The sequence below is a fragment of the Natronoarchaeum mannanilyticum genome (assembly GCF_039522665.1).
Lineage (GTDB): Archaea > Halobacteriota > Halobacteria > Halobacteriales > Natronoarchaeaceae > Natronoarchaeum > Natronoarchaeum mannanilyticum.
In genome coordinates this window covers 110,989-166,389 of sequence record NZ_BAAADV010000007.1, presented here as the reverse complement: position 1 = coordinate 166,389, position 55,401 = coordinate 110,989, and the positions used below count along the sequence as shown (strand labels likewise).

Here is a 55,401-nt window from a genome sequence, read left to right as displayed (position 1 = left end):
CCGAGATCGTCCAGCGCGTCGCGATCGAGGCGCTGGACGGTCGTCGACCGGACGAACGTGTCGACCGAGAGCCCGCCGGTCAGCTTCGCGCCGCCGCCGGTCGGCAGGACGTGGTTGGTGCCGCTGGCGTAGTCGCCGGCGGCGACGGGCGTGTACGGGCCGAGGAACGCGCTGCCCGCGCTCTCGATCCGGTCGAGAATCGACTCGTCGTCTTCGGCGACGATCGAGAGGTGTTCCGGGGCGTACGCCTCCGCGAACGAGATCGCCTCGCTCATCGAGCGGGCGTGGAAGACGCCGCTGGCGTCTGAGTCGAGCGCGCCGCGGATCACGTCCTCGCGCTCGCGACCGTCGGCCTGCCGATCGACGGCGTCGGCGATCTCGTCCGCGAGGTCGGCGTCGTCGGTGACGGCGACGACCGAGGCGTTCTCGTCGTGCTCGGCCTGCGCGACCAGGTCGGCGGCGACGTACTCGGGATCGGCGGTGTCGTCGGCGACGACGAGGATCTCGCTCGGCCCGGCGAGGAAGTCAATGTCGACGTCGCCGCGAACCTCGGCCTTGGCGGCGGTCACCCAGCGGTTGCCCGGGCCGACGATCTTCTGGACGCGGTTGACCGACTCGGTGCCGTAGGCCAGCGCGCCGACCGCCTGCGCGCCCCCGACGCTGTAGACGGTGTCGGCGCCCGCGGCGTGGATCGCCGCCAGCGTCGCGGGGTTGATCTGCTCGGCCGGCGGCGTCGCGACGGCGACCTGCTCGACGCCCGCGACCTTCGCCGGGACGACGCCCATGATCGCGCTGGAGGGGTAGGCCGCGGTGCCGCCGGGCGCGTACACGCCGACGCGCTGGATCGGTCGGAACCGTCGACCGAGCTCGCGCCCGTCGAACGACTCGCGCCAGTCCTCGGGCACCTGCGCCTCGTGGAACTCGCGGACGTTCGCGACGGCCGCGTCGATCGCCTCGCGGAGCTCGTCATCGATTTCGTCGTAGGCGCGCTCGGCCTCGTCGGTGATCTCTAAGCTCCCGACCTGGACGTCGTCGAACTTCTTGCAGAACTCTCTGACTGCCACGTCGCCCTCCTCGCGGACCCGGTCGACGATCTCGCGGACATCCTCGCGCACCGCGGCGACGCCGGCGTCGCGATCGAACAGCGCTGACCGGTCGTCCGGGCCGAGGTCGGCGACTGCGCTCTGGTTCATACCGGTAGGTGGGAACGGCGCGAACAAACCGTTTCTGGATCGGCGAGGCGAAGGGCGAACGATCGGAAATTCCACTGGCCGCTACGGCACATTATTCTACCGTTACCGAGAACCCTCATTCGCGATTCCACAGGTTTTTTTGGGAGTAGCGGAAAGTAGCGGTCGAGTGAAATAGCAAATGACGAAGACCAACCAAGACTGGTGGCCGAACCAGTTGAACCTGGAGATTCTCGATCAGAACGCCGCTAACGTCGGTCCGTACGACGAGGACTTCGATTACGCGGAGGAGTTCCAGAAGCTCGACCTCGAGGAGGTGAAAGCCGACCTTAAGGACCTGATGACCTCGTCCCAGGACTGGTGGCCGGCCGACTACGGCCACTACGGGCCGCTGTTCATCCGGATGGCGTGGCACAGCGCCGGCACCTACCGCACCGTCGACGGCCGCGGCGGGGCGTCCGGCGGCACCCAGCGCTTCGCGCCGCTGAACAGCTGGCCCGACAACGGGAACCTCGACAAGGCGCGCCGACTGCTGGAGCCGATCAAGCAGAAGTACGGCCGCAAGCTCTCGTGGGCCGACCTGATCGTGCTCGCCGGGAACACCGCCCTCGAGTCGATGGGCATGCAGACGCTCGGCTGGGCCGGCGGGCGCGAGGACGAGTACGAGCCCGACGAGGCCGTCTACTGGGGCCCCGAGAACGAGTGGGAAGCGCCTCAGGACGAGCGCTTCGACGAGGACGACGAGCTCGACGAGCCGCTCGGCGCCACCGTGATGGGCCTCATCTACGTCGACCCCGAGGGGCCGGACGGCGATCCGGACCCGCTCAAGTCCGCCAAGCGCATCCGCCAGGCGTTCGGCCGCATGGCGATGAACGACGAGGAGACCGCCGCCCTCATCGCCGGCGGACACACGTTCGGCAAGTCCCACGGCGCCGAGAGCGACGGCATGGGTCCCGAACCTGAAGCCGCCCCCATCGAGGAGCAGGGTCTCGGCTGGCCCGACTCCGGCAAGGGGTCCGACACGACCACCAGCGGCATCGAGGGTGCCTGGAACCAGTGGCCGACGATGTGGGACACGTCCTATCTCGACAACCTGCTCGATTACGAGTGGGAGCTGACCGAGAGCCCCGCCGGCGCGAAGCAGTGGGAGCCGGTCGACGAGGAAGCGAAGGACACCGTCCCGGACGCCCACGACCCCTCGGAGAAGCACTCCCCCATGATGATGACGACGGACCTCGCGCTCAAGCGGGATCCGGAGTTCCGGGAGACGATCGAGACCTTCCGCGAGAACCCGCCGGAGTTCCTGCGGGCCTTCGCGAGCGCGTGGTTCAAGCTCATCCACCGCGACATGGGCCCCGAGGAGCGGTTCCTCGGCCCTGACGCCCCCGACGAGACGTTCATCTGGCAGGACCCGCTCCCCGACGCCGACTACGACCTGATCGGCGAGGAGGAGGTCGACGAGCTCAAGGAAGAGATCCTCGACTCGGAGCTATCGACCTCGCAGCTGGTCAAGACCGCCTGGGCGGCGGCGTCGACGTACCGCGACAGCGACAAGCGCGGCGGCGCCAACGGCGCCCGCATCCGGCTGGAGCCCCAGCGTAGCTGGGAGGTCAACGAGCCGGCCGAACTGGAGACCGTGCTGGAGACCTACGAGGAGATCCAGGCCGAGTTCAACGACTCGCGCTCGGACGACGTTCGCGTCTCGATCGCCGACCTGATCGTGCTGGGCGGCAACGCCGCCGTTGAGTCGGCTGCGGCCGACGCCGGCTACGACGTGACGGTTCCGTTCGAGCCGGGCCGGACGGACGCCACGCAGGACCAGACCGACGTCGAGTCCTTCGAGGCGCTCAAGCCGGAAGTCGACGGATTCCGCAACTACTTCGGCGGCGAGTACGACGGCCCCGCCGAGGAGCTGCTGGTCGACCACGCCGACCTGCTCGACCTGACGCCCTCGGAGATGACGGTGCTGGTCGGCGGGCTGCGCACCTTGGGCGCGAACTATCAGGACTCCGACCTCGGCGTCTTCACCGACGAGCGCGAGACGCTGTCCAACGACTTCTTCGTCAACCTGCTCTCGATGGACTACGAGTGGGAGCAGGCAGACGGCTCGGAGGAACTGTACGAGCTACGCGATCGCGAGACGGGCGAGGTCGAGTGGGAAGCGAGTCGCGTAGACCTCATCTTCGGCTCGAACTCCCGGCTTCGAACGCTGGCCGACGTCTACGCGAGCGAGGAGGAGAAGTTCGTCGAGGACTTCGTGGACACCTGGCACAAGGTCATGAGCCACGACCGGTTCGACCTGGAGTAAGCGCCCTCGATACTTCTCGTTCGACGGCCACGTGCGGCGCCTCACTTCTGTCGTCTCTTTCCGAATGCAACCGGCCGTAACTAGTGAGATCACCTGCTGCCAGCCGTCAACGGACTGAAGCCGGCCGACAAACGTCTTGGAATATTCATAAAGCGATGGAAACGCCTCAGCCTGTAGTATATTACAAACATGACTAGCAACTAATTACTTCAGCCGATCAGTCGCCGTGGTATATGCACTCGTCGAAAATACCATGAATCGTAGAACGTTCGTCGGCACGGCCGTCGGCCTCGCCGGGTTCGGAACGCTCGGAACGGGGTCCGCCGTGCAGAACGGGAACGGCCGGGGGAACAGCAACGGTAACGGGAGAGGAAACGGTGACGGAGGGCTTGTCAACGCCGAAGAGACAGGTAGCGGCGCTATCGTCGCAACCGACGACGGTTTCGTGATCTCCGACCAGGAGATTACAGTCGATAATGGAGTCGGTTACGATGGCGGAGAGGGTGCGTACATCATCTACAACGACGGCTACGACGGCGAGATCTCGAACAACGAGATCTCAGTCGACGAGGTTCCAGAGAGTCCGACGTTCGGAATCAGAGTTGAGGGTGGTGACGTTGACGTGAGGTCGAACACCGTGGACGGGGACGATGCACTCGGCAAACAGTTCCTATCAATAGGCGTCGCCGACGGTGCTACCGGTCGGGCCGAAGACAATACACTGAACGGAGGCCACCGAGTCGGAATTCTCGCTGAGGGGAGCGGAACGGACATCTCGATACGGAGCAACGACGTAACCGGCCTGGGCCCAAAATCCGACGGATGGGCCGAGAACGGGATCCAAATTAGCGGCGATGCGACCGGAGACGTGCGCGACAACACCGTCGAAGACCACTGGTGGGACTTGGATAACTTTCAGTCATCCGGGATCATCCTCTATCAGCCAGGGGACAGCATCAACATCCAGCGAAACGAGGTTAGAAACAACGACGCCGGCATCGCCCTGTGGGGCGGCGACAGGCACAATGCGATCCACAACGCTGTCGAGGTCAGCGAGGCCGATCCCGGCGAGAACGGCGTCGCCCACTACGGAGTCCTCGTGCTAGATACTGAGAACACCGGTGTCCGGCAGAACACGATTTCCGCTACTGACGGGGACATTGGCATCCTCGTGTACTCGTCCGCGGAGAACACTAAACTGATCGGCAACGACGTCTCGGGATTCGACGAACTGATCGTGGATCAGGGGGCCGACACCAAGCTCCCGAATCCGTTCGATCCAAACTCCTGAGCGGGTGAGAAGCACAACGAAGCGTCGACTACTCTGTGCCGCCTGCGCAGTTTTTTGCTCCGAAATGACGCGGTTACGATGGGATAGCATCAGGTGAGACTCCGCACTCGAGCCGATCCGCGCTCTTGTGAGTATTATGTGAAAGTGTATCGCCCGGGATTATCCTCTATTATCGATAAATACCAAAATTCTGGTAGTTGGCGCACAATATGCCATACACAGGATTCATACAAATAATCGATCAACCCTCCAATCCACGATACAACATTTTAATTATGTTTCAAGAGCTCGTTCTTGGGTTGGTCAGAGGAAACCGACAAGAGTCACGATGATCCAAAGAATGGCCAGATAGAGAGTTAGGAGGAGAGAGAACGTCTGGAACAATGGAATGAGAATCTCTTTGAGATGCTCCTTGGATGCTCTACCGTATTCCGGCGGATGATAGGTTACGTTCAGGGTTTTCGGTAGCGCGTCAATTATACCATCAGCATGCCCCGCTCCGACAACCGCAAGTACCGTATCATTCTCCTCAGCCGCATCAGCGATTTTCTGAGCCATAACCTCGTCCCGATTCTGATCGCCTGAGTTGAACTCCATATTGTAGAACCTGAGAAGAAGAACCGGCACAGAGAAGCTCACGGCCAAGAAACCAGCACCAGCGAGATAGTCCCCCGTTATTAGTCCGACAATCACGCTACTCGGTAGGAGAAGGAAATACAACGAGGCGGAAATCACTCTCATCGTTAAGGGGGCATTCCGTAGTACCTCCGCGTCACTCTCCCGCGTGAAGTACACATTAGCACCTTGTAGCTCAGCGAAGTCGACGAGAATTTCCTTCGAAACATAGAGTGGGCTCAGAATATAGAACATCCCCGCTATCGCCTGTTGGAACCAGCCCTCAGTAACCCCATAGTCGCCAGTGTTCTCTGTTCCTTCCAAAACGAGAGCATCAATACCATCCTTCATCAACTCCCGTTCTTTGTCGTGGTCTCCGCGACTACTGTGAATCTCCCCTTTCAGGTGGACTACTGACTCTGATTCTGTACTACTATCCTCCTCGATCGTGCCAGTCTTTTTGACAGTGGCTCGACTCATTGCGTATGTTAACTGACGTGCCAGGGAATTATAGGGGCAAGAGGATGACCGCAAAAAGACATCCAAAATCTGTGTCTGTAACCGGACAGAGCCAGTGTCCGCAAGGGGACATCGACCAATGAGCTTGGAAAGTGAGGATTCTGAGGCCATATCTGATCTTGATGCGAGTCTAAAAACACAGGACAAACCGATTATTGATGCGTTCTCGTATGCGGAGCACCAAGTCCTTCTAACGACGGAAGTATCTGAGAGAGTCGATTTGAGCGACCGACAGGTACGTAGACGACTGAAAGACCTTGCGAGCCGAGATATTCTGGGGACTCGAAAGCCTGGACGAGATCGACTCTGGTGGCTCAAACAGGATGTAAGGGAACCGATTACCGCTCAGTATCCACTTCTTCGTTTCGCTCGAGATCGTACCAGCGTTCAGTTGTTACTGGTCGGTCTTGGTGTTGGGATAGTAGCCTTGGTTCTTGTTCCGATAGCCTCACTTGCTTATGCATATACCGTTTCTCCTCCTCTGATTACAAGAGAAATGTTACTTGAAGGGGGATTACTTGCAAGTATGCTGGCCAGTGGCTTTCTTATCGCCGCCGTAGTGGCCGCCGTGACTGGCTGGTTGGGTCGACGTGTCGGTATTAAATCACCCCGATAGACAGTCGTTTTGCTGGATTTGCCGCTATAATGATTTACGCCCACAAACCCGACACCTGTCGATATGACCAAACGACTAAGCAAATTCACGAGACAGAATTATAGTAATGAGACGGATTCTGGTCAAGGGCCCTGATTGCTCCATAGCTGACACACATGTCGATTGGGACGAATCAGATAATATTAAAAATCATACACATGCGTTCATCGACCTGATGGATCTTCAGTTACATGCTCATGAATTTGCCCACCCCTACTTTGGCTGGGAAGAATCAGTGACATTCCCGGACCGGCGTGATCTTGTTCAATTTATCGGGGCGGGGAATGACGTCGTAATCAGACTACCTGAGGAACTTTCACCGTATTTCAAAGGAGAAGACCACGACGGGAACGATGAGAAGTATCAAGCAAACCTACTCTCATGGCTCCCATTTGGAATAGATGCCAGTGATGACGAAAATGGTGACTTGATTGAGCTTGTTGATGATGAGTGGGATTGGTATTTCGGGAACCAATTTAATTGGGAAATTGTAATCAATGACATCGGACAACTACAAACATTTACTTGGGACCCATATCTTGACCCTCGACCGAGAAAAGGGGGGCCAAAAGCACTGAGAAGTCCGACTAAGGGAGAGTATGGTCCACACTTTGATTTTTGGCGAATCGCCGTGGACAATGTCAACCGTGCTATTGCCGCTGAGGTCCGCCTAATAGATGAGAGCGAGGACCAAGTTTCGCCCGGTGCGGTATACCTCGTTCCAGAAAAGAAAAGCCAAGACTTTGATGGTTTTGTCAGACAGACACTAACTCACCTATTTGAATTTGATCTTGACTCTGTTCCGGGATGGGTTGACAGTTATGAACTACCCAATCATAACAAGGTAGAACAGGAGATCAACGATATTGAGAGTCAGATTTCATCACTTGAAGATACAATAAGAAACTCAAGAGAGTTTCGTACGATCCTATTTGACACAGGAGATTCACTTGAAGACACAGTAAGGGGAGTACTTCGACATATGGGATTAAGTGTAGACCCAGAGAAATCTGGCCACCGTGATGGCGGAATTCCGCTTGATTCGGAAACGTATATTCTTGAGATAACAGGAACAGATGGGGGAGTCAGCCACGGGAAAATTTCCCAACTTGATCGTCATCTCAGTGACGCCGAGAGTGAAGGCTATGGGACAAATCGAACTGGGCTACTGATCGTCAATCATGATCGTAAGAGCGATCCGGAGGATCGTCGTCTGAATACTGAAAACTTCACTGATGAACTTGATGAAAGGGGATTCAAGTTACTAACAACAGTTGAGCTTTACAAAATGCTGTGTGCTTACGAGCGGAATGAACTGACAACAGAGGATGTGATAGACATCATCTCTACCGAAGACAACATCATTCAATTTGATGATGACCTGACTGAGACAACCACAAACGTTCTGTCAAGAGTGGATAATGTAAAAAGACTACTCTCCGGGCTTTTTCAAGACTAAGGAACTACCTCAATTCAGTTTAAATTGACTCAGGGTTGACCATTCTTGTCTCACAAAATTTCTCAAATGCATTTCTATGGTTCAGTTTTGCCTTTTGTCCGTATGTGTCTCGATCAACGAACCCACCCAGATCAAGTAAACGAGTGTAGTGCGAAACAGCACTATACTCCATATCCGCCTCTCTGGCTACTTCCGCTAAATCGACAAACAGCGACATCCCATCGTCCTCTCTCGCATTTTCGGACAAGACTTTGAGGATACGAGCTTGGGCACGCCTGGTTAGTTTAGATGCTTGAATGAGAGTGTCAACTGGCTCCTCCTGGGAAATCGAAATCTCTCTGATCTCGCTCTGGTACTCATCGAGCTTCTGGTTCAGCTTCGCGATCTCCTCCGCATACTCTGGATCATCTCCATATTGTTCCTCAAAGGCTTCCATCCCGAGTTCGACGAGCTCGGCCACACCTTCGGTCCACTTTGGCCCACCATCTGACCGTTCGAGAGCCATCTCCTCGATGATGAACTCAGCCAGCTCCTCCTTTGTCACGTCAACCTTGTGTGACGGCCCGAAGTAGACTTCTACCCGGCGATCATCGTAATCACGCGGAGGCATCGAACACGCACCTCCTGAGATTATCGATAATGTCGTTAGTATTCATCCCGATACTCAGCTCATTTTGGTTATAAACGAATTGTGCCGTATACGGCCAATAGAAGCCGGGATACGCGATTTTATACCGGTAAATGAGTGGTTGTCGCCCGGAACACTAACGACCGGTATCATCCGCGGGCGGCAGGCCCTGTCAACCGGGAAACCCTCGTGCCGGGCGGGTCGAGCGACGCTCGACCAGGTCAGCAACTGCGTGTCGCGCACCCGGGTTCTCCGCGCTGTCATCGCGTCCTGGCGGACGTGCTCGGGCGGGGACTGAGGTACGCAGTCGGACGTAGGCGAGGGGGCCAAAAAAGGGCGTCGCCACGAGCACCGACGGCGTCGTTACCGCCACTTCGGCGTCACTCCTCGATCGCGACGACGCCGAGTTTCCAGAGCACGCCGAACGCGAACAGGCCGACCGCGATCGCAAAGCCCGAGAGAAACAGCGGCGCCGCGAGCGTTCGCGCGAGATCGTAGCCGATCGCGAGCCGCGAAAACCCCATCGTCACGAAGCCGCCGACCACCAGGATCGCGGACAGGCCGACCAGTTTCGTCAGCGTGGTGGCCCGCATCTCGATCGACGCCTACAGCTGGTACTCGGACTCCCGGAGCTGGACGTATTTGCCGTCCCGGTAGCCGAACTTCCGCCACTTGTACTCGCCGACGACCTTCAGCCCCGCGAGTCCCGACCGGAGCTGCCAGCGCAGCAGCCGATCGTCTTCGGGCGCGAGCAGGTCGTTGGCGACGCCGAAAGTCCGGTCCCAGTCCGCCGGGCCGTACTCCGCGACGATGTCCGCGAACGTGACGTTCCGCAGGAGCTCGTCGCCGATGGCGTCCTTCCAGGCGTCGTTGTAGCGCCGGAGCTCGTCGTTGGCGGCGAGTTCGCCGGCGATCCGCCCCGATCGAACGGCGACGTGGTAGCCGCCCTCGTGGAACGCCGAAGTCGTACCCATCGCGCCGCCGGCGACCGCGATGCCGGCGCGGGTCGGCGAGTCGATCGGGCGCGTCGAGGAGATGGCGTACGTCTCGGTGCCGCCGCGCTTGCCGCGATCCTCGACGAGCGGGAAGTCTTCCTCGATGTCGTACCGGTCCCCGTACTCGCGTTCTAGCAGGCGTCGGATGTACTCGCTTCCCGACGGGATGCCGTCGTCCTCGGGCTCCAGCAGGGCGTAGTCATCGCGGTTCTCGACCTCGTCGATGTCCATCCCGATCGGCATCGTCAGCCCGATGCGGGCGACGTTGCCGTCGTTCGGGAACACCCAGGGGTAGGCCGTTTCGCCGGGCATGTACCCCCACCAGAACTTGAGTCGGTCGTCCTCGAACACGTCCTCTGGCACCTCGCGGTGTTCCTGATAGGCGATGTGGTTGGCGTGGGTCGTCCCGACGTAGTCGGTGACGTCGGCGTCGTCGGGCAGGAACCGATCGAGCACGCGATTGGTGACCTGGCGCTGGGGGCCGTCCGCGAGCACGAGATACTTCGCGCCGATGTCCTCGCCGTCGCGCAGACCGAGGACGTGGCGCGGGTCGCCCGAGAGGTCGGTCTCCACGTCGGTGACGCTGACGCCGACGCGGTAGTCGGCGCCCGCGCTCTCGGCTTCCTCGCGGAGCCAGTCGTCCATCCGGGCGCGCTGGAACGTGAACCCGAACCCGTCGTAGCTCGACGCCATCCCGGTGGTGTCGAGCGAGACGGACTCGTTCGGGCCGACGAAGTCCGTGCCCGACAGCTCCCGGAGGATCGCCTCGTCGGGGATGCGCTCGTAGTCGATGTCCATGATGTCGACCCAGTAGTCGAGCATCCCCGCTGCGTCCGTCGAGTCCGGACCGAGTCCGTCGCGATCCTCGCGGGGGACGCCCTTCTCCAGTACCACCGCGCTGGCGCCGCCCTTGGCGGCCTCCCAGCCGGCACACGTCCCCGCGGGACCGCCACCGACGACGGCCACGTCGTACCGCTCCATACACCGAAGGGTCCATGCCAGCGATATTAATGTCCCGATAGCTTGCGGTCGTTCGTCGACGCGTCAGTTCCGGCGGCCCCCGAGTGACGGGAATCCCGTCGATCCGCGCTAGATTATTTCAGGGTGGGCCGCGCAGGTACCCGCATGGAATCCGACAGCTTCGAGGCCGGCAGCGAGCACGTCGAGGTCGAGCGCGAGGGCGCGGTGGGCTACATCCGGATGGATCGGCCCGACGCGTACAACGCGCTGAGCGAGGCGATGGCCGGGGACCTGCGCGACGCCGTCATCGAACTCGCCGACTCGGACGACGACGTGCGCTGTGTCGTGCTGACCGGCGCCGACGACTGGTTCAACACCGGCGCCGACCTGACGGACCTGGAGGGCGACGAGTCCGACGGCCGGCGGCTGCGCGCGCTGGCGTCGCGGCTTCACACGGCGATCCGGCACATGGCGACTGCGCCCAAGCCGGTGATCGCCGGCGTCAACGGCACCGCGGCCGGCGCGGGCTTCGGCCTCGCGATGGCCGCCGACCTCGTCGTCGTCTCGGAGGACGCCCGCTTCGAGTACGCCTACCCGCGGCTCGGACTGTCGGGCGACGGCGGCATCACGTACCTCCTGCCGGAACTCGTCGGCCACCGGCGCGCCCGCGAGATCGCGCTGCTCGACGCGCCGATCGACGCCGAGCGCGCCGTCGACTACGGGCTGGCGACCGAGGTCGTCCCGGTGAGTTCGCTGGACGACCGGCTCGCGGAACTCGCCGACGAGTTGGCTTCGGGCCCGACGCGCGCCTTCGGCGCCACCAAGCGCCTCATGGCGAACAGCCACGGGCGGACGTTCGAGGAGCACCTGGAGGCGGAGGCCGACACGATCGCGCGCCTCGCGGGGACCGACGACTACGCGCGCGGCCACGAGGCGTTCTTCGGCGACGAGGAGCCCGACTTTCAGGGCGAGTAGGCTAGTTTTCGTCGGCGTCTCGGTCAGCTTCGCGCGCTTCGGCGTCCGCGTCGGTCGATAGCGGATCTTCGTCGGGCGATGCCGTCGTCGCATCGGCGTCCGCCGGTGCCTGTGCGTCAGCGTCTGACGTAACCTCTGCATCGGCATCCTGTTCAGTCCCGCCGTCGTACGCGATCGCGTGCCCGCCGCCGGACATCGGCATCCGGTTCTCGCGGAACCAGTCCCACTCGCGGGTCTTCATCCCCGTCTCGTCGAGGTCCCAGGGGTCGTCGTCGTCGACGATGGGCCCCTCGAACGCCGAAGAGATGAAGTTGTACGCCCAGACGAGCTGGCCGACGAACAACACCAGCGCCCCCAGCGTCGCGATCTGGTTGAGGTTGATGAACAGCTCCTGGGGCCCGACCGGCACGTCGTAGTTGGCGTACTTGCGGGGCATCCCGGCGTAGCCCAGCAGGACCAGCGCGAAGAACACGACGTTCGTCCCGACCATCGAGAGCCAGAAGTGCCACTTCGCCAGGCGCTGCTGGTACATCCGCCCGGTCACGAGCGGGAACCAGTAGTAGAACCCGGCGAAGAACGCGAAGCCGATGGCGCCCATCACGATGTAGTGGAAGTGCCCGACCACGTAGTGGGTTTCGTGGAGGATCAGGTTGACGGGCACCGCGGCGAGGAACACGCCGGTGACGCCGCCGATGATGAAGTTCGAGATGAAGCCGATGCAGAACAGCATCGGCGCAGTCAACGTGATCGATCCGCTCCATATCGTCGTGATCCAGTTGAACACCTTCACCGCGCTCGGGATGGCGATCGCCAGCGAGACGGCCATGAAGGCGCCCTCCATCCGCGGGTCCATGCCGGAGGCGAACATGTGGTGGGCCCAGACGCCGAAGGAGAGGACGCCGATCGCGAGCGTCGAGTAGACGACGAACTTGAACCCGAACAGTTTCCGGCCCGCGAAGCGGGGCAGGACGTAGCTGATGATCCCCATCGGCGGCAACACCAGGATGTACACTTCGGGGTGGCCGAAGAACCAGAACAGGTGCTGCCACAGAATGGGGCCGCCGCCCTCGGGAGCGAAGAACAGCGTCCCGAAGTTCCGGTCGGAGAGTAGCATCAACAGGGCGCTGCCCAGCAGCGGGAACGCGAAGACGATGAGCGCCGACTGGGTGAGGATCGTCCACGAGAAGATATCGAGGTTGTGCCACCCCACGTCCTCGCCGCGCTCGGTGAAGATGGTCGCGATGAAGTTGATCGCCCCCATCGTCGCCGAGATCCCCGAGAGGTGCAGCCCCAGCATCATCATGTCGGCGCCGGGATTAACCACCCCCGTAGGGCCGGCGGGCGTCCCCTGGGCCGTGCTCGAGGTTGACAGCGGCGGGTACATCGTCCAGGACGTCTGGGCCGGCGCGACGTTCTCCACGATCGGCCAGAGGAAGAAGCCGCCCCAGATCAGCACCGCGCTCACCGGCAGCAGCCAGAACGCGATGGCGTTGATCCGCGGGAACGCCATGTCGTTCGCGCCGATGAACAGCGGGATGAAGTAGTTCGCGAACGCGGCGATAAAGGGCGTCCCGAACAGGAATAGCATCGTGATGCCGTGGTTCGTCAGCAGGGCGTTGTACGTCGCGGCGGCGATGATCGTCTCGCCGGGCTGGAGCAGCTCCAGGCGCATCACGACGACCATCAGGCCGCCGACGACGAACGCCGTCACCGAGAACAGCCCGTAGAGGATCCCGATATCCTTGTGGTCGACCGTCGTCAACCAGCGCATCAGGCCGCCGGGCTTCTCCGCGGTTTCGCGGCGATCCTCCTCGACCGCGCCGCCGCCGACGGTCGACGGTCGCCAGTCCGATTGCCGTCCGAGCCACGCGGCGACGCCCACGAGAAAGAGTCCCATAAGGACGGTCAGGACTACCTGGCCAGCTACCATACGTACCTATGCTCGTCGCGAGTTATCAACGACAGGGGTGCCTCTCGGACGCGCTGACCTGTCTCGACGCCGATCCGGATCGGATGCGCCGATCGCCGTCGACGCCGACGTCCGTCGCCGGCCGCCGATACCAGCAGCGTTCGCCCCCGGACCCGGACTTATGTCGCCGTCTACCGATCACGAGCACATGAGCGATCACGACGTGCTCGTGTTACGGAAAGGAACCCACGGAATTCCCGTCGAGGAGTACGCCGACGCGCTCCGCACACGATTGCCCGACAGCGACGTCACGCTCGCGCGGACGCCGGAAGCCGAGCGCGAGGAGATCGAAGACGCCCGGATCGTGACGGGGATGGTACTGGACGAGGAACTGCTCGATCGGGCCCAGAACATGGAACTGTTCGCCTGCGCGTACGCCGGCGTCGGCCACCTGCCGCTCGACCGCTTGCGCGAACACGGCGTCACGGTGACCAACGCCTCGGGCGTCCACGGCCCGAACATGGGCGAGCACGTGCTGGGCAACATCTTGACCTTTACCCGCCGGTTCAACGAGGGGTTCCGCCGCCAGCGCCGCAACGAGTGGCGCCACTACAAGGCTCACGAACTGCACGACGGCACAGTGACGGTCGTCGGCCTCGGCGCGATCGGGCAGGCCGTCGTCGAGCGCCTGGAGGGGTTCGACGTCGAGACGATCGGCGTCCGGTACACGCCCGAGAAGGGCGGCCCGACGGACGAGGTGATCGGCTTCGACGACGACGCCCTCCACGGGGCCCTCGCGCGCACCGACTATCTGGTACTCGCCTGTCCGCTGACCGACGAGACGCGGGGGCTGATCGGCAGCGAGGAGTTCGTCACGCTCCCGCCCGAGGCCGTGCTCGTCAACGTCGCCCGCGGCCCCGTGGTCGACACCGACGACCTCCTGACAGCGCTGCGCTCGGGCTGGATCCGCGGCGCCGCGCTGGACGTGACCGATCCCGAACCGCTGCCCCGGGACCACCCGCTGTGGGATCTCGGAAACGTCCAGATCACGCCCCACCACGCCGGCCACACGCCCGACTACTACGAGCGCCTCGCCGACATCGTCGCCGGAAACGTCCGACAGATCGCCGAAACGGGCGAGTACGACGGACTGGAGAACGAAGTGTCGCTGTAGCCGTTCAGATCGTCGAACTTCTTCGCCGTCACGCGGCGAGGTAGACCAGCAGCGCGCCGACGGACCCCGGCATCGCCGCGAACGCGTAGAGCGCGGCCGCATTCTCGGTCCCGCGCCCGACGACGAGCACCGCGGCCAGTCCCAGAAAGACGGCGGCCGCGCCGATCAGTGCGGCGCGCTCGGCGGCCGGAGGCGGTTCCTCGCTCGCGCCTGGGTCCTCTGGAACCGCGGCGACCGCGGCATCGGCGACTGACAGCGGAACGATGACCAGCCTCGGACTGCCGAGATCGTTCGGCCCGGCGTACGACAGCCGGAGGACGGCGTGGCTTCCCAGATCGATCCGCCGGACCTCGGCGACGGCGTCCAGATCGGTCTCGGCGTCACCGACGACGAGCGTCCCCGCCGCGGCGTCGAGAGCCCGTCGCTCGACACGCTCGCCGTTACGATTCAGAAAAGTGTCAAGATAGCGGTGTCCGGATGGCCGTTCGGAAAACGGCGCGCTACGCTTACAGGTAGCCTTCCTCGACCAGCAGCTCGCCGTTCAGCACGCTGGCGCCGGCGGCGCCGCGGATCGTGTTGTGGGCGAGACAGTCGAACTGGACGCCGTCGCTGGTCTCCTGGACCGGGCCGGTCGCGATGCCCTGGCCGTCGGCAACGTTGCGGTCGAGGCGGGGCTGGGGCCGGTTGGGGTCCTCGAACACCTTGATGAGCTCGTCGGGGGCGCTCTGGAGGTCGATCGTCGGCGCCTCGCGGAACGCGGCCTCGACGTCGGCCGCGGAGGCGTCCTCGGCGAGTTCGGCGAACACGTTCTCCAGGTGGCCGTCCAGCGTCGCGACGCGGTTACAGGACGCCGAGACGTCGACGTCGTGCCAGCTGAGCTCGGCGCCGTCGAACTCGCCGAGCAGCTTCCGGGACTCGCTTTCCATCTTCTCTTCCTCGCCGCCGATGTGGGGCAGGACGTTGTCGATGATCTCCATCGAGGTGACGCCGTCGTAGCCAGCGCCGGAGACGGCCTGCAGCGTCGAGACGAAGACCTTTTCGAGGCCGAACTGGTCGAGCTGGGCCAGCGTCGGCACCATCGTGATCGTCGAGCAGTTGGGGTTCTTGATCAGCGCGCCGTCCCAGCCGCGCTCGTCGCGCTGGACCTCGATCAGGTCGAGGTGGTCGTGGTTGACCTCGGGGATGACGAGGGGAACGTCCTCGGCGAGCCGCGAGTTCGAGGAGTTCGAGGAGACGACGTAGCCGTCCTCGACGAAGCCGGGCTCGACCCGCTCGCCGACGCTGGAGGGCAGCGAGGAGAAGATCAGGTCGACGTCGTTCGGAACCTCGTCGGGATCGGTCGCCGAGACCGTGATCTCCGCGACGTCCTCGGGAATCGGCGTGTTGACGCGCCACTTCGCGGCGTCGCTGTAGGATCGGCCCGCACTCGATTCGCTCGCGGTCAGGGCCGCGATCTCGAACTGCGGGTGGGGGTCGAGTTGCTGAATCAGGCGCTGTCCGACCGCGCCGGTCGCTCCGAGAATACCGACTCGTACTGACATTGTGGTAGGAGTGGTATCGGGGAGCAAAAACGGTTTGGATAGCGCGGCGCCGCGTAGCGCTCGAACTGGCCGGCGCAGCCGCTATCAGAGATCTATCGACGACAGAACGGCGAGAACGTGCTTACGCTTCGGCGGCGTTGCCGCTCTTCTTCCGCGAGATGAAGCCGGCGACGCGGTTCCGGACGTCCTTGGACTCGATGTTTGTCAGCGTGTCGACGCCGTCCTTGTTGTGCTCGAAGTCGTCCGAGAACGCGTCGGGGTATCGCTCGAGCAGGATGTTACCGGTCTTCTTGACGTACCCAGGTTTGATTGGCATGTTCGAATCGTTGTCCGACCGGCGCCTAAAAGGGTTCGATGTTCGACGGCCGATCGGCGGCGACCGGCGCTCGCCACCGGCGCACGGCCGCTCTCGTCGGCGCGCTCACAGCCGGTCGCGCCAGCCGGTCAGCTCCGAGAGCCGGTCGAACGCCGCGCGCTCGCGCTCCCCGCCGCAGGTCTCGACGACCTCGGCGAAGTACGCGAGCCGGTCGAGCAGCGTCGCCGCGTCGTAGGCGTCGACGTCAAGTCGCGAAGCGGCGACGGTCGCCTCGATCACGGCGTAGTAGCCACGGTTCGTCGTCGCCGGTTCGTGCTCGCGGCGGACGGCTTCGACCGGCCGAAGTTCCCACTCCTCCCAGCGAGTCGATCCATCCTCGCCGGCGTCGACTTGCTCGACCTCGACGCGCGCCCAGGCGTCGGCGGCGTCCATGATCGGCTCCTCGCGCTCGCGGATCGAGAGCGCGCTCTCGACGAACGCCAGCGGCTCGCGGACGAACTGGACGTACCCCTCGCCCTCCCGGTGGAAGTTCCGCCGCGTTCGCGTGTTTCCGTACGTGCGGGCGGTGGCGGGATCGCCGGCGTGCACGCCCAGCGCGGCGTCGTTCCACAGGCCGTTCGGGCCGAGCGTCGCGACGACCGACTCGGTGACTCCCCGGAGTTCGACCGGCCACTCGACGGTCCGGGCCCCGGTTTCGATGTCGTCCCGTCCCGTGACTCCGTCGTCGTCCACGCTCACACCTCCAGTCCGTCGCGTTCGAGCGCGACGAACAGGGCGGCGGCGACGACATCAGCGGTCGTCCCCGGGTTGATACCCGACTCGACGAGCGACTCGGAGAACGCGGCCACCAGGTCCGGGCCGCCCTCGCGGGCTTCCTGCGCGCGGACCATCACGCTCCGGGCCGTCGAGGCGCCGTGCTTCTTCGCGACGTGCGTGTCGGGACGCCGCGCGAGCAACCAGAGGAACGCGTCGGCCGCTCTGGCCGGCAGCGGTTCGTCGCTATCGGCAATCCGATCGGCGACCGCGAACGTTTCTTCGAAACCGTCGGTCCACTCGCGGGCGACGCCGTCGCGCTCCGAGCTCTCGGCCATCAGCTCCTGCAGGGTCAGCCCGCGGTCCCGGACGGCGTCGGCGGCGTCGCTGCCGCGGCGGACATCGAGCGGTTCCATATCCTCGGGCGGATCGCCCGCGCGGACGTCGACGTGATCGAACGCTCGATAGAAGTCGACCGCGTCCTCGACGGTCGTCGCCGCGACCGTCGCCGCCGCGGCCTCCGGCGTCAACTCTTCGATCTCGTCGTCGCCCGCGGTGCGGACGAGCGGCGTCAGCAGGAGCAGCGCGCCGAACTGCGTGTTCCCGCCCCGCTGCTCGGCCATCCCCTCGACCGACCGCTCGAACGCCGACCCGACGGGATCGCCGCGGCCGGCCGCCCGGAGGCCGTCCTGCGCACCGACTGCGCCGGCCAAGAAGTGCTCGAACCGGAGGTCGGGCAGGTCGCGTTTCCGGTCGACGTTGCCGGGCTTGGGCGTCCCGGCGACCTCCAGCAACAGGGCGAGCTCGGCGTTCTGGGCGGGCGTTCGCATCGTCTGTAGAAACGTCGACGCCGCGGGCACTTAGGATTGCGGCTCCGGCGTCGACGCCGACTCGGTCGTGGTAGTCCCGGAGCCGTGATCCCGCTCTCCGCCCTCGAACCACTCGTCGACGGCCCGCCGGACGCGCCGGAGCACTCGCGGATCGTCGCTCGGTCGCCCGACGCTGACGGCGTCGGCGCCGTAGTTCAGGTACTCTCGGACTGACGCCCGGTCGCGGACCTCGTTGTTGGCGATCACGAACAGGTCGGCGGCGTCGGCGACGTCGCCGATCATCGGCTCGGAGTCCATCGCGTCGACGTGGATCGCGTCGGCGCCCGCGGCGTCGATCCGGCGCGCGGTCGCGGGCAAGTCGACGCCGTCGACCTCGGCTCGAACTTTGACGCTGACGCTTGCGCCCGTCCCCGACGCCGCGGCGACGTACTCGCAGAGCCGGTCGGCGTCGGCAAGAAGGGCCTCGCCGCAGCCCGCGGCGCACAGCTCGTCCTGCCGACAGTGAGCGTTGATCTCCAGAACGGCGCCCCGTTCGGCACAGATTTCGGCGGCTTCGCGAACGGGTTCGACCGTCGCGCTGCGGACGTTGAACGCCGGCCGGATCGGGACAGCTTCGAGCGCGGCCAGTTCGGCATCGATGAATGCAAGGGGGTCCTCGGGGAGAAACTCCTCCCGGTCGCGCGCGACGAGATCGCGGGCCGCCCGCCGGGAGCGCTCGTCGAGCGCGATGCCGCCGAGAAACGCGGCGCCGACGTGCTCGGCGGCGGCTTCGGCCCACGCCGCATCCGAACGCCCGCTGAGGCTCGCGATCGCGACGCGCGGGCCGAACACGGCCTACCGGACCTCCTCTAAGGCGGCCTCGATGGCCTTGGTGACGCGGGCGGCGTCCTCGCGGTCGTCGATCTCGATGTCGGTTCTGACGACCGGCACGTCGAACTCCGTGTCGTCGTCCTCGTCGACGACCAGCGCGTCGGCGAAGGGGTAGGCGGTCTCGAGGCCCGCGGAGTTCGGCTCGGCGCCGACGGCCTCCATGAGCTGGGCGACCGGTCCCGAGAACGCTTCGCCCTCGACGAACGGCGAGACGGCGACGACGTTGGTGTCCCACAGCGTATCCGAGATCCCGGGCACCGCGAGCATCGGCCCGATGCTCGTCACCGGGTTCGACGGGCCGATCACGACGTCCTCGGAGAGGGCGTCGAGCACGCCCGGCGCGGGTTCGGCGCTCGAGGAGCCGCGGAACTCGACGCTGTCGACCTCGGGTTCGCCGCCGCGGGCGACCCAGAACTCCTGGAAATGCATGACGCCCTCGTCGGTGTGGATGAGGCTGGCGACCGGGTCGTCGCTCATCGGCAGCAGGTCGATCGTCAGGCCGAACCCCTTCGCCAGCTCGTCGGTGACCTCCGAGAGCGTGTGGCCCTGATCGAGCAGGCTCGTCCGCGTGATGTGGACCGCCCGGTCGCGGTCGCCGATCTCCATGAACTCCATCGCGCCCGAGAAGCGGCGCCACTGCGCGATGTCGCGGCCCTCGGTCTGTTTCTCCTCGGGGAGAAATTTCGGGCCCTCGTCGAGCCCCATCGCCTCGCCGATGTCGTGGAGCGCGGTGTTCGTGCGGGTCGTGTCGCCCTTGATGCCCCACCAGTCCTCGCGGTCGAGCACGCCGCCGCCCTGGAAGATCAGCGTGTCGACGTCGGGCGATATCAGCAGACCGCCGAGCTCGACGTCGTCGCCGGTGTTCGCGATCACCGTCGTCTCGTCGGGCGAGAAGGATATCGCGGCACCGTCGAGAAGCTTCGGCGTTCCGGTGCCACCGGAGAGGAACGTGACCATACCACCCATACTGGACGGGGGGACTATAGTACTGACGAGGATTCTTAAATCGGATAGTCGTGATCCGGGATGGTTACCGTTAGACAAAAATTGAGAGACTTGTCGAACGCTCAGCCGTGGTCTACGGAGACGCTCAGCGAGAGACTCGCCTCCACCTGACCGTTAGGCCCACTAAGGTTCTCATCGACTCGATAGGTTCCGTCGATTAGACAACCACCGTTGCCAGCAGATGCGAAGAGTGCGTAGGTCCCCTTGATGATTTCGCACGGGTCCAGCGTGACATTGTTCACCTCGCTATCGTATCCCCACTCATCAAGCTTCCAGCACCCGAAGTTTTGATCACTTGTAGTGTCATTCCCGTTTGAATGATGTTTCCCTTCGTTCTCGAACCTTGATGGAACAACGTAGATTGAAAAATCAGCGGTTCTGTGTTCAGCTGCGTACCGCGTCAAGGGCTGATGTGCACCGAATCCCAGCGTGATCGGATCGTCGCCGAGGTTCGCTAATGCTATCCAGATTCGAGCTGGTGACGAAGATGAAAATGACCGAATGCATCGAGATGCTGCGCCGATCTTTCCGGTATTGGTTGATGTGGACACCGATGTAGTGACTACCGGATAACCCCCTTCTGGATTAGAGGCTTCTTTTGGAGGGTCAAAGATTTGGCTTTCGCCACAGGAACCGATAGGTGAGGCATTGTTGCTGGAGTTGGGTGAGTCAGTATTTCTACTACAGCCCATGAGAAGCATAGTTCCAATAAGACTACCTTGGTGAAGGATTTTCCTTCGTGATCTCTCTGCCATATTTATAAACTATTGTATGTATTATAATGCATAATTATATGATTATTCTCCGAATTCAATATCATTGGATTCTCTAATTCGATACGCTGCACATCCAACTGAATAATCGTCCCCGCCACCCTTATGCGGCGCGATGACTGCTGCCCTTTTATCTCCTCTGTAATTGGTATATTCATGGTAGTGGATACTTCCGGAGTCTCCACCAAATGTACAGGTAGTCAACCGAACGTAGTTTTCATAGTCATTTGATCCCTCGCATCCAGATGTGTACGGAAGCTGCTTATCATAACCAGTTATAGTGCCATTTGTGAGCGTGGTTTTTGCGCCTCTATTAAAAACTTTTGTATCATTGCTCTTTAACTGATGTAGTCCGTGTTGTGACACATAACCGCTCGCTTTAGGTGAACTGCCTGCAATATTATTCGAGAAAAAAGAAATGTCAGCATCATTGGTCAATCGAATAATGGCCCAGTCCTGAGCTGGCCGAATTTCCTCGATCTCGCCAATTTTCTGGCCTTCCTGTTCAACTGTGTCGTCTATCGATTCGAAGGAGCAATCATAGGAGTGTCCATCAGTCATAAGACAGTTCAGAATTTCCCCATCATCGTTTGTGTACCGAACTGCACAACATGATGAGTGTGACCCATCAAGTCTTACACCGCCTTCGACAGGGTCATAGGTGTTTGTATCATCCCAGCTATCGTCACAGGAATGTAGTTCAGTTTTTTCTGGAGAATGAACTTCAACTGGAATACCATCTACACGGGTTGGCATATTTGTAGAAATGTCGGCCTCCGAATCACGTCCAACCCGAAGATGGCTAACTTTCTTTCCACCGATTGTACTGGATTGTGTACCGACTCCAACACTCACAATGCCTGGAGTATCGCCAAGCCGGTCAACAAGCTGCTCTTGAAGACGGATTACTCTCTGTTCGTGCTGCCACCATTTGAATGGAACAGTAGCCGTCTCCACTACTTTGTCTCCAGACACAACTACTGGAATGTCTATTTCATCGGGTTGTCCTATATTTTTTCCGTACACTTGACCTACACCGAATAGGCTACTTGCTGCTACGGTGGTTCCTTGAAGGAATCTGCGCCGTGATGAATGGTCACTATCTGACATCCATTATTGGTAGATATTGCCATCAGATATAATTATTGGTTTGAAAAATATTAGAGTATTAATAATTGGTGTGTATAATATGAGCCATCCTCAAATTCAATCCATGACTGAATAATATTTGTATTTAGCCATCAGAAATTACAATCATCATTACCACTACTGGTTGCCGAGCCGATCGTTCAAGATGCCTCCGATTACCAAGTCCTGCTGACGCTTGTGGTGCTGTCCTTGATCACAACCGCCGACTGTCGGCGGACTGTTTTTATCGGTGGCGTCCGTCTCCGAGGATATGGGCGTCTACGTCAGCGACGTATCCGAGTTCGTCGGTTCGGACGAGGGCGACGAAGATCGGGAACCACTCGGTGATCGACTCCGGGGGATGGCGGCGGAACTTGACGTCGATTCGGTCGAAGAGGTCCGCGAACTACGCGATCGGACATGAGATTGTTTCTCGACACGAACGTTCTCGTGGCTGCTGTAACCGACGAGCCCGAAACGGGACCAGTCGCAGCAAGCGTCCTGAATGCCGACCTCGTTACGTTCGATTCAGAGCTACAGGACGCCGGGGCAGCTTCGCCGCGAGACCTGCTCTGATCGCTACCACTCCCGGTCGTCGAGCCAGTCCGTGAAGCTCCCGCCGATCAGCGAGTCGTGCTGGCGTTCGAGATACCGGCGCTGCATCCCGTACACCGCGTCCTCGAAGCTCGCGCCGTCGTCGAGGCGCTGCTTGACCTCGCGGCGCTTCCAGCGCGCCGGCGTCAGCTCGTGGCGGGCGCGCTGGCGGAGCGGCCAGAGGTACTCCTCGATCTCGGTGTCGGTGAGCCCGCGGCGCTGCAGGCCGTCCGCGGCGTGGTCGAGCAGGTCGGCGTACAGCGTCTCCCGGTCGGTCGTTTCCTCCCCGGAGTTGGTGATCCACTGCAGGTCGGCGTCGATGCCGTTTCGCATCGCCGCGTAGAAGTTCTCGCGGGCGTCCTCCCAGTCGAGGTCGGCGACGGGATGTTCGACCCGCGGGAGACTCTCCAGCAGCCCGGCCAGCGCGGCCTGAAACGCCACCGAGTCGCTGACGGTCGGCTGGGCGGGCAGCGGGCGGAACTCGATGCGGGCGTTGGCCTGCGAGCGCGTCCCGCCGCCGAACACCGGCCGGACCCAGCGCCAGTAGGTGCCGTGCTTGAGCCGGAAGTGGGCGAACTCGTCGTCGAACCCGTTGCCCGGATCGACCGGCATCGGTACGAGCGTGTCGTCACGGGCGATCCGGTCGACCGCCTGCTCGACGTGCTCCAGATCGTGCGGGAACCGGACTTTCCCTTCCCCCATATCGGCGTCCGGCGGGTTGAGCGACGTCTCGAACACGCTGATCCGGTGTTCCATCCAGCCGTCCGCGAGGATATCCTCGGCCGTCGCGTCGGCGTCGTACAGGTCCGGCGGGAAGAACGGCGAGTTGACGCCGAGCGCGAGCAGCGGCCCGGCGATCCGCAGGGCGTACCGGAAGTACGTCGGCAGGTCGATCGCCTGGGGCACCTGATAGTGGGGCTGGATCGACGTGATCACACTCTCTGGCATCACCGTGTCGCCCTGTAGGCTGACGTGGGGCGCGTCGATCCGGAGCCCGACGTCGTCTGCGGCCTCGGTGTTGGCCATCGCGTGGTAGCGCACGGAGTCGCTCATGTTCGAGGCGATCCGGACGCCCCGGTCCTCGATGCTGTCGGTGAGGTAGCTCCGGGCGCTCTCGCCCTCCGGCGGGATCGTCCAGAGGCCGTCGCTGACCAGCTGCATCCCCTCGGCGCGCGTGCGCTCCTGGGCGGCCGAGAGCCGCGCGTTGACCTCCGCCTCCTGTGCTGCGAGCCCGTAGGAGTTGAGCGGCTGCGGGCTGACGGTCATCTCGGCGTTGTGCAGCCCCAGTTCCTTCTCGAACCCGATGAGTTCGAGCAGCCGCCGCGGGACGCGCTTGAGCGTCCCGCCGTCCTCGGCGCCCGTCGTCCAGGGGTCGTCGGCGGGGTTGGCGACCGCGTAGAACTCGTACTCCAGCCCCACGATCGCCTGGGAGTTGTCGAAGGTGCCGTCCCGGAGCTCGGACTTGATTACCTCCGCGTCGGCGTCGACGGCCGACTGGAACTCTTCTGGATCGATCGACAGCACGTCGTCCACCGCCGCCGCCAGGTCGGCCTCCGGCATGTGTGTGGCTCACTGCGCGGCCGAGTTCCTTGAAACCGACGACTGCGACGAAAGCGCACCCTTGAAACCCTTTGAATCGACGCTGGGGGCGGAGACGGTCCGGATCGTTTATTGACCCCACCGACGTACCGGCGTGCGATGGAGTTCCGGGAGTTCGCCGAGCGCGCCGCGGAGATCGAGGCCGAACCGGCCGACCTCGAAGTCGTCGCTCTGGTCACCGACCTGCTCGACGCCGCCGACGAGAACTTGCCCGTCGTCGCGCGGTTCGTCCAGGGGCGGGTGTTCCCCGACCACGACTCGACGACGCTGGACGTCGGACCGAGCTACCTCTACGAGGCGATCGCCCGCGCTGCCGGGCAGAACGTCGACGCCGACGACGTCGAGGACGAGCTGGCGGAACGCGGCGAGATCGGCGAGGTCGCGGCGAGCTACGATCTGGGCGGCCAGACCGGGCTGGGAGCGTTCGGCGCCGGTGCTGGCGGCGGTAGCGAGGACCTCACGGTGGGGGACGTTACGGAGGAGCTGGAAACGCTCGCGGAAACCGAGGGCGAGGGGAGTCAGGACGCCAAGATCGACCTCCTATTCGGGCTGCTCAATCAGTGTTCTCCCGAGGAAGCGAAGTATCTCGTCCGGATCGTTCTCTCGGAGATGCGCATCGGCGTCGGCGAGGGCGCGGTTCGGGACGCCGTCGCGGAGGCGTTCGACGTCCCCGTCGACGAGGTCGAGCGCGCCCTGCAGGTCTCGAACGACTACGGCCTCGTCGCCGCGGTCGCGCGCGACGACGGCGTCGACGGGCTCGCGGAGCTCACTCTGGAGATCGGCCGCCCGGTCCAGGCGATGCTCGCGCAGGCCGGGGCGGTCACCGACGCGCTCGACGACTGGGACGAGGCCGCAGTCGAGTGGAAATTCGACGGCGCGCGCGTCCAGCTACATCACGAACCCGAGGGGCTCACCCGCGTTTACTCCAGGAACATGGAGGACGTCACCGACGCGCTCCCCGAGGTCGTCGAGTTCGCCGAGGAGCGCATCGACGTCCCCGCGATCCTCGACGGCGAGGTCGTGGCGATCGACGACGACGGCGAGCCGCTACCCTTCCAGAACGTCCTGCGCCGGTTCCGGCGCAAGCACGACGTCGCGGCCGCCCGCGAGGAGGTCGCGGTTCGTCCCGCCTTCTTCGACTGCCTGCACGCGGACGGGGAGGATCTGCTCGACGCGCCGCTCGCGGAGCGTCACGAGCGGCTCGCCGGAGTGCTCGACGACGGCGGCGTGGCGCCGGACGACACCGCGGCCGACGTCGAGGGGCTCTCGAAGCTCTGGCGTTCTGACGATCCCGACGAGATCGAGACGATCGACGCCGACGCGCTGGACGCGGGCCACGAGGGGATCATGCTCAAGAACCCCGAATCGACGTACTCGCCGGGGCGCCGCGGGAAGAACTGGCTCAAGCGCAAGCCCGACGTCGAGACGCTCGACCTCGTCGTGACGGGCGCCGAGTGGGGCGAAGGTCGGCGCGCGACGTTCCTCGGAACGTTCCTGCTGTCGGCCCGCGTCGACGACCGGGGCGAGTACGAGACGATCGGCAAGGTCGCGACCGGGATCACCGACGAGGAGCTCGAAGAGCTGACCGGGCTGCTCGACCCCCACGTCCGGGCGGAGGACGGCCAGGAGGTCGACGTCGAACCGGCCGTCGTGTTCGAGGTCGGCTACGAGGAGATCCAGGCCTCGCCGACGTACTCGTCGGGCTACGCGCTCCGGTTCCCGCGGTTCGTCGGCGTCCGCGAGGACCTCGATCCCGACGACGTCGACACGTTAGAGCGCGTCGAGCGGCTGGCCGACAGACAGTAGTCGGGGAGCGTCGGCGTCACGTCGCATCGCGAACCGAACCCTTGAATCCGGGGAGCCCGAATCACCGAGCATGACGATCAGCCGCGGCGACCTGACGATCGACTGGCTCGGCTACGCGACCGTCCGCATCGAGGACGGCGACGGGACCGTGGTTTACCTCGACCCCGGCCGCTACGGCACGCTGACCGGCGAGTGGACGCCCGACACCGAGGGCGTCGGCCATCCGCCGGCCCGGGACTACGACGCGCGGGACGGCGACCTCGTGCTGGTGACCCACGACCACCACTACGACTCCGACGGCATCCGCCGGGTCGCGCGCGAGGACGCGACGGTCGTCGTCTACGACGCCGTCTACCCGCCGGGGATCGACCGGGACGTCGAACCGCTCGACGACCTGCCCCAGGACGTCGTCCGCGTCGACGAGCACACCGATCGGCTGTTCGAGGACGTGATCGTTCGGACGATCGCGGCGTACAACGAGCCCGACGGCCCGCACGTCGACGAGCAGGGCGAGCCGTACCACCCCGAAGGAATCGGCGTCGGCTACCACCTCACGATCGGCGATACCGCCGTGTTCTGGCCGGGCGACTCGGACGTGCTGCCGGGCCACGAGGAACTGGACGTCGACGCGTTCCTGCCGTCGATCAGCGGCAACTTCACGATGGGCCGCCGCGAGGCCGCCGAGCTCGCCGCGGCGCTCGATCCCGATCTGGTCGTCCCGATCCACTACAACACGTTCGCGGGGCTGGAAGCCGATTCCGAAGTGTTCGCGCTCGACGTCGCCGATCGCGGCATCCCCGTGGCGCTCGACGAGTAGGCGACTCCGCGCTCCGGTCGCTCCGCCACCCGTCGCTCCGGGAGAATACTTGAACCGCGAGAACGTACGGTCGCCCATGCAGGTCCGAGACCGAGTCCATCGCGCCAAGCGTGCAGTTCTACGAGCACGATACGCCGGGGTCTTCGGCGGGATCGGCGGCGCCGTCGGCGGCTTCTACGGCTTCAAGGCAGCCACCGCCGGAGCGGCGGTCGGCGGCCTCGTCGGCGCCCTGATCGGCGAGTTGCGAGCGGCCCCCGGCGAGCGACTCGCCGCGGCAGCCGCCGAGCGGAAAGAGCAACTCGAAGAGCGCGTCCCCGTTCGGGGCTGATCACGCCGATCGGCCCGCTCAGAACTCGACGGAGAAGTCGGCGAGCCGTTCCCGGAGCAAGGACCGGACTTCGCCCGCTCGAAACGTAGTCGGCACAGCGGCCGGTACGGCGTCGCGCGGCCGAGGTCGCGCTCAGCCCCACTCGATCGAGAACCGCCGCTCGTCCCTGGACTCGTCGTCGAGCTCCTCGGCGACGTGCTCGCGAAACTCCCCGTACGTTCCCTCGAAGATGAGCCGCTGGTGGGCGACGCTCCCGCTCGCGTACGTCGAGCGCTCGCGCGCGTCGTCAAGCGACTCGGCGGGGACGAAATCGCAGCTCCCGGCGTACCCGTTCTCCTCGCACCAGTAGATCACGTACAGCTTCTCGTCGTCGGCCGTGCTATCTGGTGACATCTATTGTAGTGTAGGACGCGACGGGGTTAAATCGTGCGTGGCCGACGAGAAAACCGAAGGTCGTCTCCAGATTCGACGCGCGCCCTTACAGAACGCCCATATCGCTGAGACGTTCGGGCAGGTACGTCTCGGTCACGAAGTCCAGGCCGTGGGACGCCAGGGCCTGCTGCTCGGACTTCTTGCCGATGTCGAGCTGAAGCTCGATCTGTTCCTCCCAGTAATCGGTCTGGTAGCGCGGGTCCTCCAGCTCGCTCTCCAGGGCGTTGATGTCGGAGTCGCTGAGGGGATCGGTCGGCAGGTCGTACTCGACGATGTCCTCGGGCTGGACGCCGATGAACTGCGCCTCCGGGGTCGCGAGGTACTCCGAGAGGTGCGCGGACTTGATCGACCCGTACGCGACCGAGCCGTAGATCCGGTAGGACCAGGGGTCGCCGTCAGTGAACACGGTGACCGGCAGGCCGAGCTCGTCGTGGAGCCGGCGGGTGAGCCGGCGGGTCGCGCGGGCGGGCTGGCCCTTGAGGTGGACGACCAGCGCGTTGTGTTCCTCGTCGAAGCCGTTCTCGACGAGCCGGTCGCGCATGCCGCCGGTCTCCACCGCGAGGACGAAGTCGGCGTCGCACTCGAGGAACTCGATCGTGTCGGGGTTGTTCGGGATCTGGTAACCGCCTTCGCCGACGTCCTCCTGGCAGTGGATCTCGCGCTCGCCGCGGCGGGTCTGTTCCCGCAGGCGCAGCGGACCCATCACCGTCGCGCCCGACTCCTCCGGGCGCATGTGGAAGTCCTCGCGGGTGACCTCCGAGACGATTTCGAGGTCCTCGATGAGCTGGTTGGACTCGTCCTGATCGTTGAACTGGGCCTCGTTCGAGTCCCACGACTCCGAGAGGTAGTACAGTTCACGCAGGGTCGACGAGCGGTCCTCCTCTAGCTGGTTGTCGAGGAACTCGATGGTGTAGATCGCCTTCAGCAGCTTGCGGGCGCCGCGGATGCTGTTGGCCGAGCGCGTGCTCTCGCGCTCGCCGTACACCCAGACGTCCTCGTCCTCGTCGAAGACGATGTTGCTCTTGGTGCGGGTCGGAATGGACATCTCGGGGATCTCCCCGCTGTCCATCTGGTCGTAGAACTCCGCCGCAAGGTCGATCAGCTTCTGCTGGGCCTCGGAACTGGTGTCGCTGCTCATTGGTTGATGGTGAGTTTCGCGTCTTCGACGCCCTCGACGCTCAGGTCGAACTCGGCGTCGTCAGCCGTCGCGTACGACAGCGTCGCTTCGTCGTCGCTCGATACGTCCGCGGACCACTTGACGAACCACTCGCCGTCCATCTCGACGACGGTCGCGTCGTCGGGGAGGTCGGTCGGCTCGGCCGTGACGATGTCGGTCACTTCGAGCGATTCGTTGGTGCTGGAGTTGTTCTCGACGGTGACGGTCACCTCGCTGCCCGCGCCGTTGGCCTTGATCTCGCGCTCGACGAGCACGTTGTTCATGATGCGCGCGAGCGCGTCGTCGAAGTTCGGCTCGTCGTTGCCGGTGACCTCCGCGACCTTCTCGGCCATCTCGGGGAGGATGTCGGCGAGCACGTCCTGCTTGCGCTTGCGCTTCTCCAGGGACTTGCGCTTCTTGAGGTAACTTTTGAGCTCGCGGGCCGCCTCGCGGATCGCGAGTTCGATCTCGTCTTCGATCTCCGGGACGTTCGCCACGGCGTCCTTGGACTCGCTGGTGAACGGCACGTTCGTCGACGCGACGTGGACCATCAGCACCGCGGGCCCGTTCGGGATGCCGCTCCCGCCCGGCTGGTCGAGGTTGTAGTTGCGCCAGCCGATCTGCTTGATCACGTCGGTCGTCGCGCAGGCGCCGCGCTGGTACACCAGCGGGACGCGGTTGGCGAACCGCATGACGTCGGCCTTGCCCTCGGCTTCGAGCTCGCCGCCGTAGGCGATGCCGGCCTCGACGATGAACGGGTCGCCGCCGTGAACTTCGGCGTCGCGCGTCGCCGCCGCGTAGAAGTCGGCGTCGAACTCCTTTCGAAGTCCGGCTTCGACGAGGTCGGCCTCGATCGGCGCGAGGCAGTTCGTCGGCGGCGCCATGATGTCGCTCGTTCGCATCGCCTCCAGCAGGTCGCTGGCGGCGTCGCGGTCGTCGGCCAGTTCCCGCACGAGCGGCGGGTCGTCCGGGACCGTCCGCGCGCGGGTCCACAGCGCCTCGACGACGTTCTCGCGGGCCGTGTCGCCGAACGTCACCTCGTCGTCGGTCTTCTGGAACATCTCGACCGAGCGGTCGAGGTACTCGCGAAGTTCGGCGCGGGTCACTCGGTCGCGCTCGTCGTCCGCGCTCTCGAACTTCTCGGCGAGGCGCTCGGCGACGCCCCGCACCGTCGCGTCGTCCTTCCGGGTGCTCGTCGCCTCGTCGACGATGCCGTGGAGGCTGTCGGCGCGGCGTCCGCCGGCGCCGGTCGTCGCTTCGGCGTCGGCGTCCGCCGCGTCGCCGGCCGCGTCCGCATCGGCGTCTTCGCCGGTCGCACCCTCGGTGATCGCCGTCCACGCCGCATCGACGGCGTTCTCCCGGACGGTGTCGCCCAGCGTCGCGCCGTGCTCCTCGGCGACCTCGTCGGCCGCCGCCGCGACGGCGTCTTCGACGTGGTAGTGGGCGACCCGGTCGAGGTCGTCGAGCTGATCGACGACCGCCTCGCCGAACGCCTCGGTGGCCTCGGGCCCCTTCCCGTTGGTCGCGTCGGCCACGGCCTCCGCGACGTCGGCGTCCTCGTGGGGCCGCGGGAGCGTCCACGTCATCTCTCGGCCGTAGTGCTTGTCCCGGAAGTTGTCGGTCACGCTGTCGGCGGTCTTCTTCCCGACGCGGGTGAACTCCTCCTGCATGAACCCGGACATCGAGTGCGAGTCGGTTGCCGCCAGCATCTTGAGGACCGTTCCGAGCTCGACGCCGTGGGGATGCGGGCGGATCTCCTCGGTCTCGTCGGGGAGTTCGGCTTCCTCGGCGCGCTCGCCCTTGAAATGGTTCTTCGGCTCTTTGAGTTCGATGCGCGCGTGGGGGTTGACGACCGCGGTGTGCTTGATGTAGTCGTGGAGCTGGCTCCGGGCCCGCATGTTGGCCTCCATCTCCAGCTCGATCCGCGTGCCGTGCGTGCGGTCCCAGGAGGTCGTCTCCTCGGTCCGGATCTCGGGCTCGTTGGTGTCGGTGTCGATGATCAGCTCGAAGTACTGCGCCTCGTCCGACCCCTGCGTCCGGCTGGTGATCTTGGCCGGCTTCCCGCTGGTGAGCTGGGAGTAGAGGACGGCCGCCGAGATGCCGATCCCCTGCTGGCCGCGGGACTGCTCGCGGGCGTGGAAGCGGGAGCCGTACAGCAGCTTCCCGAACACCTTGGGGAGCTGCTCCTTGGTGATGCCGGGCCCGTTGTCCTCGACGATCAGCGTGTAGTAGTCGCCGGACTCCCGGATCTCGACGTAGATGTCGGGCAGGATCCCCGCCTCCTCGGCGGCGTCCAGCGAATTGTCGACGGCCTCCTTGACGGCCGTGACCAGCCCTCGGGCCCCGCTGTCGAACCCGAGCATGTGCTTGTTCTTCTCGAAGAACTCGGCGATGGAGATCGCCTGCTGGCTCTCTGCCAGCTCCTCTGCGATCCCCGCCTCGTCACCGAGCGTCGACTGAAACGAGGTCATTACCGGTCCCGTAGCGCCGGGGGACGTAAAACCCATTCGCTACCGGAGTGAAAGTGAAAATCGAACCGCTCCCCCGGCGTTTGCGACCGTCCGGCGGCGGGCGACTCGTATCGTTTCACCGACGGTTTCGTCGTCGCGACGCCGAGTAAGTGACGCCAAACGCCCGATGGCGAGCACGCAGAAGCGGTAAGTCGTCCCACCGTTTCTCGCGGCCCGCCCGCGACGAAGTAATCGCGGCCTCGTAGCGGTACGGTTCGCTTACCTATTCGCGCGCTCGCGCGCGTACGTGACCTTTATCAACCCGGGTGGCCTACGTCGAGACAGATTTTATGTCCGAGGAAACGGAGTACGGTGCCGGACAGATCCAGGTACTCGAAGGACTGCAGGCGGTGCGGAAACGTCCGGCGATGTACATCGGTTCTACCGACTCTCGGGGACTGCATCATCTCGTCTACGAGGTGGTCGACAACTCCATCGACGAGGCGCTTGCCGGCCACTGCGACTCGATCGGCGTGACCATCCACGAGGACGGCTCGGTGAGCGTCTCCGACGACGGCCGCGGGATCCCCGTGGACATGCACGAAGAGCACGACAAGCCCGCCCTAGAGGTGATCATGACGGTGCTCCACGCCGGCGGGAAGTTCGACAACAAGTCCTATCAGGTCTCCGGGGGGCTCCACGGCGTCGGCGTCAGCGTCGTCAACGCGCTCTCGGAGGAACTGGAGGTCACGGTCCGGCGCGACGGCGCGGTCTGGACCCAGCGGTTCGTCGAGGGCGAGCCCGCGAGCGAGCTCGAACGCGTCCGCGACATGGAGCCCGACGAGTCGACCGGGACCCAGATCCGCTTCTGGCCCGACGGCGACATCTTCGAGACGCGGACGTTCGAGTTCTCGACTCTGGAGAGCCGACTCCGCGAACTCGCCTTCCTCAACTCCGGCGTCGAGATCGCGCTCGCCGACGAGCGCGACGACACCGCGGAGTCGTTCCGCTACGAGGGCGGCATCAAGGAGTTCGTCCAGTACCTCAACGAGACCAAGACGGAGCTCCACGACGACGTCATCTACTTCGAGGACACCGAGGAGGGGATCCAGGTCGAGGTCGCGATGCAGGCCACCGACGAACTGCAGGGCTCGATCCACGCGTTCGCCAACAACATCAACACGCGCGAGGGCGGTACCCACCTCACCGGGTTCAAGACCGCGCTGACGCGCACGGTCAACGACTACGCGACCGACAACGGGCTGCTGGGCGACCTCGACGAGAACCTCAAGGGCGAGGACATCCGCGAGGGGCTCACCGCGGTCATCTCGATCAAGCACCCCGACCCGCAGTTCGAGGGCCAGACCAAGACGAAGCTGGGCAACTCCGAGGTTCGGGGCATCGTCGAGGGCACCATGCACGAGGGCCTGGGCACCTTCTTCGAGGAGAACCCCGACACCGCCGAGGCGATCGTCTCGAAGGCCGTCGAGGCCGCGAAGGCCCGCAAGGCCGCCAAGAAGGCCGAGGAGCTCACCCGCCGGAAGAGCGCGCTCGAATCGACGGCGCTGCCGGGCAAGCTCGCTGACTGCCAGACGAAGGATCCCGCCGACTCCGAGCTGTTCATCGTGGAGGGCGACTCCGCGGGCGGCTCGGCCAAGCAGGGGCGCAATCCCGACATCCAGGCGATCCTCCCGCTGGGCGGGAAGATCCTCAACGTCGAGAAACACCGGCTCGACCGCATCCTGGAGAACGACGAGATCCGGAACATGATCACCGCCATCGGGACGGGGATCGGCGACGAGTTCGACATCGAGGACGCCCGCTACGAGAAGATCGTGATGATGACCGACGCCGACGTCGACGGCGCGCACATCCGCACCTTGCTGTTGACGCTGTTCTACCGACACATGCGCCCGCTGATCGAGGCGGGCTACGTGTACGCCGCCCAGCCCCCGCTGTACCGCATCCGGTACCGCGGCGAGACGTACGACGCGATGACCGAACAGGAGCGCGAGGAGATCATCGCCGAGAAGTGCGACGGCAACCCGACCCAGGTCCAGCGGTTCAAGGGCCTGGGCGAGATGAACCCCGAACAGCTCTGGGAGACGACGATGAACCCCGACAACCGCGTGCTCAAGCAGATCGGCATCGAGGACGCCGCCGCCGCGGACAAGATGTTCTCGGTGCTGATGGGCGACGCCGTCGAGCCGCGCAAGCAGTTCATCAAGGAACACGCCCCCGAGGCAGAGTGGGTCGACATCTGATGGAGGAATCTACATGAGTTCAGACGTACCCGATCCGAGCGACGTCGACGCCGCCCGCGTGGAGCGGGTGCGCGTCGAAGACGAGATGGAGCAGAGTTACATCGACTACGCGATGAGCGTCATCGCGGGCCGCGCGCTGCCCGACGTCAGGGACGGGCTCAAGCCCGTCCACCGGCGCATCCTCTACGCGATGCACGAGATGGGCGTCACCAGCGGGTCCAGCCACCGGAAGTCCTCCTCGGTGATCGGGGAGACGATGGGTGACTACCACCCCCACGGCGACAGCGCGATCTACGACACGCTGGTCCGGATGGCCCAGCCGTTCTCGATGCGCCACCCGCTGGTCGACGGCCAGGGGAACTTCGGCTCGATGGACGGCGACCCGGCCGCGGCGATGCGCTACACCGAGGCCCGGATGAGCCCCATCGCCGAGGAACTGCTCGAAGACATCGAGAAGGACACCGTCGACTTCTCGCCGAACTACGACGACCGCCTGACCGAGCCCGACGTGCTGCCCTCTGCGTTCCCGAACCTCCTGGTCAACGGCTCGTCGGGCATCGCCGTCGGAATGAGCACGAACATCCCGCCGCACAACCTGGGCGAGGTCGTCGACGCCACGATCGAGCTGATCGACGACCCCGAGGCGACCGTCGAGGACCTGATGGAGCACGTCAAGGGGCCCGATTTCCCGACCGGCGCGAACATCGTCGGCCGCGACGCCATCTACTCGGCGTACTCGACCGGCCGCGGTCGCCTCCGCGTCCGCGCGGAGTACGAGACCGACGACGATAAGATCGTCATCACCGAGGTCCCCTTCCAGCAGAACAAGGCCCGCCTCGTCGAGCGCATCGCCGACGACGTCAACGAGGGCAAGATCGAGGGCGTCCGGGACCTGCGCGACGAGTCCGACCGGAACGGCGTCCGGATCGTCATCGAGCTCAAGCGGGGCGCCAACCCCGACGTCGTCGAGAACCAGCTTCTGGAGCACCACCTCGAGAACACGTTCGGCGTCATCAACCTCGCGCTGGTCGACGGCCAGCCGAAGGTGCTGACGCTCAAGGAGACGCTCGAACACTACGTCGAGCACCGCAAGGAGGTCGTGCGCCGGCGCAGCGAGTACGACCTCGGGGAAGCCGAGGATCGCGCGCACATCCTCGAAGGTCGCCTCACGGCGCTGGAGAACGTCGACGACGTGGTCGAGCTGATCCAGGATTCGGAGGACCGCGACGCCGCCAAGGAGGCCCTGATCGAGGCCTACGACTTCTCGACCGACCAGGCCGACCACATCGTCCGGATGCAGCTCGGGAGCCTCACGTCGATGGAGGCCGCGGAGATCGAGTCCGAGTACGAGGACGTCCAGGAGCGCATCGAGCGCCTGGAGACCATCCTCGAAGACGAGTCGGAGCTGCTGGCGGTCATCAAGGAGGAGCTCCGCGAGATCAAAGAGGAGTACGCCGACGATCGGCGGACGAGCATCATCGAGGATCAGGGGACGGTCACCCACGAGGACCTCATCGCCGAGGAGGAGGTCGTCGTCGTCGTCACCGAGGACGACTACGTCAAGCGGATGCCCGCCGACCGGTTCGACCCCCAGGGTCGGGGCGGCAAGGGGATCATCGGCGCCGACGTGAAGGAGGGCGATCGGGTCTCGAAGGTGTTCCGCGCGAACACCCACGACTACCTGCTTTGCTTTACCAATCACGGCCAGGTCTACCGCCTGAAGACCTACGAGATTCCCGAGATGAGCCGTACCGCGCGGGGCAAGTCGGCGATCAACCTGATCGACTTCGACGACGGCGAGGAGATCACCGCCGTCGTCGCGACCGACGAGTTCGAGGACGGCGAGTGCGTGACGATGGTCACCCGCGACGGCTACGTCAAGCGCACCGAGGGCGAGGAGTTCGAGAACATCCTCTCGACGGGGATCATCGCCGCCGACCTCGAAGACGGCGACGAGCTCATCGACGTCGAGGTGACCGACGGCACGAAGGACCTCGTGATCGCCACCGAGGGCGGCATGACGATCCGGTTCGACGAGTCCGAAGTGCGCTGCATGGGTCGGAACGCCAGGGGCGTCGGCGGCATCAAGCTGCAGGACGACGACAAGGTCGCCGGGCTCGTCGCGACCGACGAGGACGACGACAACGCACTGCTGACGGTCACTCGCAACGGGTTCGGAAAGCGGACGAAGCTCGCCGAGTACAGCACCCAATCGCGGTACGGTATGGGCCTGATCGACATCAAGACCGGCGAGCGCAACGGGCCGGTCGCGACGGTCAAGTCCGTCGCCGAGGACGACGGGCTGGTGCTGATGAGCGAGAACGGCCAGATCATGGTGACCCGCGCTTCGGACGTCTCGATCGTCGGCCGCAACACGATGGGCGTGACGGTGATGGACGTCGAGGACGACGACGCCGTCGCCAGCGTCGACGTGCTGCCCGCCGCGACGCCTGACGCCGACGACGCGCAGGCCGAAGAAGCAAGCGTGCCGGCCGACGACGAGTAGTCGCCGCCGTCGCAACGTCTACGGCGTCGACACGCCGGCCGACTTCGTGCCTCGACAGTACCGCTCCCGGTTGTTTTACAGTACGCGCCGAACAACGAGTTCCCGATGACCGACGGCGAAGACGCGGACAGTACGGCGCTGACCTACACTGCCGTCGGAATGCTGCTTACCGTCGTCGCCACTCTCACCGAGACCTTCCTCGATTACGGACTACTGATCGCAGGGGTCTGTTTCGCGGTGGCCGGCTTCGTCACCGCGTGGCGGGAGCACCGGGAGGAGGGGTAGTCCCGCGCGACGGCGCCGGGAGGCTTCGGTCCCGTCATCCTACCACCGAGCCCGCTCGATCGCGGCTTCCAGCTCGTCGGCGCGTTGGGAGCCGATCAGTAGTTCATTCGCGTCTCGCCGATCGAGGCGGACGCCCTCACTACCGCTAACGTTGTACGCTTTGCCGCCGCCGGTCCACCGGATCCCCCACCCGCCGTAGTCCCTGATCGGGCTGTACTCGACGGCCTCCGCGCGCTCGATCTCCCCGAGCGGGACGCGGCGAGCCGAGAGGTGGAGAGGGAAGAACCGAATCCGGACGCCGTCGTCGCGAACCTCGACCGTCAACTTGGCGACGGCGAACAGGACCAGTACGGCGACTACGACGGCCAGTCCGATCGCCGCACCGGGGCCGGACGCCCCCTCAACGTACAGGCTGCCCCCGACCAGCAGCGTCACCCCCAGCAGAAGTCCCCAGAGCCACGGCTGCCTGAAGCGCTGCGTCTCACGGAAGTGGGCGTCGGTCGCTGTCTCGCTCACAGTACGACGTAGAACGTGTCAGAACATTTGTCTTTCGTTCCGATGGGACGAACGGTTTTCGGCGCGGCGCCCGAACCGCGAACGATGCTGGTGCTCGGCGACGCCCACGCGAGCGACCCCGAGAACCGCGCGGCGCTGCTGGCGGCGTACCGCGATTCCGGGGCGGATCGAGCGCTCCACGTCGGCGACCTCGAACACTACGATCTGCCCGTCCCGACGTGGTTCGTCGCGGGCAACAACGAGGATTTCGACGCGATCGAGGGGATGCGCGGGAACGAGACGCTCGATCGCTGGACCGACGAGTCGACGGCGCCGGCGAACGCGACCCTGCTCGCGAGCGCCGCGGCCGAGGTCGAGGGACTGCGCGTCGCCGGGCTGTCGGGCAACTACGCGCCGACGCAGTACGAGAAGTCGCGCGAGGAACTGTCGGGGGCGCGCCGCCGCCACTTCGTGCGCGAGGACGTCGAGCGCGCGAAGCGACTCGAAGACGTCGACGTCCTGCTCGCGCACGAAGCGCCCCGCGCGCTGCTGGGCGGGCTCGGCTGCGAGAAGATCGACGAAGTGATCGAAGCCGTCGGCCCCGACCTGTGTCTGACCGGGCACCACCACCGCCACGCCGAAGGGACGCACCGGGAGACGCGACTCGTCGGACTCGCACCGGTCTGGGAGAGCTACTACCTGCTCGATCCGGAGACGCTGGCGCTGGACCGCAGACCGACGCCCGCTGGAAGCGGCGTCTGATCGGGTGCAATCCGATCTAACCGGCGCTGACGGTTTCTGTCGAAGTCGAGAACGCAACTAAAAAGCCGGCAAAACCTACACAGTTGGGTGCAGAACTGAAAGCTCTGCGCAGCGTTACGTAAGAAAATGGGACGAAACGGACGCGGCGATCGATCGGCGACCGACGGCGGTGCGGAAGTCGTCGTGGAACGGGGACCCGAGGAATCCCTGACGCGCGCGATACTCCGGAGCGTCGCCGCGCTGAAAGGCGTCGCGGAGCGCGATCTGGATACGCTGTACGAGAGCGTCGACGTGGAGGCCCTAGAATCACTGGTACGGCACTCCAGCGCCCGCGATAGCCGCGTACGCGTCGAATTTACCTTCCAGGGGTGTACCGTCGTCGTCCGAGGCGGCGAGACGATACGGATCGCCGAGAACCAGCCACCGCGGAGCGAAGAGTATCCGGGACAGTCCTAAGCTACAGGATCCGTTTGCCGAGCGCGCTCGCGGCGAGTTCAGTGGCCAGTTCGGCCGTCTCGTTGTGCTCGTCGAGGATCGGGTTGACCTCGACGAGTTCCATCGACCGGAGAACGGCGTCGCCCGCCGCGTCGCGGGCCGCCACCCGTTCCATCGCGGCGTGGGCCTCGCGGTAGCTGACGCCGCCCCGGATCGGCGTCCCGACGCCGGGCGCTTCTCCGGGATCGAGCCAGTCGAGATCGAGACTGACGTGGAACCCCTCGACCCCGTCGGTCGCGACGTCGAGCGCGTCCTCGACGACCGGCGTCAGGCCGCGCGCGTCGATATCCGACATGGTGTAGACGGTGACGGCGCTCTCGCGGAGCGCCTCGCGCTCGGCCCCGTCGACGCTGCGAAGACCGACGATCGCGACGTTTTCTTCCCGCAGCCCCTCCGACTGCGCCCACTCCCTGTCGGCGAACGCTCCTCTGCCAAGCGCGGCGGCCAGCGGCATCCCGTGGACGTTGCCGCTGGGCGACGTTTCGGGCGTGTTGAAGTCGCCGTGAGCGTCGAACCAGACGGCGCCGATCTCGGCGTCGCGGCCCGTTCCGGCGAGGGTGCCGATCGCGATCGAGTGGTCGCCGCCGAGCGCGAGCGGCAGTTCGCCGTCGGCGACGGTCTCGGCGACTTCCTCCGCGAGGCGCTCGGAGACCTCCTCGACCTCGCGCAGGAACTTTGCGTCGCCCGCCGGCGCCTCGGCGTCCGGGTCGCGCTCCTCGGCGCGCGCGACGAACAGGTCGCCGGCGTCGGCGGCGTTCGCCCCCGTCCGTTCGACGGCGTCGGCCAGGCCCGCGTACCTGATCGCGGAAGGCCCCATGTCGACGCCGCGGCGGTTCGCGCCGTAGTCGGTCGGCGCCCCGATGATCCGGACGGTTCGCGTCATGGAGCGTCGTACGAGCAGGGGGCGCTTATTATCTGTGGCGTCGTCCGACCGCGGTAGATATACAAGTCCGCCCTCCCTACTCGCTGCCGAGATGATGCTCAGCGACGTGATGGAGGACTACCTGAAGGTGATCTACCACCTCCAGGACGAGCGCGACGGGCGGATCCGCACCTCCGAGATCGCGGAGTACCTCGACGTCACGTCGCCGACGGTCACCAGCATGATCGACAAGCTGGAAGAACGTGGGTTGGTCGACCGCGAGAAGTACAAGGGCGTCGAACTCACGCCAGAAGGCGAGACCGTCGCTCTCGAAGTCGTCCGTCACCACAGGCTGCTCGAAGCGTACCTCACCGAGCAGCTCGACTACGACTGGAGCGAGGTCCACGAGGAGGCCGACCGGCTCGAACACCACATCAGCGAGAAGTTCGAGCGCCGCGTCGTCGAGGCGCTGGGCGATCCGGAAGTCGATCCCCACGGCGACCCGATCCCCAACGAGCAGCTCGAACCGCCGGAGGAGAGCCAGACCCGCAAGCTGACCGAGTTCGGCGAGGGCGACCGCGTCGTCGTCGAACGGATCAGCGACAGGGATTCGGAGGTGCTCCGGTATCTCTCCGAGCGCGGGATCGATCCCGGCGTCACGCTCCGGATCGACGAAGTCGCCCCTTTCGGGATGATCACGGCGCGCCCGAAAGATCGGGACGCCGAGGTGTCGCTTCCGGAAAACGTCGCCGCCGACGTTCACGTCCACGACGCCGTCTGACAGTTTTCGTCGATATCGTCGTATGACGCCGTGCGTGGAAATCAGTATCACGCGGGCGAAAAGTGGTCCTATTCGCCGGATTTAAGACGTTCACCACCGAACGTAACAGTAATGTCATCCATCGAGCTCACACCCAGCCAGAAGACCATTCTCACCGCTCTGATCAATCTCCACAGAGAGTCCGAGGACGCGGTGAAAGGCGAGGACATCGCCGAGGAGGTCGACCGCAACCCCGGCACGATCCGCAACCAGATGCAGAGTCTGAAGGCGCTCCAGCTCGTCGAGGGCGTCCCCGGTCCGAAGGGCGGCTACAAGCCGACCGCGACCGCCTACGAGGCGCTCGACATCCAGCAGATGGACGAGCCCGCCTCCGTTCCCATGACCCACGAGGGCGAACCGGTCACGGAGGGTAACGTCGAGGGGATCGACCTCAGCAGCGTCCACCACCCCGAGCTGTGCCGCGCCGAGATCCACATCCAGGGATCGGTCCGCGACATCCACGAGGGCGACACCGTCGTCGTCGGCCCGACGCCGCTCTCGAAGCTCAAGGTCGAGGGCACAGTCGACGGCAAGGACGACACCGCCAACATTCTGATCCTGAAGATCGACGACATGGTCGCGCCCGCCGAAGAGCCCGAGCACTGATCGGCGACCGGAACCGTCCGGTCCCCGCATCGGCGTCCGATCGCCGACTCGATCGCTCTCGATCTCCTCACTCTGTTCTCGCACCGTCACCGTTTCGAGCGGTCGCCCCGCCGGTACTGTATCGCCGCACGTAGTGGGAGTCAACCGCTACCACACGCGTTGCGGTTTCAAAGGCTTTGTATCACAGGGTTGCGGAGTACCAGCCATGACAGCTACCGTCGTCGTTCTCGGCGCAGGCTACGCTGGCGCCGGCGCGGTCCAGCAACTCGAGGAGGAACTGAACGGCAGCACGGAGATCGTCTGGGTCTCCGATACGGACTACCATCTCGTGCTCCACGAGTCCCACCGCGTGATCCGCGATCCCTCGGTCCAGCACAAGATCACCATCCCGGTCGAGGAGATCAAGTCGCCCGCGACGACGTTCGTCGAGGGCGAGGTGACCGGGATGGACGTCGACGACCGCGAGATCGAGCTGGCCGACGGCGAGACGATCGACTACGACTACGCGCTGGTCGCGCTGGGCAGCCAGACCGCCTACTACGGCATCCCCGGCCTCGAGGAGCACTCGATGACGCTCAAGAGCCTCGACGACGCTCTGGATATCCACGAGCGTGTCAAGGACGCCGCCGAGGACGCGACGCGTAGCGATCCCGCCGAGGTCGTCATCGGCGGCGCGGGGCTCTCGGGCATCCAGAGCGCCGGCGAGGTCGCCGAGTTCCGCGACAGGACGAACGCGCCGATCGAGATCACGCTCGTCGAGGCGCTCGAGGAGATCTTCCCGCCGGGCTCCGAGGAAATCCAGGCGGCGCTCCGCGAGAAGCTCGAGGACGCCGGCGTGAACATCCTCACCGACGACCCGATCACCGAGGCCACCGAGGACGCCATCGAGTTCGACGAGCGCGACGCGATCGATTACGACGTGTTCGTCTGGACCGGCGGCATCACCGGCCGCGACGCGATGGACGGCGTCGATCTCGACAACGAACACAACCGCGTTACTGCCTCCTCGACGTTCGAGACCAGCGACGACCGCGTGTTCGCCATCGGCGACTCTGCGGTGATCGACCAGGGCGAGAACCCCGCGCCGCCGACCGCGCAGGCCGCCTGGCAGGCCGCGGAGGTCGCCGGAGAGAACGTCGCCCGCGCCGTCGACGATCGGCCGCTGAAGACCTGGACGCACAAGGACAAGGGGACGGTCATCTCGATCGGCGACGAGGCCGTCGCGACCGACGTCGACCCCGGCTACGGCGCCGGCGTGCTGTTCGAGACGCTCGGCACGTTCGACGGCAAGCCCGCCGAGACGCTGAAGAAGGTCATCGCCGCCCGCTGGATCGCCGACATCACGTCCTGGAACCGCGCCCGGAAGGCCTGGGACGCGCTGTAGCGCGGCGTCGAACCGAGTGACGGTCGCGGCGCTCGGGACGAGCTACCAGAACTTGAGGTTCCGCTTCACCGCTTCTCGCTTGAGCTCCTGAATGTGCTCGGTCAGCGGAATGTCCTTCGGGCACACCTCGGTACAGGAGAACTGGGTCTGGCAGCGCCAGACGCCGCGTTCGGATTCCATGATCTCCATGCGGTGCTGGGTGATATCGGCGTCGTCCTCCCGCTCGTCCATGATGAACTTGTAGGCCTTGTTCACGGAGGCCGGTCCCAGATACATGCTGTCGGCGGCGATGTTACACGAGGACGTGCAGGCGCCACACCAGATGCAGCGCGTCGACATCTTGACGTGCTCGCGATTTTCGGGGCTCTGGCGCTGCTCCTCTAACTCCTCGATCGGCGGCGTGTCCTCGTCCTGGAAGTAGGGCTCGACGGCCTCCATCTGCTCGTAGAAGTCCTCCATCTCCACGACGAGGTCCTTGACCACGTCCATGTGTGGCAGCGGCTCGACCCGCACCGGCTCCTCTAAGGCCTGGATCTGAGTCTTGCAGCCCAGACGCTGGCGGCCGTTGATGAAGAACGCGTCCGACCCGCAGATCGCCTGCCGGCAGGAGTGGCGAAAGGTTAGCGAGGAGTCGAAGTGATCGCGGGCGTACATCAGCGCGTCGAGCACGGTCATCCCCTTCTCGAAGGGAACCCGAAATGTGTCGAAGCGGGGTTCCTGTTTGCCCTCGACCTCGGGATCGTACCGGAACACCTTGATACTCGCCGTCTCGATCCCCTCCTCGGCCTCGCGCTCCCGACGCTCGGCGTCCTCGTTCGCTCGGCGCGTCTTCTCGGCCATGCGCTCCTGCTGGGGCGACTGCTGGCCGTACATCTCGCGGTCCGGCACCCCCTCTTCCCTGTCGGCTTCCCCGGGCTCCTCTTGCTGTTGCTGGCTCACGTGGTCTCCCCCGTCGGACACAACGGGAGACGGGCCAATAAGCGGCGGTGGCATCTACGGCGGCGTCCCAGCATACGTTCCATACCGGCGATTGATCTGCCGAGGAACTCCTCTCGTCCGTCCCAGCGAACATTTATCCTGTGGGAGATTCTCGGAAACAAGTATGGAGTCTCCGCTCCGCGTCGAGGCGCTTTCCGCCACGTGGCGGTTCGCACTCGTCGGTGCGATAGCTTCGCTACCGGTCACCGCCGTTCTGAACCTGCTGCCCGACTCGGAGGCGACCGTCGGCGGCGGCGTCATGATTTTCGGGGCGTTCATCGGCGGGGCGATCGCCGCGGTCCGGTCGTCGGACCCGGACGACGTCGGAATACGCGCGGGGTTCGTGGGCGCCATCCTCGGCCTGCTCGTCTTCCTTCTGACGGAGGGTACGACGGTGACGTGGGGACTCCCCAAAGCCGTCTTCTTCGTCTTCGGCGGTGGACTGATGGTGTTCGTGGCCTCGCTGTTCGGGATGGGGTTCGGCCGCGTCGGCGGGTGGACGGCAGACGCCGTCGTCTCCCGATGGACGAACGGGACGGACGCATCGTAGCGACGGAGACGGAACTGTCGCGCTGACGGCGATCGCGCCTCAGTTCCGGCACGAGATCGAATTCACTCCAGACTGAGTCCGGCGTGCCACCGGTCGACGCCGCGCTCGCGCTTGATCTCGTCCATCCGCGCGAGCAGCTTCACCGCCAGCGACGCCGTCTCGGCGGCCCGCTGTTCGCCCTCGGTTCGGAACTCGCCCGTCTCCCGGTTGGCGTACACCGTACAGACCGCGCCGGCGCGCAGGTCGTACACGTTCGCCAGCGTCAGGATCGCGCTGGCCTCCATCTCGATGTTCGCGACGTTGGCCTCCCGGAGGTCGTCGACCAGCCGGTCGCTCCCGGCGGCCTCGAACCCCTCGAACCCGGGGCGGCCCTGCCCGGCGTAGAAGCTGTCGGCGCTCATCGTGATCCCGGTGTGGTAGTCGTAGCCCAGCCGCTCGGCAGCCGCGATCAGCGCCGAGACGACCTCGTGGTCGGCGCTGGAGGGGTAGTCCTCGCGGACGTACTCAGCGCTGGTGCCCTCCTGGCGGACCGCGCCGGTTGTGATCACTAGGTCGCCGACCGACATCTCCGGCTGGATTGCGCCGCACGAGCCCACCCGCAGCAGCGTGTCCGCGCCGACGCGGGCCAGCTCCTCGACGGCGATGGCGGCGGAGGGCGACCCGATCCCGGTCGACGTGACGCTGATCGGCGCGCCCTCGTAGGTGCCGGTCACGGTCCGGTACTCGCGGTGGTGTCCCACTTCCTCGCTGTCGTCCCAGAATGCGGTGATCTTCGGGACGCGCTCGGGGTTGCCCGGCAGGAGCACGGCGTCGGCGACGTCGCCCGGCTCGACTTCGAGGTGGTACTGCTCGCCCTCGTTCGGGTCCTCGCTGTCGCCCGGCACCTCGGTGTCGGCCCCGGGTTCGGCGTTCGCTGATCCCTCGGCGTCGTCTCGGTCGGTCATGTCCGGTCGTTTGTCAGCCGCCGGTAAATAGGTCGTCGCCGGACGCCGTTTCGCGGTGCGGCGTGCGACCGGACCCGGGTACGATACCCGGTCGCTACTCGGCGGGATCGACCCGATACACCCGCCCGTCGCCCGCCTCGATGCCGAAAACGAACAGCTCGCCGTCCCGCCCGCGGCCGAGCGAGTAGATCTGGTCCGGCACCCCGCCGTCGGCGTCCATCTCGACGGTGCCCATCGGCCAGCGCTCGTCCGGCCCCGAGGGATCGGCGACGAACAGCCGACCGTCGGGTCGCAGGTCGGCGAAGACGTACCGCCCGTCCAGATCCGACAGCGCCGAACCGCGGTAGACGTATCCGCCGACGACGGCGACGCCGTCGACCGGATCGCCGCCGTGGGCGTACTCGACGACCGGATCGACGAGCGGCTCGCCGCCGCGGACGCTCTCGGGCGTCTCGGTCGGGCAGTCGTCAGCGCGGAAGCACCGCGAGCCTTCGCGGACGTTCCAGCCGTAGTTGCCGCCGCGCTCGACGAGATTTACTTCCTCGAACTCGGACTGTCCCACGTCGGCGACGAGCAGGGCGTCGCCGTCGAACGAGAAGCGCCACGGGTTCCGGAACCCCCAGGCGTACTGCTCGGCCAGTCCGTCGGCGTCGGTCAGGGGGTTGTCGTCGGGAATCGAGTACGCGCCGCGCTCGCTATCGGCGTCGACGTCGATGCGCAGCAGGCTCCCCAGCAGGTTCTCGGTGACGTCCTGTCCGTTGCCGCCCTCGACGGCGTCGTACCAGTCGTCGGCGTGCCCGAGTCCGGCGTCGGCGCCCGCGCCGCCGTCGCCGACCGCAACGTAGAGGTTGTTGTCAGGGCCGAACGCCAGCGCGCCGGCGTTGTGATTCGACTGGGGCTCGGGGATTTCGAGGAGCGTTCGCTCGCTGTCGGGAAGCGCCTGAAGACCGCTCTCGTCGACCAGGAACTCCGCGAGGACGAACGTGTGGCTGAAGTTTTCGGGTGTCCCGTCGCGCGACGGTGCGCTGTAGCGAACGAATAGCCGCCGGGTTTCCTCGAAGTTCGGGTGGAGCGCCACGCCGAGCAGTCCCTTCTCGCCGCCGAACTCGACGGCGTTGCCAAACTCCAGCAGCGGGTCGTCGCGGACGCCGTCGGAATCGAGGACCGAGACGCTGCCCGACTGGTCGGCGACGTACCGGAGATCGGCGTCCGGCACGTCGACGAGCGCCAGCGGCGCGTCGAAGCCGCCGGCGACCTGTCGAAGCCGTACCGAGTCCGGCAGCGAGCCGTCGATCAGCGGCTGGTTGCCGGCGTTCGAAGACCCGAGCAGCTGTCCGCAGCCGGCGAGACCGGTCGCCGTACCCGCGAGTCCGGCGCCCAAGAACCGGCGTCGACCGACGCGGTCGTTCATACGTGGGACTGTGACGCGACGGGGAAATACGTGCCCCCGCCGATACGCGCGGCGCGGCAGAGGACAAAACATTTGGCACTATAGCAACAGGTCGTTCGTATGCCCGCAGGTGGCGCAGTCGCCCTGATCGGCGTCCTGATGTTTGCCCTCTTCGCGATCGTCATCCCATTCTGGGTGTACAACGACGCAGAGCAGAACAGTTCGCACAGCGCACTCCTCTGGGCGCTCGTCGCATTCTTCGGCGGTATACTCGGCTTGCTATTGTACCTACTCATCGGCCGTGACAGGACCGGCGGGAGCGGCGGGCGCGGCGGTCAAGGTGTGGGGAGCGGCCCCGGAGCGAACGACGGCTGGAACGATAGAAACGACGGAAACGGCGGGTGGGACGATGGTAACGACGGCTGGAACGACGGAAACGACGGGTGGGGTGACGACGCCGACGACCCCGAAGTTCGACGCTGACGCGCTAGCTCAGGTCGTCCCGCGAGATCGTGTTCGGTAGCAGTTCGCCCAGCGTGTACTCGCTGTTGTCCTCGCCCTCGTCGCAGATGACGGGCAGATCGTCGTCGCAGAACTCCGTCAGCGACTGGCGACACATCCCGCAGGGCGTCTGGCCGTCCAGTTCGCTGGTCGAGACCGCGAGCGCGTCGAACGAGCGGTGACCCTCGCGGATCGCCTCGGCCAGCGCGACCTCCTCGGCGTGGAGGCTATTGGAGTAGTTGGCGTTCTCGATGTTGCAGCCGGTGAAGACGGTGCCGTCCTCGGTTCGCAGCGCGGCGCCGACCTCGTACTCGGAGTAGGGAGCGTACGACGCCTCGCGCGCCTCGCGAGCGGCTTCGATCAGATCGGTCATGGCAGCGTGTTCGAGCACGGGCCACAAGTAGCCGGCGCTCGGCGTCGTCTCGAATGACCCACACCTTTCAGCCCCTGCCGAGTAGGTTGGGCCGATGACCGGTCTCCTCGTTGCCTTCGGGCTGGCGATCGTCGCGACGGGCGTCATCTGGAAGGGCAGCGAGTACCTCGAACGGTCGGCCGAGCGGCTCAGCAAGTACTACGGGCTGCCGGTCGCCGTCCACGGCGCCGTCGTCGTCGCGATCGGGTCGAGCTTCCCCGAGCTCAGCTCGGTCGTCATCAGCACGCTCGTCCACCAGGAGTTCTCGCTGGGCGTCGGCGCGATCGTCGGGAGCGCGATCTTCAACCTGCTCGTGATCCCGGCCGTCTCGGCGCTCTCGACCGACGAGCTGGAGGCGACTCGCGACATCGTCCACAAGGACGCCCAGTTCTACATCATCAGTGTGCTCGTGCTGTTTATCGTGTTCGCGCTCGGCGCGACGTACGTCCCCGGCGGGACCAACAGCGAGGCGAGACTGACGCGAGTACTCGCCGTACTGCCAATCGCGACCTACGGGGTCTACGTCTTCCTTCACCAGCAGGACGCCAGCGAGTACGCCGCGCCGACCGTCGACGTCGACCACCGTCGGGAGTGGGCCGTGCTCGCCGTCGCGCTCGCGCTGATCGCGGTCGGCGTCGAGGGGATCGTCCGTGCGGCGCTGACCTTCGGCGATGCCTTCGGGACGCCGTCGTTCCTCTGGGGGCTGACCGTGATCGCCGCGGCGACGAGCCTCCCCGACGCGTTCGTGAGCATCAACGCCGCCAAGGCCGGCGAGAGCGTCACCAGCATCACGAACGTCCTCGGGAGCAACACGTTCAATCTGCTGGTCGCGATCCCCGTCGGCGTCCTGCTGGCCGGGGAGACGACCATCAACTTCTACGCGGCGATCCCGACGATGGGCTTTCTCGCCTTCGCGACGCTGGTGTTCGTCGTGTTCGCCCGGACGGATCTCGAACTGACCGACCTCGAAGCCTACGGCTTTCTCGGGCTGTACGGACTGTTTCTGGTCTGGATGACGCTGGAGTCGATGGGAGTTATCGACACGGTCCGGGGAATCTGACCGGCCAGACGAAGGAGCGGCGGCAGTTACTGACTCTCCGCGACGGCCGACCCAACGGCGTCGACGGTCTCGTCGACCAGCGCGTCGATATCCTCGCTTTCGGCGTACACCCGGACGTACGGCTCGGTGCCGCTCGGCCGGACGAGCACCCACGCCGCGTCGGGCAGCTCGATCCGGACGCCGTACTCCGTCGAGACGTCGCCCTCGGGAAACAGCTCCGGAAGCTCCGTTTCCAGGCGCCGCATCGCGGCGTCCTTGGCGTCGTCGGGGCACTCGACGTTGACCTGCCGGTACGGTCGCTCGGTGACGGGCGCTCGAACGCCCTCGACGTCGCCCGCTTCGGCGACCAGCCCCGAGAACACCGCCGCGCTGACGATGCCGTCGATCCACCCGCCGAAGTTGGGGTGGATGTGCTTCCAGGGTTCCGCGGCGAAGGCGATCTCGGTGCCCCGGCCGCCCGCCGTTCGCTCCCGGGCCATCCCCTCGTGGAGCGCGCCGAGGCGGACGCGCTCGGTGCGGCCGCCGGACTCTCGAACGAGCTCGTCGATCCGCGCCGAGGTGTCGGGCGTCGTCACGACGACGGGGTCGGCGGCGTCGGACTCCCGGACGTACCGCGCCGCAAGTACGGCCAGCACGGTGTTCTCGTCGACGACCTCGCCGTCGCCGTCTGCGACCACGATCCGGTCGGCGTCCCCGTCGTGGGCGACGCCGAAGTCGAACTCGCCGTCAGCGAGGAAGGCTAGGAAGTCCCCCAGCGACTCGCGGGTCGGCTTGCTCTCGCGGCCGGGGAAGTGGCCGTCGACGTTCGCGTTGAGGGTGACGACGCGGGCGCCCAGCTCCCGGAGCACCTGGGGCGTGCCCAGGCTCGCCATCCCGTTGCCGCAGTCGACGATGATCGACAGGCCGTCGAGCGGCGTCGACGCTCCGAAGAACTTGCGGGCGTACTCGACGACGTCGTCGCAGTAGACGCCGATCACGTCGGTCGAGCCGGTCGAGCCCCACTCGTCCCACGGCGCCGAGTGCTGGTGGTCGGCGACCAGCGACTCGATCTGCCGTTCGGCCGCTCGGTCGTACTCGACGCCGTCGTCGAACAGCTTGATGCCGTTGTCGGTCGGCGGGTTGTGGCTCGCGGTGATCATCACGCCGCGGCGTCCGCGCGAGGCGTACGCCAGCGCGGGCGTCGGCACGACGCCGACGCGGCGGCAGTCGGCGCCCGCGCTCTCCAGGCCCGCCTCGACGGCGGCGGCGATCCCGTCGCTGGTTTCGCGGCCGTCCTGGCCGAGGACGACCGTCGGGCGTGACGCCGTAGCGGCGTCGGCGTCGCTCCGGGCGGTCGCGTTCGCGTCGGCGTCTCGCGCGTGCGTGGCGACCGCCCGCCCGACCGACAGCGCCAGCTCCGGCGTCACTCGCTCGCTGACCGGGCCCCGAATCCCGGCCGTTCCGAACAGGTTCATACTGAAACGACCGGGCCGGACCACCGTAAATGCACCCGAACGGACACGAGATGGGCTGAAAAACTAGACGACACCGGGCGTGAACTACTGCCCGTCCGTGAAATCACGGATGGGAAGGTACGTCCGGAGGCCGACGAGCAGATACGCCGCGGATGCGACGAGCGCTACCCAGCCGATGACGGCTGCGATCTCGTTGATGATACCGGGGTCGGCGTCGGCGAGGAGGCTCAATCGGTACAGTATCTCATTCGTGAGTAACACCAGGGTCGACAGAAGTACCGAAACGAGGGCGGTTCCGGTGTGATCTTCACTCGATCGAGAAATGCCCATGATACCATCCGCACAGCCCACGATCAAAAACGAACTGGTGAGAGAAGAAATCGATTGGATCGGGCGGCGTTACAGCTCGACGCCGCTCGGAATGAGGCTGTGGTTCCGCAGCAGGTTCCCCTCCTCGTTGTACACGAGGAAGGTGCGCTTATCGTAGGTGACGAGCTCGTCGCCCTCAATGTGGATCCGGACGCCGTAGCGGCCGTCGGAGTCGGGGTCGTGTTCGCCGTAGCGGCGGGCCGCCCGGATGAACTTGAGCACGTCGTCGGCGTCCTCGTTGAGTTCGAGCACGAAGTCGCCGGTGATCCGGTTGGTGACGCTGACGACGCCGGTCGCGTCGTCGTCGAGCGACGTCTGGAGCCGGTAGGCCACGTCGGTCTGGTCGGCGTCGAGCAGTTCGTCGTCCGTTCCTGTGAGGCGCTCGCGGAGCGTCGAGGCGGGGCCCTCGAAGTCGATCCGTACCGTCGGCTTCGCGGGCTCGCCGTCGTCTTCGACCCAGTCGACGTTGCTGACCTCCAGCGTGAAGTAATCGCGCCTCATTCCCTGTGTGAATCAGGTTGGGGCTCACGGGCAATGAACGTAACGCCTGAAAGCGTCGCGTTCGGCCGGCCCGGCGCGACGCCGAGACGGAATCTTTTAGCCGCCGGGGTCCGCGCTCGTCTGGTATAATGGCCTGGGTTCGCTCCGAGTACGCCGGCGAGCTGGCGGTCGTGTCGGCCTGGCTTGCGGCCGTGTTGCCCTGGAACGTGACCTACACCTCGATTCCGGGCACCGAGCTGTCGGCACTGTTCCTTCGATTTCCCTTCCTGCAGGTCCGATACATCTTCGGGATCCCCCGGGACCAGCAGCAGCTGTTCCGCCATCCGATCGCGGCGCTCGATCTGGTCTCGGGCGTCTCGGAGACGCTGTACTACGTCTGGATCGCCGGCGCCGCGGTCGTGGCACTGGCGGTTATGCTGTCGTTCGCGATGTACGCGGCCGAGGACGCCGTCGAGAGGCGCTCGCCCGCCCACCCGGTGCGCGTGATGGGCGGCCTGCTCGCCGTCGCGACCGCGCTGCTGACCGCCGCGACGGTCGCCATCGCAACCAGCGGCGACTTCGGCGGCGGCGTCCCGATCCCGATCGGCCTCGCGGTGCTGGGGCTGCTGGCCGGCGTGTTGCTCCGCGCCGATCTCGTCTGAGTCGGCCGCCTCGTCTCGCTCCTGTCGCCCTGCCCCGCTTTGCCTCGTCCCGCTTCGCCTCGTCCCGGTCGCCACACTTCGCTCCGGCCGCCCAATTTAAGGGTCCTGCCTCCGTTACCACGGTTACATCAGCGTACCGACGGTAAGGCGTCCCTACGGTCGGTGCGCACCTATCCATGACGGACACAGACACGACCGAACCGCGGGGAATCCAGCTGGGCGCCGACGGGCCGACTAGCGACGACGAAGCGCCCGAAACGCGGATCGATCGACTCAAGCGTCGCCTCCGACGCGCGATCGAGCTGCTCGAGGGATCGACCGTCCCCGGGGAGCTGTACGCGCCGGGCCGCCACGGCGAGATCGTCTCGTTCGACGGGCTGGAGGGGTACGAAGAGATCGAGCGGTACTGGGTGAACGCGCCGTTCGCGTTCGTCTCGATCAACTACGACCACGAGGAAAACGAGCACCTCTACTACGTCGTCGAGCCCGAACTCGCGGCCGACGAGTACGAGCTGCTGGAGCTGCTGTTCGAGGACATCCGCGACCCGCTCGTCTACCGGCCGGACGTCGCCGACGAGGACGTCGAGGCCGTGCTGCGCGACGAGCTGCGCGAGCACCTCGAACGCTACGGGGCCGAGATCGACGTCGCGACGTTCCACCGCCTCTTCTACTACCTCTACCGGGCGTTCCGCGGCTTCGGGAAGATCGATCCGATCATCAACGACCCGCACGTCGAGGACATCTCCTGCGACGGCTACGACCTGCCGATCTTCGTCTACCACGACGAGTACACCGACGTGAAGACGAACGTCTCCTTCGAGCAGGAGGCGCTGGACAACTTCGTCGTGCGGCTGGCCCAGCAGTCGGGTCGCCACATCAGCGTCGGCGAGCCGATGGTCGAGAGCACGCTGCCCGACGGGAGCCGCGCCGAACTCGCGCTCGGCGAGGAGGTCACGCCGCGCGGCTCGGCCTTTACGATCCGGAAGTACTCCGACGAACCGTTCACCCCGATCGACCTGATCGAGTACGGCACGTTCAGCGTCGACCAGATGGCCTACCTCTGGCTGGCGATCGAGCACAACAAGTCGCTGATCTTCGCCGGCGGGACGGCCTCGGGGAAGACGACGTCGATGAACGCCATCTCGATGTTCATCCCGCCGCGCTCGAAGGTGCTCTCGATCGAGGACACCCGCGAGCTGACGCTGTACCACGGCAACTGGCTCTCTTCGGTCACGCGCGAGCGGCTCCACGAGGGCAACGACATCACGATGTACGACCTGCTGCGGTCGGCGCTGCGCCACCGTCCCGAGTACATCGTGGTCGGCGAGGTCCGGGGCGAGGAGGCGATCACGCTGTTCCAGGCGATGAACACCGGCCACACCACCTACTCGACGATGCACGCCGACTCGGTCCAGACGGTGATCAACCGGCTGGAAAACGAGCCGATCAACGTCCCCCGCGCGATGGTCCAGTCGCTGGACGTGCTCTGCGTCCAGACGCTGACCCGCTTCGACGACGAGCGCGTCCGCCGGAACAAGACGGTCGCCGAGATCGAGGGGATCGACCAGCGCACCGGCGAACTCGACTACTCGACGACGTACTCCTGGAACGGCGACGACGACTCGTTCACCGACAACGGCAGCAGCGTCGTCTTGGAGGAGATCCGGGAGGATCGCGGCTGGACGCAGGCCGAACTCCTGTCGGAACTGCGCGATCGCCGCCGCTTCCTGCAGTACCTCCGGGACAACGACGTCACCGACTACCGCCGGTTCACGGCGCTGGTCAACGAGTACTACGCCGACGCCGCGACCGTGATGGACCGGATCGACGAGGAAGACGCGGCGCCCGTACCGACGGTCGAGTAGATGGCGCCGTACGACCTCGTCCCGCTGGCGATCGCGCTCGTCGTCCTCGTGCCGGTCGCGCTCGCGCCGCTGAGCACGCGCGTCGAGCGAGTGCTCTCTCGGCTTTCCCTGCTCGCGTTCGGCGACTTCGTCCACCGGGTCGGGCGGAATCGTCAGCGGCGAAAACGACGGCTTCGAACCGCGCACGTTCCGACGACCTATCGCATCTACGCCGCGCGGACGCTGCTGTACGCCGCCGCCGGGGCGGTCGTCGGCGCCGCGGCCGGCCTGTACCTCCAGTGGGGCGCCGTCCTGCTGCTCGAAACGCCACAGGAGACCGTCAGTGCGACCCTTCCCAGCACCGTCGAGTTCGTCGCCGGCGCGTTCGGGCAGCCACAGCCGACCGGGACGACGTTGCTTGCGATCCAGGTTGGGTCGGCGATCGCGATGGCCGTCGCCGTCGCGGTCGCCACGTACTACCTCCGGTGGTGGTACCCCTCCTACCTCGCCGGGCGGCGCCGGCGGAACATCGAGGCGAACCTCCCCGAGACGGTCTCGTTCATGTACGCGCTCTCCCGGAGCGGGATGGAGTTCCCGACGGTGCTACGGATCCTCGCCGACCACGAGCACGTGTACGGCGAGCCGGCGGCGGAAGTCGGCGTGGCCGTCAGAAATATGGATATGTTCGGCAAGGACATGGTCACCGCGATCCGGACGATGGCCCGCCGGACGCCGAGCCCGAAGTTCAAGGAGTTCGCCGAGAACCTCTCGAGCGTTCTCCAGAGCGGCCAGAGCCTCGCCGATTTCCTCGAACAGCAACACGCCGAGTTCCGGCAGGACGCCGAAGATCAGCAGGACCGCCTGCTCAACGAGCTCGCGACGCTCGCTGAGGTGTACGTCACGCTGCTGGTGGTGCTGCCGCTCTTTCTGATCACGATCCTCGTCGTGATCGGCATCTCGATGACCGACACGCTGACGCTGCTGCGAGTCACGGTCTACGTCCTGTTGCCGGTCGCGAACGTCGCCTTCATCATCTATCTCGGCTCGGCGATGGGCGAGTCGAGCGGCGGCGGGCAGTTCGAACCCACGTTCGACCCCTCGATCCGGCTGTCGGGCGTGCGTCGCGCCGAGGACGCGGAAACTCGCTCCGACGGCGGGCTGACCCGCTCCGACGGCGGAACGTCCCGTCCCGATAGCGGCGTCCCTGCGGCGTCGGCGTCAGACCGCCAATCGAAGAACCTCGAACGCCTTCGGCTCTACCGCCAGTACAAGTGGCTACGGGAGACGTTCGGAACTCCGATCCAGACGATCGTCGAACGCCCGAAAACGCTGCTGTGGGCGACGATCCCGGTCGTCGGCGTCCTGACCGCCCTGCGATTCGCGGTGGCCGTCCGGCTGGGCGTCCCGCTGCGGCTGATCGTCGACGACTTCCTGCTCCAGGCGACGCTGTTCGTCGTCGGGACGTTCGCGATCGCCTACGAGGTCCACCGGCGCCGGATCGAGACGATCGAGGCGGCGGTGCCGGACTTCCTCGATCGCCTCGCGAGCGTCAACGAGGCCGGCATGACCGTCGTCGAGAGCATCGACCGGGTTCGCAAGAGCGACCTCGGCGCGCTCAACCCGGAACTCGACCGCGTCTGGGCGGACATCCGGTGGGGCGCCGACGTCGAGCTGGCGCTGCGGCGGTTCGAGCACCGCGTCCGGACGCGGACGATCTCGCGGGTCGTCACCCTGATCACGAACGCGATCAACGCCAGCGGCGATCTCGCCCGCGTGCTGCGGATCGCCGCCTCGCAAGCCAAGTCCGACCGCCGACTCAAGCGCGCACGCAAGGACGAGATGCTAACGTACGTCGTGGTCGTCTACGTCGCGTTCGGGGTGTTCCTGTTGATCGTCGGCGCGCTCGACACCGTCCTCATTCCGAACCTCCCCGACGAGAGCGTGCTGCCCGAGGCCAGCGGCGCGGCCGGCCAGTTCGCCATCACGCAGGTCCTGCAGGATCTCGGGTCGATCAACCAGTCGGCGTACACGGTGATCTTCTTCCACACGACCTCGCTGCAGGCGCTGTTCTCGGGGCTGATCGCCGGGCAGATGAGCGGCGGCCGGCTGGCCGACGGCGCCAAGCACGCCGCCGTCCTGCTCTCGGTCGCGTATCTCACCTTCCTGTTCATCTGAGCGCGCTGGGCGTTCGGCGTCCGGCGGCGTCGGAGAGTCGCCGCCGGATCGCCGCGACTTTGGTCGCTGCGGTACTCCGGACCGGCATGGACCGGGCGCCCGATCGCGTTCGCGAGACGTACGACGACATCGCCGAGCACTTCGCGTCGACCCGGGAGTACCCCTGGCCGGAGGTCGAGGAGTTCCTCGACGGCGTCGACGGCGCGCTCGGCCTCGATCTCGGCTGCGGCAACGCCCGCCACGCCGAGCCGATGGCCGAGTACGTCGACCGGGTCGTCGGCGTCGACGTCAGCCGCGGGCTGCTCGAAACCGCCCGGGAGCGCCGCGGCGAGCGCGACTTCGGCGTCGATCTCGTGCAGGGCGACGCCGGGCGGCTGCCGATCGCCGACGGCGTCGTCGACGTCGCGGTGTACGTCGCCACGCTCCACCACCTCCCGGACCGCGCGGCGCGACGCCGAAGCCTGGACGAGCTCGCCCGCGCCCTCGCGCCGGAGGGCCGCGCCCTCGTCTCGGCGTGGAGCACGGCCCACGACCGCTTCGACCGCTCGGAGGGGTTCGACACGACGGTCGACTGGACGCTGCCGGGCGGCGAGACGGTTCCGCGGTTCTACCACGTGTACGATCCCGACGAGTTCCGCGCCGACCTCTCGGCGAGCGATCTCGCGGTCGAGGACGCATTCCTCTCCAGCGGCAACTGCTACGCGGTCGTCGGAAAAGGGAAACACCCTTAACCGGCGGCGGTAAAAGACAGGACGCACGCTGGTGTGGGCTAAATGGCCCACCGGCGGATCGCGGTCGCGCGATCCCCCGGGCGATCGTTCGATCGCTCGGTTTCAGTACACGCCACAGCACGCGCCACAGCGCCGGTGGTCTAGTGGTAGGACCTGAGCCTTCCAAGCTCATGGCCCGGGTTCAAATCCCGGCCGGCGCATGATTGTCTCGAACGGACGTGAGAGACATCTGCGGGACGGCGGGATTTGAACTACGCGAGACGAGCGCCAGCGAGTCTCGCCATCGAGTTCAAATC

Annotated in this window: 52 protein-coding genes and 1 tRNA gene (1 of these 53 only partly in view); 26 read left to right on the top strand and 27 right to left on the bottom strand. The window is 65.4% G+C overall.

Annotation, left to right across the window (positions count from 1 at the left end; all coding sequences use genetic code 11):
- Positions 1-1,193: the 5' portion of a histidinol dehydrogenase gene (gene hisD / locus ABDZ81_RS13915; RefSeq protein WP_343774606.1), read on the bottom strand. Its footprint begins 82 nt before the window's first position; the window shows 1,193 of its 1,275 coding nt (coding positions 1-1,193); its start codon is at positions 1,191-1,193; the stop codon falls past the left edge of the window.
- Between the two features lie 178 nt (positions 1,194-1,371).
- On the opposite strand from hisD, the gene katG reads away from it, so the two are divergent.
- Together katG and ABDZ81_RS13905 are read left to right on the top strand one after the other, a co-directional pair.
- Positions 1,372-3,498: a catalase/peroxidase HPI gene (gene katG, locus ABDZ81_RS13910; RefSeq protein WP_343774605.1), complete on the top strand. Its 2,127-nt coding sequence runs from the start codon at positions 1,372-1,374 to the stop codon at positions 3,496-3,498.
- 253 nt (positions 3,499-3,751) lie between these two features.
- Positions 3,752-4,789, top strand: coding sequence for a right-handed parallel beta-helix repeat-containing protein (locus ABDZ81_RS13905; RefSeq protein WP_343774604.1), 1,038 nt, complete (start codon positions 3,752-3,754; stop codon positions 4,787-4,789).
- A gap of 303 nt (positions 4,790-5,092) precedes the next feature.
- Here ABDZ81_RS13905 and ABDZ81_RS13900 read toward each other — a convergent pair whose 3' ends face one another.
- Positions 5,093-5,884: a hypothetical protein gene (locus ABDZ81_RS13900; protein ID WP_343774603.1), complete on the bottom strand. Its 792-nt coding sequence runs from the start codon at positions 5,882-5,884 to the stop codon at positions 5,093-5,095.
- Positions 5,885-6,002: 118 nt separating this feature from the next.
- Here ABDZ81_RS13900 and ABDZ81_RS13895 point away from each other — a divergent pair, with 118 nt between their 5' ends.
- Both ABDZ81_RS13895 and ABDZ81_RS13890 read left to right on the top strand, forming a co-directional pair.
- Complete coding sequence (locus ABDZ81_RS13895) at positions 6,003-6,539, top strand: hypothetical protein (protein ID WP_343774602.1); 537 nt, start codon at positions 6,003-6,005, stop codon at positions 6,537-6,539.
- Between the two features lie 106 nt (positions 6,540-6,645).
- On the top strand, positions 6,646-8,037 hold the full coding sequence (locus tag ABDZ81_RS13890) for a hypothetical protein (RefSeq protein WP_343774601.1): 1,392 nt from the start codon (positions 6,646-6,648) through the stop codon (positions 8,035-8,037).
- A gap of 19 nt (positions 8,038-8,056) precedes the next feature.
- On the opposite strand, the gene ABDZ81_RS13885 is transcribed toward ABDZ81_RS13890, so the two are convergent.
- The 3 genes from ABDZ81_RS13885 to ABDZ81_RS13875 all read right to left on the bottom strand — a co-directional run bounded on the left by ABDZ81_RS13885 (position 8,057) and on the right by ABDZ81_RS13875 (position 10,641).
- On the bottom strand, positions 8,057-8,647 hold the full coding sequence (locus tag ABDZ81_RS13885; RefSeq protein ID WP_343774600.1) for a hypothetical protein: 591 nt from the start codon (positions 8,645-8,647) through the stop codon (positions 8,057-8,059).
- A 398-nt stretch (positions 8,648-9,045) separates the two neighbouring features.
- Positions 9,046-9,258, bottom strand: a complete 213-nt coding sequence (locus ABDZ81_RS13880; protein ID WP_343774599.1) for a hypothetical protein — start codon at positions 9,256-9,258, stop codon at positions 9,046-9,048.
- Positions 9,259-9,270: 12 nt separating this feature from the next.
- On the bottom strand, positions 9,271-10,641 hold the full coding sequence (locus ABDZ81_RS13875) for an NAD(P)/FAD-dependent oxidoreductase (protein WP_343774598.1): 1,371 nt from the start codon (positions 10,639-10,641) through the stop codon (positions 9,271-9,273).
- Between the two features lie 144 nt (positions 10,642-10,785).
- Between ABDZ81_RS13875 and ABDZ81_RS13870 the strand changes: the two genes are divergently transcribed.
- Positions 10,786-11,595 (top strand): enoyl-CoA hydratase/isomerase family protein, encoded by an 810-nt coding sequence (locus ABDZ81_RS13870; protein ID WP_343774597.1) that lies wholly within the window; start codon positions 10,786-10,788, stop codon positions 11,593-11,595.
- 1 nt (position 11,596) lies between these two features.
- Here ABDZ81_RS13870 and ABDZ81_RS13865 read toward each other — a convergent pair whose 3' ends face one another.
- On the bottom strand, positions 11,597-13,525 hold the full coding sequence (locus ABDZ81_RS13865) for a cbb3-type cytochrome c oxidase subunit I (protein ID WP_343774596.1): 1,929 nt from the start codon (positions 13,523-13,525) through the stop codon (positions 11,597-11,599).
- Between the two features lie 187 nt (positions 13,526-13,712).
- Here ABDZ81_RS13865 and ABDZ81_RS13860 point away from each other — a divergent pair, with 187 nt between their 5' ends.
- Positions 13,713-14,678, top strand: coding sequence for a D-2-hydroxyacid dehydrogenase (locus ABDZ81_RS13860; protein ID WP_343774595.1), 966 nt, complete (start codon positions 13,713-13,715; stop codon positions 14,676-14,678).
- Between the two features lie 506 nt (positions 14,679-15,184).
- On the opposite strand, the gene asd is transcribed toward ABDZ81_RS13860, so the two are convergent.
- From asd to ABDZ81_RS13820, 8 genes are all read right to left on the bottom strand, one after another.
- On the bottom strand, positions 15,185-16,219 hold the full coding sequence (gene asd, locus ABDZ81_RS13855; RefSeq protein WP_343774594.1) for an aspartate-semialdehyde dehydrogenase: 1,035 nt from the start codon (positions 16,217-16,219) through the stop codon (positions 15,185-15,187).
- 121 nt (positions 16,220-16,340) lie between these two features.
- Positions 16,341-16,535 (bottom strand): 30S ribosomal protein S17e, encoded by a 195-nt coding sequence (locus ABDZ81_RS13850; protein WP_256391112.1) that lies wholly within the window; start codon positions 16,533-16,535, stop codon positions 16,341-16,343.
- A 105-nt stretch (positions 16,536-16,640) separates the two neighbouring features.
- Positions 16,641-17,267, bottom strand: a complete 627-nt coding sequence (locus ABDZ81_RS13845; RefSeq protein WP_343774593.1) for a DUF447 domain-containing protein — start codon at positions 17,265-17,267, stop codon at positions 16,641-16,643.
- Between the two features lie 2 nt (positions 17,268-17,269).
- Positions 17,270-18,118 (bottom strand): triphosphoribosyl-dephospho-CoA synthase, encoded by an 849-nt coding sequence (locus ABDZ81_RS13840; protein WP_343774592.1) that lies wholly within the window; start codon positions 18,116-18,118, stop codon positions 17,270-17,272.
- A 30-nt stretch (positions 18,119-18,148) separates the two neighbouring features.
- Positions 18,149-18,949, bottom strand: coding sequence for a tRNA-dihydrouridine synthase (locus ABDZ81_RS13835; protein ID WP_343774591.1), 801 nt, complete (start codon positions 18,947-18,949; stop codon positions 18,149-18,151).
- A gap of 3 nt (positions 18,950-18,952) precedes the next feature.
- Positions 18,953-19,945 carry a 2-phospho-L-lactate transferase gene (cofD, locus tag ABDZ81_RS13830; protein WP_343774590.1) on the bottom strand — a complete coding sequence of 331 codons (993 nt, stop codon included), beginning with the start codon at positions 19,943-19,945 and terminating at the stop codon, positions 18,953-18,955.
- Between the two features lie 110 nt (positions 19,946-20,055).
- A complete protein-coding gene (locus ABDZ81_RS13825; protein ID WP_343774589.1) occupies positions 20,056-20,748 on the bottom strand; it encodes a hypothetical protein in 693 nt (230 codons plus the stop codon).
- Between the two features lie 42 nt (positions 20,749-20,790).
- A complete protein-coding gene (locus ABDZ81_RS13820) occupies positions 20,791-21,876 on the bottom strand; it encodes a hypothetical protein (RefSeq protein WP_343774588.1) in 1,086 nt (361 codons plus the stop codon).
- Positions 21,877-22,165: 289 nt separating this feature from the next.
- Here ABDZ81_RS13820 and ABDZ81_RS13815 point away from each other — a divergent pair, with 289 nt between their 5' ends.
- Positions 22,166-22,318, top strand: a complete 153-nt coding sequence (locus ABDZ81_RS13815; RefSeq protein ID WP_343774587.1) for a hypothetical protein — start codon at positions 22,166-22,168, stop codon at positions 22,316-22,318.
- 155 nt (positions 22,319-22,473) lie between these two features.
- On the opposite strand, the gene ABDZ81_RS13810 is transcribed toward ABDZ81_RS13815, so the two are convergent.
- Entirely contained in the window at positions 22,474-24,048 is a 1,575-nt protein-coding gene (locus ABDZ81_RS13810; RefSeq protein WP_343774586.1) for a glutamate-cysteine ligase family protein, read from the bottom strand.
- Positions 24,049-24,186: 138 nt separating this feature from the next.
- Between ABDZ81_RS13810 and ligA the strand changes: the two genes are divergently transcribed.
- The 3 genes from ligA (at position 24,187) to ABDZ81_RS13795 (ending at position 27,038) form a co-directional block, all read left to right on the top strand.
- Positions 24,187-25,893, top strand: coding sequence for an ATP-dependent DNA ligase LigA (gene ligA, locus ABDZ81_RS13805; protein ID WP_343774585.1), 1,707 nt, complete (start codon positions 24,187-24,189; stop codon positions 25,891-25,893).
- Positions 25,894-25,963: 70 nt separating this feature from the next.
- On the top strand, positions 25,964-26,710 hold the full coding sequence (locus tag ABDZ81_RS13800; RefSeq protein ID WP_343774584.1) for an MBL fold metallo-hydrolase: 747 nt from the start codon (positions 25,964-25,966) through the stop codon (positions 26,708-26,710).
- A gap of 76 nt (positions 26,711-26,786) precedes the next feature.
- On the top strand, positions 26,787-27,038 hold the full coding sequence (locus ABDZ81_RS13795) for a hypothetical protein (RefSeq protein ID WP_343774583.1): 252 nt from the start codon (positions 26,787-26,789) through the stop codon (positions 27,036-27,038).
- Between the two features lie 132 nt (positions 27,039-27,170).
- Here the strand turns inward: ABDZ81_RS13795 and ABDZ81_RS13790 are convergent, their stop codons facing one another.
- The 3 genes from ABDZ81_RS13790 to ABDZ81_RS13780 all read right to left on the bottom strand — a co-directional run bounded on the left by ABDZ81_RS13790 (position 27,171) and on the right by ABDZ81_RS13780 (position 31,097).
- Positions 27,171-27,431 carry a hypothetical protein gene (locus tag ABDZ81_RS13790; RefSeq protein ID WP_343774582.1) on the bottom strand — a complete coding sequence of 87 codons (261 nt, stop codon included), beginning with the start codon at positions 27,429-27,431 and terminating at the stop codon, positions 27,171-27,173.
- 85 nt (positions 27,432-27,516) lie between these two features.
- Positions 27,517-28,608, bottom strand: coding sequence for a DNA topoisomerase IV subunit A (locus ABDZ81_RS13785; RefSeq protein WP_343774581.1), 1,092 nt, complete (start codon positions 28,606-28,608; stop codon positions 27,517-27,519).
- Positions 28,605-31,097, bottom strand: a complete 2,493-nt coding sequence (locus ABDZ81_RS13780; RefSeq protein WP_343774580.1) for a DNA topoisomerase VI subunit B — start codon at positions 31,095-31,097, stop codon at positions 28,605-28,607. The genes ABDZ81_RS13785 and ABDZ81_RS13780 overlap by 4 nt, the downstream gene beginning before the upstream one ends.
- A 329-nt stretch (positions 31,098-31,426) precedes the next feature.
- Between ABDZ81_RS13780 and gyrB the strand changes: the two genes are divergently transcribed.
- The 3 genes from gyrB to ABDZ81_RS13765 all read left to right on the top strand — a co-directional run bounded on the left by gyrB (position 31,427) and on the right by ABDZ81_RS13765 (position 36,131).
- Positions 31,427-33,340, top strand: coding sequence for a DNA topoisomerase (ATP-hydrolyzing) subunit B (gene gyrB / locus ABDZ81_RS13775; protein ID WP_343774579.1), 1,914 nt, complete (start codon positions 31,427-31,429; stop codon positions 33,338-33,340).
- Positions 33,341-33,353: 13 nt separating this feature from the next.
- A complete protein-coding gene (gene gyrA / locus ABDZ81_RS13770) occupies positions 33,354-35,846 on the top strand; it encodes a DNA gyrase subunit A (protein ID WP_343774578.1) in 2,493 nt (830 codons plus the stop codon).
- A gap of 105 nt (positions 35,847-35,951) precedes the next feature.
- Positions 35,952-36,131: a hypothetical protein gene (locus ABDZ81_RS13765; RefSeq protein WP_343774577.1), complete on the top strand. Its 180-nt coding sequence runs from the start codon at positions 35,952-35,954 to the stop codon at positions 36,129-36,131.
- A 39-nt stretch (positions 36,132-36,170) separates the two neighbouring features.
- On the opposite strand, the gene ABDZ81_RS13760 is transcribed toward ABDZ81_RS13765, so the two are convergent.
- The gene (locus tag ABDZ81_RS13760; RefSeq protein ID WP_343774576.1) at positions 36,171-36,647 is read right to left on the bottom strand and encodes a hypothetical protein; all 477 of its coding nucleotides are present in this window, start codon (positions 36,645-36,647) and stop codon (positions 36,171-36,173) included.
- Positions 36,648-36,731: 84 nt separating this feature from the next.
- Between ABDZ81_RS13760 and ABDZ81_RS13755 the strand changes: the two genes are divergently transcribed.
- A complete protein-coding gene (locus ABDZ81_RS13755) occupies positions 36,732-37,388 on the top strand; it encodes a metallophosphoesterase family protein (protein ID WP_343775295.1) in 657 nt (218 codons plus the stop codon).
- A 126-nt stretch (positions 37,389-37,514) separates the two neighbouring features.
- Positions 37,515-37,844, top strand: a complete 330-nt coding sequence (locus ABDZ81_RS13750; protein ID WP_343774575.1) for a HalOD1 output domain-containing protein — start codon at positions 37,515-37,517, stop codon at positions 37,842-37,844.
- Position 37,845: 1 nt separating this feature from the next.
- On the opposite strand, the gene rocF is transcribed toward ABDZ81_RS13750, so the two are convergent.
- Positions 37,846-38,766 (bottom strand): arginase, encoded by a 921-nt coding sequence (gene rocF / locus ABDZ81_RS13745; protein ID WP_343774574.1) that lies wholly within the window; start codon positions 38,764-38,766, stop codon positions 37,846-37,848.
- A gap of 91 nt (positions 38,767-38,857) precedes the next feature.
- Here rocF and ABDZ81_RS13740 point away from each other — a divergent pair, with 91 nt between their 5' ends.
- The 3 genes from ABDZ81_RS13740 (at position 38,858) to ABDZ81_RS13730 (ending at position 41,555) form a co-directional block, all read left to right on the top strand.
- Positions 38,858-39,526, top strand: a complete 669-nt coding sequence (locus ABDZ81_RS13740) for a metal-dependent transcriptional regulator (RefSeq protein ID WP_343774573.1) — start codon at positions 38,858-38,860, stop codon at positions 39,524-39,526.
- 111 nt (positions 39,527-39,637) lie between these two features.
- Entirely contained in the window at positions 39,638-40,171 is a 534-nt protein-coding gene (locus ABDZ81_RS13735) for an Rrf2 family transcriptional regulator (RefSeq protein WP_343774572.1), read from the top strand.
- 205 nt (positions 40,172-40,376) lie between these two features.
- Positions 40,377-41,555, top strand: a complete 1,179-nt coding sequence (locus ABDZ81_RS13730; RefSeq protein WP_343774571.1) for an NAD(P)/FAD-dependent oxidoreductase — start codon at positions 40,377-40,379, stop codon at positions 41,553-41,555.
- Between the two features lie 42 nt (positions 41,556-41,597).
- Here ABDZ81_RS13730 and ABDZ81_RS13725 read toward each other — a convergent pair whose 3' ends face one another.
- Positions 41,598-42,428, bottom strand: coding sequence for a succinate dehydrogenase/fumarate reductase iron-sulfur subunit (locus ABDZ81_RS13725; protein WP_377074273.1), 831 nt, complete (start codon positions 42,426-42,428; stop codon positions 41,598-41,600).
- 229 nt (positions 42,429-42,657) lie between these two features.
- On the opposite strand from ABDZ81_RS13725, the gene ABDZ81_RS13720 reads away from it, so the two are divergent.
- Complete coding sequence (locus ABDZ81_RS13720) at positions 42,658-43,083, top strand: DUF5518 domain-containing protein (RefSeq protein ID WP_343774570.1); 426 nt, start codon at positions 42,658-42,660, stop codon at positions 43,081-43,083.
- Positions 43,084-43,145: 62 nt separating this feature from the next.
- Here the strand turns inward: ABDZ81_RS13720 and ABDZ81_RS13715 are convergent, their stop codons facing one another.
- Both ABDZ81_RS13715 and ABDZ81_RS13710 read right to left on the bottom strand, forming a co-directional pair.
- On the bottom strand, positions 43,146-43,967 hold the full coding sequence (locus ABDZ81_RS13715) for a nucleoside phosphorylase (protein ID WP_343775289.1): 822 nt from the start codon (positions 43,965-43,967) through the stop codon (positions 43,146-43,148).
- Positions 43,968-44,121: 154 nt separating this feature from the next.
- Entirely contained in the window at positions 44,122-45,438 is a 1,317-nt protein-coding gene (locus ABDZ81_RS13710) for a PQQ-dependent sugar dehydrogenase (protein ID WP_343774569.1), read from the bottom strand.
- 99 nt (positions 45,439-45,537) lie between these two features.
- Here ABDZ81_RS13710 and ABDZ81_RS13705 point away from each other — a divergent pair, with 99 nt between their 5' ends.
- Positions 45,538-45,900, top strand: a complete 363-nt coding sequence (locus tag ABDZ81_RS13705) for a PLDc N-terminal domain-containing protein (protein ID WP_343774568.1) — start codon at positions 45,538-45,540, stop codon at positions 45,898-45,900.
- Between the two features lie 4 nt (positions 45,901-45,904).
- On the opposite strand, the gene cdd is transcribed toward ABDZ81_RS13705, so the two are convergent.
- On the bottom strand, positions 45,905-46,291 hold the full coding sequence (gene cdd / locus ABDZ81_RS13700) for a cytidine deaminase (protein WP_343774567.1): 387 nt from the start codon (positions 46,289-46,291) through the stop codon (positions 45,905-45,907).
- 94 nt (positions 46,292-46,385) lie between these two features.
- Between cdd and ABDZ81_RS13695 the strand changes: the two genes are divergently transcribed.
- Complete coding sequence (locus tag ABDZ81_RS13695) at positions 46,386-47,390, top strand: sodium:calcium antiporter (protein ID WP_343774566.1); 1,005 nt, start codon at positions 46,386-46,388, stop codon at positions 47,388-47,390.
- Positions 47,391-47,416: 26 nt separating this feature from the next.
- On the opposite strand, the gene ABDZ81_RS13690 is transcribed toward ABDZ81_RS13695, so the two are convergent.
- The 3 genes from ABDZ81_RS13690 to ABDZ81_RS13680 form a co-directional block, all read right to left on the bottom strand.
- A complete protein-coding gene (locus ABDZ81_RS13690; RefSeq protein ID WP_343774565.1) occupies positions 47,417-48,844 on the bottom strand; it encodes a phosphohexomutase domain-containing protein in 1,428 nt (475 codons plus the stop codon).
- An 84-nt stretch (positions 48,845-48,928) separates the two neighbouring features.
- Positions 48,929-49,105, bottom strand: coding sequence for a hypothetical protein (locus tag ABDZ81_RS13685; protein ID WP_343774564.1), 177 nt, complete (start codon positions 49,103-49,105; stop codon positions 48,929-48,931).
- A 138-nt stretch (positions 49,106-49,243) separates the two neighbouring features.
- A complete protein-coding gene (locus ABDZ81_RS13680) occupies positions 49,244-49,714 on the bottom strand; it encodes a DUF5793 family protein (RefSeq protein WP_343774563.1) in 471 nt (156 codons plus the stop codon).
- Positions 49,715-49,842: 128 nt separating this feature from the next.
- Between ABDZ81_RS13680 and ABDZ81_RS13675 the strand changes: the two genes are divergently transcribed.
- The 5 genes from ABDZ81_RS13675 (at position 49,843) to ABDZ81_RS13655 (ending at position 55,305) form a co-directional block, all read left to right on the top strand.
- On the top strand, positions 49,843-50,355 hold the full coding sequence (locus ABDZ81_RS13675) for a DUF7549 family protein (RefSeq protein ID WP_343774562.1): 513 nt from the start codon (positions 49,843-49,845) through the stop codon (positions 50,353-50,355).
- Between the two features lie 176 nt (positions 50,356-50,531).
- Positions 50,532-52,220 carry a type II/IV secretion system ATPase subunit gene (locus ABDZ81_RS13670; protein ID WP_343774561.1) on the top strand — a complete coding sequence of 563 codons (1,689 nt, stop codon included), beginning with the start codon at positions 50,532-50,534 and terminating at the stop codon, positions 52,218-52,220.
- A complete protein-coding gene (locus tag ABDZ81_RS13665; protein WP_343774560.1) occupies positions 52,221-54,374 on the top strand; it encodes a type II secretion system F family protein in 2,154 nt (717 codons plus the stop codon).
- Between the two features lie 86 nt (positions 54,375-54,460).
- The gene (locus tag ABDZ81_RS13660; RefSeq protein WP_343774559.1) at positions 54,461-55,105 is read left to right on the top strand and encodes a class I SAM-dependent methyltransferase; all 645 of its coding nucleotides are present in this window, start codon (positions 54,461-54,463) and stop codon (positions 55,103-55,105) included.
- 129 nt (positions 55,106-55,234) lie between these two features.
- Positions 55,235-55,305, top strand: a tRNA-Gly gene (locus ABDZ81_RS13655).
- The last annotated feature ends 96 nt before the right edge of the window (positions 55,306-55,401 follow it).

Excerpts from the sequence above, each read along its gene's own strand:
- gyrA (WP_343774578.1), top strand. The coding sequence starts at position 33,354 with ATGAGTTCAGACGTACCCGATCCGAGCGACGTCGACGCCGCCCGCGTG.
- ABDZ81_RS13860 (WP_343774595.1), top strand. The coding sequence starts at position 13,713 with ATGAGCGATCACGACGTGCTCGTGTTACGGAAAGGAACCCACGGAATT.
- ABDZ81_RS13710 (WP_343774569.1), bottom strand. The coding sequence starts at position 45,438 with ATGAACGACCGCGTCGGTCGACGCCGGTTCTTGGGCGCCGGACTCGCG.
- ABDZ81_RS13795 (WP_343774583.1), top strand. The coding sequence starts at position 26,787 with ATGCAGGTCCGAGACCGAGTCCATCGCGCCAAGCGTGCAGTTCTACGA.
- ABDZ81_RS13735 (WP_343774572.1), top strand. The coding sequence starts at position 39,638 with ATGTCATCCATCGAGCTCACACCCAGCCAGAAGACCATTCTCACCGCT.
- ABDZ81_RS13800 (WP_343774584.1), top strand. The coding sequence starts at position 25,964 with ATGACGATCAGCCGCGGCGACCTGACGATCGACTGGCTCGGCTACGCG.
- gyrB (WP_343774579.1), top strand. The coding sequence starts at position 31,427 with ATGTCCGAGGAAACGGAGTACGGTGCCGGACAGATCCAGGTACTCGAA.
- ABDZ81_RS13820 (WP_343774588.1), bottom strand. The coding sequence starts at position 21,876 with ATGTCAGATAGTGACCATTCATCACGGCGCAGATTCCTTCAAGGAACC.
- ABDZ81_RS13870 (WP_343774597.1), top strand. The coding sequence starts at position 10,786 with ATGGAATCCGACAGCTTCGAGGCCGGCAGCGAGCACGTCGAGGTCGAG.
- ABDZ81_RS13695 (WP_343774566.1), top strand. The coding sequence starts at position 46,386 with ATGACCGGTCTCCTCGTTGCCTTCGGGCTGGCGATCGTCGCGACGGGC.
- ABDZ81_RS13895 (WP_343774602.1), top strand. The coding sequence starts at position 6,003 with ATGAGCTTGGAAAGTGAGGATTCTGAGGCCATATCTGATCTTGATGCG.
- ABDZ81_RS13730 (WP_343774571.1), top strand. The coding sequence starts at position 40,377 with ATGACAGCTACCGTCGTCGTTCTCGGCGCAGGCTACGCTGGCGCCGGC.
- ABDZ81_RS13705 (WP_343774568.1), top strand. The coding sequence starts at position 45,538 with ATGCCCGCAGGTGGCGCAGTCGCCCTGATCGGCGTCCTGATGTTTGCC.
- ABDZ81_RS13680 (WP_343774563.1), bottom strand. The coding sequence starts at position 49,714 with ATGAGGCGCGATTACTTCACGCTGGAGGTCAGCAACGTCGACTGGGTC.
- ABDZ81_RS13850 (WP_256391112.1), bottom strand. The coding sequence starts at position 16,535 with ATGCCAATCAAACCTGGGTACGTCAAGAAGACCGGTAACATCCTGCTC.
- ABDZ81_RS13665 (WP_343774560.1), top strand. The coding sequence starts at position 52,221 with ATGGCGCCGTACGACCTCGTCCCGCTGGCGATCGCGCTCGTCGTCCTC.
- ABDZ81_RS13865 (WP_343774596.1), bottom strand. The coding sequence starts at position 13,525 with ATGGTAGCTGGCCAGGTAGTCCTGACCGTCCTTATGGGACTCTTTCTC.
- ABDZ81_RS13890 (WP_343774601.1), top strand. The coding sequence starts at position 6,646 with ATGAGACGGATTCTGGTCAAGGGCCCTGATTGCTCCATAGCTGACACA.
- ABDZ81_RS13900 (WP_343774603.1), bottom strand. The coding sequence starts at position 5,884 with ATGAGTCGAGCCACTGTCAAAAAGACTGGCACGATCGAGGAGGATAGT.
- ligA (WP_343774585.1), top strand. The coding sequence starts at position 24,187 with ATGGAGTTCCGGGAGTTCGCCGAGCGCGCCGCGGAGATCGAGGCCGAA.
- ABDZ81_RS13790 (WP_343774582.1), bottom strand. The coding sequence starts at position 27,431 with ATGTCACCAGATAGCACGGCCGACGACGAGAAGCTGTACGTGATCTAC.
- ABDZ81_RS13905 (WP_343774604.1), top strand. The coding sequence starts at position 3,752 with ATGAATCGTAGAACGTTCGTCGGCACGGCCGTCGGCCTCGCCGGGTTC.
- ABDZ81_RS13815 (WP_343774587.1), top strand. The coding sequence starts at position 22,166 with ATGGGCGTCTACGTCAGCGACGTATCCGAGTTCGTCGGTTCGGACGAG.
- cofD (WP_343774590.1), bottom strand. The coding sequence starts at position 19,945 with ATGGTCACGTTCCTCTCCGGTGGCACCGGAACGCCGAAGCTTCTCGAC.
- ABDZ81_RS13810 (WP_343774586.1), bottom strand. The coding sequence starts at position 24,048 with ATGCCGGAGGCCGACCTGGCGGCGGCGGTGGACGACGTGCTGTCGATC.
- ABDZ81_RS13780 (WP_343774580.1), bottom strand. The coding sequence starts at position 31,097 with ATGACCTCGTTTCAGTCGACGCTCGGTGACGAGGCGGGGATCGCAGAG.
- ABDZ81_RS13750 (WP_343774575.1), top strand. The coding sequence starts at position 37,515 with ATGGGACGAAACGGACGCGGCGATCGATCGGCGACCGACGGCGGTGCG.
- asd (WP_343774594.1), bottom strand. The coding sequence starts at position 16,219 with ATGTCAGTACGAGTCGGTATTCTCGGAGCGACCGGCGCGGTCGGACAG.
- ABDZ81_RS13720 (WP_343774570.1), top strand. The coding sequence starts at position 42,658 with ATGGAGTCTCCGCTCCGCGTCGAGGCGCTTTCCGCCACGTGGCGGTTC.
- rocF (WP_343774574.1), bottom strand. The coding sequence starts at position 38,766 with ATGACGCGAACCGTCCGGATCATCGGGGCGCCGACCGACTACGGCGCG.
- ABDZ81_RS13765 (WP_343774577.1), top strand. The coding sequence starts at position 35,952 with ATGACCGACGGCGAAGACGCGGACAGTACGGCGCTGACCTACACTGCC.
- ABDZ81_RS13740 (WP_343774573.1), top strand. The coding sequence starts at position 38,858 with ATGATGCTCAGCGACGTGATGGAGGACTACCTGAAGGTGATCTACCAC.
- katG (WP_343774605.1), top strand. The coding sequence starts at position 1,372 with ATGACGAAGACCAACCAAGACTGGTGGCCGAACCAGTTGAACCTGGAG.
- ABDZ81_RS13885 (WP_343774600.1), bottom strand. The coding sequence starts at position 8,647 with ATGCCTCCGCGTGATTACGATGATCGCCGGGTAGAAGTCTACTTCGGG.
- ABDZ81_RS13725 (WP_377074273.1), bottom strand. The coding sequence starts at position 42,428 with ATGTACGGCCAGCAGTCGCCCCAGCAGGAGCGCATGGCCGAGAAGACG.
- cdd (WP_343774567.1), bottom strand. The coding sequence starts at position 46,291 with ATGACCGATCTGATCGAAGCCGCTCGCGAGGCGCGCGAGGCGTCGTAC.
- ABDZ81_RS13670 (WP_343774561.1), top strand. The coding sequence starts at position 50,532 with ATGACGGACACAGACACGACCGAACCGCGGGGAATCCAGCTGGGCGCC.
- ABDZ81_RS13825 (WP_343774589.1), bottom strand. The coding sequence starts at position 20,748 with ATGGCAGAGAGATCACGAAGGAAAATCCTTCACCAAGGTAGTCTTATT.
- ABDZ81_RS13875 (WP_343774598.1), bottom strand. The coding sequence starts at position 10,641 with ATGGAGCGGTACGACGTGGCCGTCGTCGGTGGCGGTCCCGCGGGGACG.
- ABDZ81_RS13840 (WP_343774592.1), bottom strand. The coding sequence starts at position 18,118 with ATGCGAACGCCCGCCCAGAACGCCGAGCTCGCCCTGTTGCTGGAGGTC.
- ABDZ81_RS13755 (WP_343775295.1), top strand. The coding sequence starts at position 36,732 with ATGCTGGTGCTCGGCGACGCCCACGCGAGCGACCCCGAGAACCGCGCG.
- ABDZ81_RS13675 (WP_343774562.1), top strand. The coding sequence starts at position 49,843 with ATGGCCTGGGTTCGCTCCGAGTACGCCGGCGAGCTGGCGGTCGTGTCG.
- ABDZ81_RS13660 (WP_343774559.1), top strand. The coding sequence starts at position 54,461 with ATGGACCGGGCGCCCGATCGCGTTCGCGAGACGTACGACGACATCGCC.
- ABDZ81_RS13785 (WP_343774581.1), bottom strand. The coding sequence starts at position 28,608 with ATGAGCAGCGACACCAGTTCCGAGGCCCAGCAGAAGCTGATCGACCTT.
- ABDZ81_RS13690 (WP_343774565.1), bottom strand. The coding sequence starts at position 48,844 with ATGAACCTGTTCGGAACGGCCGGGATTCGGGGCCCGGTCAGCGAGCGA.
- ABDZ81_RS13880 (WP_343774599.1), bottom strand. The coding sequence starts at position 9,258 with ATGCGGGCCACCACGCTGACGAAACTGGTCGGCCTGTCCGCGATCCTG.